Annotated in this window: 56 protein-coding genes and 1 pseudogene (1 of these 57 only partly in view); 27 read left to right on the top strand and 30 right to left on the bottom strand. The window is 64.4% G+C overall.

Annotation, left to right across the window (positions count from 1 at the left end):
• The 7 genes from EAH89_RS21830 to EAH89_RS21800 all read right to left on the bottom strand — a co-directional run.
• Positions 1 to 628: the 5' portion of a YsnF/AvaK domain-containing protein gene (locus EAH89_RS21830; RefSeq protein WP_140885827.1), read on the bottom strand. It extends 332 nt beyond the left edge of the window; the window shows 628 of its 960 coding nt (coding positions 1-628); its start codon is at positions 626 to 628; its stop codon lies off the left edge, out of view.
• Positions 625 to 1128 carry a DUF2382 domain-containing protein gene (locus tag EAH89_RS21825; RefSeq protein ID WP_140885826.1) on the bottom strand — a complete coding sequence of 168 codons (504 nt, stop codon included), beginning with the start codon at positions 1126 to 1128 and terminating at the stop codon, positions 625 to 627. The genes EAH89_RS21830 and EAH89_RS21825 overlap by 4 nt, the downstream gene beginning before the upstream one ends.
• Positions 1118 to 2068, bottom strand: coding sequence for a hypothetical protein (locus EAH89_RS21820; RefSeq protein ID WP_241667142.1), 951 nt, complete (start codon positions 2066 to 2068; stop codon positions 1118 to 1120). Before EAH89_RS21820 ends, EAH89_RS21825 begins: the two co-directional genes overlap by 11 nt.
• An 88-nt stretch (positions 2069 to 2156) precedes the next feature.
• Positions 2157 to 2339: a CsbD family protein gene (locus EAH89_RS21815; protein WP_140885825.1), complete on the bottom strand. Its 183-nt coding sequence runs from the start codon at positions 2337 to 2339 to the stop codon at positions 2157 to 2159.
• A 155-nt stretch (positions 2340 to 2494) separates the two neighbouring features.
• Positions 2495 to 4003 carry a helix-turn-helix transcriptional regulator gene (locus EAH89_RS21810; protein WP_241667141.1) on the bottom strand — a complete coding sequence of 503 codons (1509 nt, stop codon included), beginning with the start codon at positions 4001 to 4003 and terminating at the stop codon, positions 2495 to 2497.
• 113 nt (positions 4004 to 4116) lie between these two features.
• Positions 4117 to 4707, bottom strand: a complete 591-nt coding sequence (locus EAH89_RS21805; protein WP_140885824.1) for a YciE/YciF ferroxidase family protein — start codon at positions 4705 to 4707, stop codon at positions 4117 to 4119.
• A gap of 103 nt (positions 4708 to 4810) precedes the next feature.
• Complete coding sequence (locus EAH89_RS21800) at positions 4811 to 5857, bottom strand: HWE histidine kinase domain-containing protein (RefSeq protein ID WP_161993709.1); 1047 nt, start codon at positions 5855 to 5857, stop codon at positions 4811 to 4813.
• A 1379-nt stretch (positions 5858 to 7236) separates the two neighbouring features.
• Between EAH89_RS21800 and EAH89_RS21795 the strand changes: the two genes are divergently transcribed.
• The 6 genes from EAH89_RS21795 (at position 7237) to EAH89_RS33535 (ending at position 12787) form a co-directional block, all read left to right on the top strand.
• Positions 7237 to 7476 carry a DUF6894 family protein gene (locus tag EAH89_RS21795; protein WP_140885822.1) on the top strand — a complete coding sequence of 80 codons (240 nt, stop codon included), beginning with the start codon at positions 7237 to 7239 and terminating at the stop codon, positions 7474 to 7476.
• A gap of 285 nt (positions 7477 to 7761) precedes the next feature.
• Positions 7762 to 8583: an IS5 family transposase gene (locus EAH89_RS21790; RefSeq protein WP_140885821.1), complete on the top strand. Its 822-nt coding sequence runs from the start codon at positions 7762 to 7764 to the stop codon at positions 8581 to 8583.
• 289 nt (positions 8584 to 8872) lie between these two features.
• A complete protein-coding gene (locus tag EAH89_RS21785) occupies positions 8873 to 11023 on the top strand; it encodes a PAS domain S-box protein (protein WP_140885820.1) in 2151 nt (716 codons plus the stop codon).
• Positions 11010 to 11504 carry a response regulator gene (locus EAH89_RS21780; RefSeq protein WP_140885819.1) on the top strand — a complete coding sequence of 165 codons (495 nt, stop codon included), beginning with the start codon at positions 11010 to 11012 and terminating at the stop codon, positions 11502 to 11504. The genes EAH89_RS21785 and EAH89_RS21780 overlap by 14 nt, the downstream gene beginning before the upstream one ends.
• A gap of 150 nt (positions 11505 to 11654) precedes the next feature.
• A complete protein-coding gene (locus EAH89_RS33540; RefSeq protein WP_140885818.1) occupies positions 11655 to 11873 on the top strand; it encodes a polyhydroxyalkanoate synthesis regulator DNA-binding domain-containing protein in 219 nt (72 codons plus the stop codon).
• Positions 11874 to 11995: 122 nt separating this feature from the next.
• Entirely contained in the window at positions 11996 to 12787 is a 792-nt protein-coding gene (locus EAH89_RS33535; RefSeq protein WP_140885817.1) for a transposase, read from the top strand.
• A 164-nt stretch (positions 12788 to 12951) separates the two neighbouring features.
• Here EAH89_RS33535 and EAH89_RS32245 read toward each other — a convergent pair whose 3' ends face one another.
• Positions 12952 to 13338 (bottom strand): response regulator, encoded by a 387-nt coding sequence (locus tag EAH89_RS32245; protein WP_206667640.1) that lies wholly within the window; start codon positions 13336 to 13338, stop codon positions 12952 to 12954.
• Positions 13338 to 15716: a PAS domain-containing sensor histidine kinase gene (locus tag EAH89_RS32240; protein WP_206667639.1), complete on the bottom strand. Its 2379-nt coding sequence runs from the start codon at positions 15714 to 15716 to the stop codon at positions 13338 to 13340. The genes EAH89_RS32245 and EAH89_RS32240 overlap by 1 nt, the downstream gene beginning before the upstream one ends.
• Positions 15717 to 16311: 595 nt before the next feature.
• On the opposite strand from EAH89_RS32240, the gene EAH89_RS31470 reads away from it, so the two are divergent.
• The 3 genes from EAH89_RS31470 to EAH89_RS21745 all read left to right on the top strand — a co-directional run bounded on the left by EAH89_RS31470 (position 16312) and on the right by EAH89_RS21745 (position 19190).
• Entirely contained in the window at positions 16312 to 16479 is a 168-nt protein-coding gene (locus EAH89_RS31470) for a hypothetical protein (protein WP_161993708.1), read from the top strand.
• Positions 16480 to 16787: 308 nt separating this feature from the next.
• Positions 16788 to 18905: a diguanylate cyclase gene (locus tag EAH89_RS21750; RefSeq protein ID WP_140885816.1), complete on the top strand. Its 2118-nt coding sequence runs from the start codon at positions 16788 to 16790 to the stop codon at positions 18903 to 18905.
• Between the two features lie 42 nt (positions 18906 to 18947).
• Positions 18948 to 19190 (top strand): hypothetical protein, encoded by a 243-nt coding sequence (locus tag EAH89_RS21745; protein ID WP_140885815.1) that lies wholly within the window; start codon positions 18948 to 18950, stop codon positions 19188 to 19190.
• A gap of 123 nt (positions 19191 to 19313) precedes the next feature.
• Here EAH89_RS21745 and EAH89_RS21740 read toward each other — a convergent pair whose 3' ends face one another.
• Both EAH89_RS21740 and EAH89_RS31790 read right to left on the bottom strand, forming a co-directional pair.
• Positions 19314 to 19718 carry a response regulator gene (locus tag EAH89_RS21740; RefSeq protein WP_140885814.1) on the bottom strand — a complete coding sequence of 135 codons (405 nt, stop codon included), beginning with the start codon at positions 19716 to 19718 and terminating at the stop codon, positions 19314 to 19316.
• 99 nt (positions 19719 to 19817) lie between these two features.
• Entirely contained in the window at positions 19818 to 20159 is a 342-nt protein-coding gene (locus EAH89_RS31790; protein ID WP_140885813.1) for a hypothetical protein, read from the bottom strand.
• A gap of 750 nt (positions 20160 to 20909) precedes the next feature.
• Here EAH89_RS31790 and EAH89_RS21730 point away from each other — a divergent pair.
• Entirely contained in the window at positions 20910 to 21146 is a 237-nt protein-coding gene (locus tag EAH89_RS21730; RefSeq protein WP_140885812.1) for a helix-turn-helix domain-containing protein, read from the top strand.
• A 100-nt stretch (positions 21147 to 21246) separates the two neighbouring features.
• Here the strand turns inward: EAH89_RS21730 and EAH89_RS21725 are convergent, their stop codons facing one another.
• A complete protein-coding gene (locus tag EAH89_RS21725) occupies positions 21247 to 21495 on the bottom strand; it encodes an acyl carrier protein (RefSeq protein WP_140885811.1) in 249 nt (82 codons plus the stop codon).
• A 327-nt stretch (positions 21496 to 21822) separates the two neighbouring features.
• On the opposite strand from EAH89_RS21725, the gene EAH89_RS21720 reads away from it, so the two are divergent.
• The 3 genes from EAH89_RS21720 (at position 21823) to EAH89_RS21710 (ending at position 23433) form a co-directional block, all read left to right on the top strand.
• Positions 21823 to 22536: a choice-of-anchor K domain-containing protein gene (locus EAH89_RS21720; RefSeq protein WP_140885810.1), complete on the top strand. Its 714-nt coding sequence runs from the start codon at positions 21823 to 21825 to the stop codon at positions 22534 to 22536.
• A 131-nt stretch (positions 22537 to 22667) separates the two neighbouring features.
• A complete protein-coding gene (locus EAH89_RS21715) occupies positions 22668 to 23024 on the top strand; it encodes a MarR family transcriptional regulator (protein ID WP_241667140.1) in 357 nt (118 codons plus the stop codon).
• Positions 23025 to 23160: 136 nt separating this feature from the next.
• Positions 23161 to 23433 (top strand): hypothetical protein, encoded by a 273-nt coding sequence (locus tag EAH89_RS21710; RefSeq protein WP_140885809.1) that lies wholly within the window; start codon positions 23161 to 23163, stop codon positions 23431 to 23433.
• 145 nt (positions 23434 to 23578) lie between these two features.
• On the opposite strand, the gene EAH89_RS21705 is transcribed toward EAH89_RS21710, so the two are convergent.
• From EAH89_RS21705 to EAH89_RS21690, 4 genes are all read right to left on the bottom strand, one after another.
• Positions 23579 to 23767, bottom strand: coding sequence for a site-specific integrase (locus EAH89_RS21705; RefSeq protein WP_140885808.1), 189 nt, complete (start codon positions 23765 to 23767; stop codon positions 23579 to 23581).
• On the bottom strand, positions 23701 to 24609 hold the full coding sequence (locus tag EAH89_RS21700) for a tyrosine-type recombinase/integrase (protein ID WP_140885807.1): 909 nt from the start codon (positions 24607 to 24609) through the stop codon (positions 23701 to 23703). The genes EAH89_RS21705 and EAH89_RS21700 overlap by 67 nt, the downstream gene beginning before the upstream one ends.
• An 804-nt stretch (positions 24610 to 25413) precedes the next feature.
• Positions 25414 to 27357: an APC family permease gene (locus EAH89_RS21695; protein ID WP_140885806.1), complete on the bottom strand. Its 1944-nt coding sequence runs from the start codon at positions 27355 to 27357 to the stop codon at positions 25414 to 25416.
• 560 nt (positions 27358 to 27917) lie between these two features.
• Positions 27918 to 28268 carry a winged helix-turn-helix domain-containing protein gene (locus EAH89_RS21690; protein WP_140885805.1) on the bottom strand — a complete coding sequence of 117 codons (351 nt, stop codon included), beginning with the start codon at positions 28266 to 28268 and terminating at the stop codon, positions 27918 to 27920.
• 101 nt (positions 28269 to 28369) lie between these two features.
• On the opposite strand from EAH89_RS21690, the gene EAH89_RS21685 reads away from it, so the two are divergent.
• The 3 genes from EAH89_RS21685 (at position 28370) to modA (ending at position 30852) form a co-directional block, all read left to right on the top strand.
• Positions 28370 to 28777 carry a hypothetical protein gene (locus EAH89_RS21685; protein ID WP_140885804.1) on the top strand — a complete coding sequence of 136 codons (408 nt, stop codon included), beginning with the start codon at positions 28370 to 28372 and terminating at the stop codon, positions 28775 to 28777.
• 123 nt (positions 28778 to 28900) lie between these two features.
• Entirely contained in the window at positions 28901 to 30007 is a 1107-nt protein-coding gene (locus EAH89_RS21680) for a molybdopterin-dependent oxidoreductase (protein ID WP_140885803.1), read from the top strand.
• 68 nt (positions 30008 to 30075) lie between these two features.
• Positions 30076 to 30852: a molybdate ABC transporter substrate-binding protein gene (gene modA / locus EAH89_RS21675; protein ID WP_140885802.1), complete on the top strand. Its 777-nt coding sequence runs from the start codon at positions 30076 to 30078 to the stop codon at positions 30850 to 30852.
• A 60-nt stretch (positions 30853 to 30912) separates the two neighbouring features.
• On the opposite strand, the gene EAH89_RS21670 is transcribed toward modA, so the two are convergent.
• From EAH89_RS21670 to EAH89_RS21625, 10 genes are all read right to left on the bottom strand, one after another.
• A complete protein-coding gene (locus tag EAH89_RS21670) occupies positions 30913 to 31119 on the bottom strand; it encodes a TOBE domain-containing protein (RefSeq protein ID WP_140885833.1) in 207 nt (68 codons plus the stop codon).
• Positions 31120 to 31978: 859 nt separating this feature from the next.
• Positions 31979 to 33136, bottom strand: coding sequence for a DUF3405 domain-containing protein (locus EAH89_RS21665; RefSeq protein ID WP_140885801.1), 1158 nt, complete (start codon positions 33134 to 33136; stop codon positions 31979 to 31981).
• Between the two features lie 254 nt (positions 33137 to 33390).
• Positions 33391 to 35145 carry a response regulator gene (locus EAH89_RS21660; protein ID WP_140885800.1) on the bottom strand — a complete coding sequence of 585 codons (1755 nt, stop codon included), beginning with the start codon at positions 35143 to 35145 and terminating at the stop codon, positions 33391 to 33393.
• Positions 35132 to 35470: a circadian clock KaiB family protein gene (locus EAH89_RS21655; protein ID WP_140885799.1), complete on the bottom strand. Its 339-nt coding sequence runs from the start codon at positions 35468 to 35470 to the stop codon at positions 35132 to 35134. The genes EAH89_RS21660 and EAH89_RS21655 overlap by 14 nt, the downstream gene beginning before the upstream one ends.
• A complete protein-coding gene (locus EAH89_RS21650; protein ID WP_140885798.1) occupies positions 35467 to 35808 on the bottom strand; it encodes a circadian clock KaiB family protein in 342 nt (113 codons plus the stop codon). Before EAH89_RS21650 ends, EAH89_RS21655 begins: the two co-directional genes overlap by 4 nt.
• Complete coding sequence (gene kaiC / locus EAH89_RS21645) at positions 35805 to 37496, bottom strand: circadian clock protein KaiC (protein WP_140885797.1); 1692 nt, start codon at positions 37494 to 37496, stop codon at positions 35805 to 35807. Before kaiC ends, EAH89_RS21650 begins: the two co-directional genes overlap by 4 nt.
• Positions 37486 to 37689 (bottom strand): hypothetical protein, encoded by a 204-nt coding sequence (locus EAH89_RS21640; protein WP_206667638.1) that lies wholly within the window; start codon positions 37687 to 37689, stop codon positions 37486 to 37488. The genes kaiC and EAH89_RS21640 overlap by 11 nt, the downstream gene beginning before the upstream one ends.
• Positions 37690 to 37820: 131 nt before the next feature.
• Positions 37821 to 40709, bottom strand: coding sequence for a PAS domain-containing protein (locus EAH89_RS33165; protein ID WP_140885795.1), 2889 nt, complete (start codon positions 40707 to 40709; stop codon positions 37821 to 37823).
• On the bottom strand, positions 40702 to 40890 hold the full coding sequence (locus EAH89_RS21630; RefSeq protein ID WP_140885794.1) for a type II toxin-antitoxin system ParD family antitoxin: 189 nt from the start codon (positions 40888 to 40890) through the stop codon (positions 40702 to 40704). The genes EAH89_RS33165 and EAH89_RS21630 overlap by 8 nt, the downstream gene beginning before the upstream one ends.
• Before the next feature lie 175 nt (positions 40891 to 41065).
• Entirely contained in the window at positions 41066 to 42043 is a 978-nt protein-coding gene (locus EAH89_RS21625; RefSeq protein ID WP_206667637.1) for a hypothetical protein, read from the bottom strand.
• Between the two features lie 579 nt (positions 42044 to 42622).
• On the opposite strand from EAH89_RS21625, the gene EAH89_RS21620 reads away from it, so the two are divergent.
• The 4 genes from EAH89_RS21620 to EAH89_RS21605 all read left to right on the top strand — a co-directional run bounded on the left by EAH89_RS21620 (position 42623) and on the right by EAH89_RS21605 (position 44794).
• Positions 42623 to 42940, top strand: coding sequence for a hypothetical protein (locus EAH89_RS21620; RefSeq protein ID WP_140885793.1), 318 nt, complete (start codon positions 42623 to 42625; stop codon positions 42938 to 42940).
• 43 nt (positions 42941 to 42983) lie between these two features.
• Positions 42984 to 43391 carry a hypothetical protein gene (locus EAH89_RS21615; protein WP_140885792.1) on the top strand — a complete coding sequence of 136 codons (408 nt, stop codon included), beginning with the start codon at positions 42984 to 42986 and terminating at the stop codon, positions 43389 to 43391.
• 443 nt (positions 43392 to 43834) lie between these two features.
• Positions 43835 to 44461 (top strand): ParA family protein, encoded by a 627-nt coding sequence (locus EAH89_RS21610; protein ID WP_140885791.1) that lies wholly within the window; start codon positions 43835 to 43837, stop codon positions 44459 to 44461.
• Between the two features lie 6 nt (positions 44462 to 44467).
• The gene (locus EAH89_RS21605) at positions 44468 to 44794 is read left to right on the top strand and encodes a hypothetical protein (protein ID WP_140885790.1); all 327 of its coding nucleotides are present in this window, start codon (positions 44468 to 44470) and stop codon (positions 44792 to 44794) included.
• 48 nt (positions 44795 to 44842) lie between these two features.
• Here the strand turns inward: EAH89_RS21605 and EAH89_RS21600 are convergent.
• Positions 44843 to 45549, bottom strand: a pseudogene (locus EAH89_RS21600) (helix-hairpin-helix domain-containing protein); the annotation flags it as partial.
• Between the two features lie 308 nt (positions 45550 to 45857).
• On the opposite strand from EAH89_RS21600, the gene EAH89_RS33530 reads away from it, so the two are divergent.
• From EAH89_RS33530 to EAH89_RS21575, 5 genes are all read left to right on the top strand, one after another.
• The gene (locus EAH89_RS33530) at positions 45858 to 46436 is read left to right on the top strand and encodes a 7-cyano-7-deazaguanine synthase (RefSeq protein WP_408906313.1); all 579 of its coding nucleotides are present in this window, start codon (positions 45858 to 45860) and stop codon (positions 46434 to 46436) included.
• Between the two features lie 26 nt (positions 46437 to 46462).
• Positions 46463 to 47416 carry a hypothetical protein gene (locus EAH89_RS21590; RefSeq protein ID WP_206667636.1) on the top strand — a complete coding sequence of 318 codons (954 nt, stop codon included), beginning with the start codon at positions 46463 to 46465 and terminating at the stop codon, positions 47414 to 47416.
• 63 nt (positions 47417 to 47479) lie between these two features.
• Positions 47480 to 48361: a CBASS oligonucleotide cyclase gene (locus EAH89_RS21585; protein ID WP_206667635.1), complete on the top strand. Its 882-nt coding sequence runs from the start codon at positions 47480 to 47482 to the stop codon at positions 48359 to 48361.
• Between the two features lie 122 nt (positions 48362 to 48483).
• Complete coding sequence (locus EAH89_RS21580) at positions 48484 to 49026, top strand: hypothetical protein (protein ID WP_140885786.1); 543 nt, start codon at positions 48484 to 48486, stop codon at positions 49024 to 49026.
• Positions 49016 to 49642, top strand: a complete 627-nt coding sequence (locus tag EAH89_RS21575; RefSeq protein ID WP_140885785.1) for a hypothetical protein — start codon at positions 49016 to 49018, stop codon at positions 49640 to 49642. The genes EAH89_RS21580 and EAH89_RS21575 overlap by 11 nt, the downstream gene beginning before the upstream one ends.
• An 85-nt stretch (positions 49643 to 49727) precedes the next feature.
• Here EAH89_RS21575 and EAH89_RS21570 read toward each other — a convergent pair whose 3' ends face one another.
• Entirely contained in the window at positions 49728 to 50903 is a 1176-nt protein-coding gene (locus EAH89_RS21570) for a site-specific integrase (protein WP_161993707.1), read from the bottom strand.
• Between the two features lies 1 nt (position 50904).
• A complete protein-coding gene (locus EAH89_RS21565; protein WP_140885783.1) occupies positions 50905 to 52836 on the bottom strand; it encodes a site-specific integrase in 1932 nt (643 codons plus the stop codon).
• 1315 nt (positions 52837 to 54151) lie between these two features.
• On the opposite strand from EAH89_RS21565, the gene EAH89_RS21560 reads away from it, so the two are divergent.
• Entirely contained in the window at positions 54152 to 55030 is an 879-nt protein-coding gene (locus tag EAH89_RS21560; RefSeq protein WP_140885782.1) for a KilA-N domain-containing protein, read from the top strand.
• Between the two features lie 212 nt (positions 55031 to 55242).
• Here EAH89_RS21560 and EAH89_RS21555 read toward each other — a convergent pair whose 3' ends face one another.
• The gene (locus tag EAH89_RS21555; protein WP_140885781.1) at positions 55243 to 55587 is read right to left on the bottom strand and encodes a helix-turn-helix domain-containing protein; all 345 of its coding nucleotides are present in this window, start codon (positions 55585 to 55587) and stop codon (positions 55243 to 55245) included.
• A gap of 133 nt (positions 55588 to 55720) precedes the next feature.
• Here EAH89_RS21555 and EAH89_RS21550 point away from each other — a divergent pair.
• A partial coding sequence (locus EAH89_RS21550; protein WP_161993706.1) for a YcjX family protein occupies positions 55721 to 56856 on the top strand: 1136 nt, incomplete at its 3' end.

Here is a 56856-nt window from a genome sequence, read left to right as displayed (position 1 = left end):
TGACCGGCGTCTCCACGATGTAGGAGCGCACCCGCACCCGGCCGCGCTCGACATCGCGCTTGCCAACCTGAATGCGCTCTTCAACGATCGGGATGACCTCCTCAGCCCCCGTACGAGACGGGGTGGTCGCCACGGAGGTCTGACCGGTAACCGGTGCTGCGGCCGCACCGGTCACCGCCGCGCCGGTGGCAACCACACCCAGTTGGGGATTGGACGGAGAGGTGCCCACAGTCGCCCCCGTAGTTGCGCCCGCCTGATGGCCGGTCCAGCCGGACTGCCGCCACTCGGCTTCCTGAGCGTCCAGGTCCACCGCACCGTTATGCTCGAGGATGTCCATGGCCCGATCGAGCATGGTCTCATCAACCTGGGCCGAGACCACGTAGTTGCCGCGGCGAATGCCCTCGGCGTAGGCCGTACGGTCCTCGTCGGGAACAAAGAGGTCCTTCAGCGAGGCCCAAAGGCCCGTGTCCCCCGTCGCGGCTCCGGCAGTGGTCGCGCCATTCGGGGCCGCCTCAGCGGCGTACACTTGAACCTGGCCGCTCCCGATACCCAGTTCGCGGGTCAGTTCGTTGACAGCCCTGTCGGCTGCAGCCCGAGCACTGAACATGGCGGTGATGGTACGCGTCATTGTTGGCGTCCTTTCGTGTTGTCGGTCCACTCGGCCGTCCCAGCAGGCGAACCCGCCTGCTTCGGAACCAGCCGCTCAACCGTGGCTCGCTGCACCCGCCGTTCGGCGGGCTGCTCCACGCTCTCCTCGCTGTCGACGAAGCGCAGGTGGATCTCCTCTTTGAGAACCAGCTTCTTCGTGACGATAAGGACCTCCTCGACGACGGGAACGATGATCACGTTCCCCTCCTGTCGGGTCACCGGCACTTGGCTTACCTCACGGCCGATGGGCACGTGCTCGACCTCGGCGTGTCGGCTGCGCAAGGTCTCGCGCAGGGTCTCCTCCACCGTCTCGGTGGTCAGTGAGACCCTGACGCGCCCCGTCTCCACAACCCGCTTGCCGAGGTGGAGGATCTCCTCGACTAGCGGAATGACCTCCTCAGTCCTTCCGCTGGCGAGTGGGCTGCCCGATGGCCGTGTCTGCTCGACGCCGGGCGTCCCTGCGCCCTGTTCAGGCGACACGGGCGCTCCTGACCGTCAGGAGGTCACGGGTGCCACGGCGGGCGCCCAGCACCGAGGCGATCGCGCCCAGCAGCATGATCGCGAAGACCGCGAAGGCGGCCTTGGCGGCTCCGGAGGCCGCGGTATCGGCCACACTGCGTGCCTTCTCCTCGGCCTGCCGCGCCGTTTGGGTCGCCTGCTGCTCAGCCTGCTGCACCCGCGCCTGAGCGTCTTGGGGGCTGATGTTGTACTCGGCCGCGACCAGCCCGTTCAGGCGGGTGCGATCCTCTGCCGAGAGCTGCCCGTCGGTCACCCGCCGGGTCACCAAGGTGCTTATCTCCGCCTTGCGCTGGTCCGAGGTCATCGTAGCCGGAGCGCCGCCGCTCCCGCTGAGGGCTCCCTGGACCCGGTCCACCAAGCCCTGGGCCGCATTCTGCAGCGTGCTGGTGCTTGTCCGGTTAGCGGCCTGCTGACCCACGGCGGACACCGCCGAACCGGCCCCACTCGCGACGCTGCTGACTAGGCTGGAGGCGCCGGAGGCTGCGGTGGAGGCAATGCCGGAGACAAGGTTGCCCAGCAGCACCGCCGAGATCAGGAAGGTGGTGCCCCAGACCGCCAGGCCGTGCAGCGTACCGTCCGTGTTGTCCGAGGTGCCCGACAGCCGGGCCGCGACGTAGCCGCCCGCCGCAAGGCCGATCAGGTTGGACACCAGCACCCAGATGGCGGCTCCAATCCCAAAGGAAGAGGCGGAGGGCGTGTCCCGGGCTGCGGCGTCCACCGTGGTGGCGCCAATGCCGGCACCGAGAGAGTTCAGCATCAGCCCGACCGTCAGCGCAACGACGGCGCCGGCGATCACCGCGCCCCAGGACACACGTGAGGGCAGCGACGGGGCGCCCTCGGGGAGAACGGCCGTTGCCCTAGAGGCATCATTGTAGACGTCAGGTGTGGCGCGTGTTTGCACGATAGAAGTTCCTTCAGGTTTGTTCTGGATGCCGCGCACTCACACCGGAGCGAGGAGCTCAGAGAGCCATCGCACCGGCGTGGATCTCTTACTCGCGGGTGGCGCTCTCGGGTTCGCCTTCGGTGTCGGCAGCCGTGCTCCGAACCTCCGTTTGGGGCTTTTCAGTGCAGCCTTCGGGCTTTGCCCTGGGATCGCCGGTGAGCGTGCCGATGGCATCCTTGATAGAAGCCTTCATCCGCTCAGCGGTGCCGGGGACCGGATCCTTATCCATCTGGCTTTTCCATGAGGATGTCCGAACGAGACCAGGATCGTTCAGACCCTGGCATTCGCCCCAGTAACCGGCGGAACTTCTCAGGGTTCCGTCGGCAGGAACGATGCCGTTCTTCCGAGCTGATGCCCCTGCACTAAGACGGCAGAGGAGCTGCACTAAACCTTGGTGAGCTTAGGCAACTTGGGCGGCGCGCCACCCGTGAAGCCACGCTCACGAGCCCAGACGACCAGGGACGCTCGGTTGCGCACTCCTGTCTTGCGGTAGAGCGCCGTGACGTGGTTGCGGACCGTGTTGCGGGAGAGCCCGAGCTTGTTGGCGATCCCCGCATCGGCCATGCCGCGGCACACCAGGGCCAGAACGTCGCGCCCGCGTGGTGAGAGTTGGGAGAGCTCGGAGGTCATGGCACCGTCGGGAGCGTCCGGACGTCGCAGCTTGGCGAGCTTCTCCAGCACCATCCGGCTGAACCAGGAGGTGTCCTGCATGACCGCCTCGAGGGCCGACGCGATCTCCACCTCGGTGCGGCGGTGCTCGGCCACGTTCTGCGCCACCACCAGCACGCAGGGTCCCTCTCCCATGCTCACCGCCTCGGCGGACACAAGGAGGTCCAGCAGGTCGCCCGCCCGGGTGCGCAGCTGGAGAGCGAAGTCGCGTATGCCGCCATGCAGCTCGAGGCGTCGCTCCAGCTCCTGCCCCACTGCCGCGTCAGCCCAGAGACCGAGTTCACCGGCTCCTCTGCCAGCCAGCTCCACCGCGGTGTAGCCGCTCTCCCGCACAAACGCCTCGTTAGCCCGCAGGAGGCAGCACCCGACACGCCGGGCGAGGAAGGATGGAACGGGCGACAGTTGGAAGGCCACTGCGAAGTTGCTCTCGCATTTTCGTAGAGCCTCCTCAGTGCGTTTATGGGGCTCGACATCGACAAAGGTGAAAAGCATGCAATTTGTATTGCCGACCTCGATCGGCTGCCCGGCCACCACCACCCGTTTCTCGCCGCCCCCAGGAAGCTGCAGCACGGCCTCCATTTGCGGAATGGTGCGCCCCTGCTGCAGCCGGTCCACGGCAAACTCCCGCCGGGCAGCGCCGTCCAGAACATCGATCTCATAGGCTGAGCGGCCGACCACCTGCTCCTCCGCGTAGCCGGTCATCTCGAGGAAACCTCGGTTCACCTTGATGTGGCGGTGGTCGGAGAGCCGCAGGATCACCGCGGGCGCCGGGTTCGCGCTGAAGGTGGCCTCAAAGCGTTCCTCGGCATCGAAGCGCTCGGTCTCGTCATTCAGGATCAGCACGAGGCAGTTCGGCACGCCGGCGGTGTCGTTGAGGACGAGGCTGCGGATCCGGTGCGTCCAGAGCGCCTCGTTCTCCCCGGCGGGCGCCACCTCGACCACCACCTCGTCGAACGCCTCGCCGGCCATCACCCGCTCCATCGGGTAGGCCCCCTCGGGAACGCGGTGGCGGTTGCGATAGCGCAGCTCAAAGCGGGTGCGGTACTCGGAGACGGTGGCGCCGAGCTCGGCCACCTCTTGCACACCATGCATCCGGAGGGCCGCCTTGTTGGCCCAGGCGATCCTCTGATCAGGGTCGATGAGGATCACACCGTCCTGCAAGGCCGCCAGGATAAGCCGAAGTTGTTGATAGTCGGCATTCTGATCGGAGGGGAGTTCGGTCACCTGTGATGTTCCGAAAGGGCCAGACCCATGCATGCGGTAAGGGTTAAGCAACAGGACGGGTATCTGGCACCCAGTCCACCGTGAGGGGACGCTCCCTTACGGGAGACGGTAGACTAAGCCTTCGCCTTGGACCGGGACTTGGGGGCCGGACGCTTGGCGGCAGGAGTGCGCTTTGGAGCCTTGGGTACCGCTTCCTCCTCACCCTCCTCTTCCTCCTCGTCCTCACCAGAAGCCTCAAGACCCTCCGCAATCTCGCTGAGCAGGGCGTCGGTACGCTTCTCTTCCTCGAGCGTCTCCTCCAGCAGTTCGACTGCATCCTCGTGGCCCAGCTTACTTGCCCAGGTCCGGAGCAGGCCGTAGCGGGCAATCTCGTAGTGCTCGATCGCCTGCGCACAGCCAATCAGCACGTCATCGGCCGCCTCAGTTTCGCCAAAGGACTCCAGGTCCTCCTCCATCTCAGCCAGCAGGCCCTGCATCGCCTCGCAAGTTTTGGCACGGGGCGGCTTGCCGATGATCTCAAACACGCGAACCAGCCGCTCAACCTGGACCGCACTCTCCTCCGCGTGCCTGGTAAACGCCTCCTTGAGCTGGGGCGAGGCGGCCGCCTTGGCAGACTTTTTCAAGCCACGTACCGACTGCTTCTCGGCGTAGTAAACGTCTTTCAGGGTTTCGTAGAAGGCGTCGCTCAGGGTCTTCTCGGCCATGGTCTCGGTTCCGTTGCGCAGAGAGCCAGCTGCTGATCTCTCAGTCGCAGTACAACGTGTGAGAGCGGCAAACGACCGAGGACGCCAGCACCGGAAGTCGCACCTATGTTCTTGATGCACCGCCCCAAGGTTGGGCACAGCGCTCCAGAACAGTGGCGAGCGGTGCGCCAATTAGGCACCGTACCCCTGGGGCATCAAAGGTCATGCGCACACGTCCTTGCAGCTGCCGCACCAGGACCTCCTCAATGAGGCGAAGGCCAAAGCCGCGATGTGCTGGAGCGCTAAGGACTTCTCCTCCGGCCTCACGCCAGTCAACGCAGAGCTCATCACCAACAGGCCCGGGCACAACGGACCAGTTCAGGCCGACGCGACCACGAGGTGCGGAAAGTGCGCCGTGCCTCAGCGCATTGAGCCCGAGTTCATGCAGCGCCAAACCAAGCACCACGGCCGCACTTGCTCGAAGGTGGACCTGCGGCCCATTGGCCTCCACGCGCCCTGGGCTGCCGATCCCAAAAGGTGCCAGCTGCGCCTGTGCCAGAGAGTGCAAACCTATGCTTCGTCCATGGGCGGCAACGATGGCCTTCTGTGCCTGTGCCAAGGCAAACAGCCGCTCCTGCAAGGCGGCCTGGAACTCGTCCACGGAGCCCGTGCTACGGCCAAGCCGGGCGGCAAGCGCCTGCACCGCAGCCAGGTTGTTCATGACGCGATGGTTGAGTTCACCGAGCAGGATCTGCTGGCTGGCCTCGGCCTGTGCTCTGTCACTCACGTCTCGCTGCGCTGATACCCAGCGCAGAATACGCCCGTCGGTACCGCGGGATGGATTGATCAGCCATTCATTGACGTACTCTGTTCCATCCTTACGGTAGTTTACAGCAGTGCCGAAAAAGCTTTCGCCACGTGACAGGGCTGAACGCAGCCGGTCCAGCGTGGTACGATCCGTTCTGGGCCCTTGCAAGATCCTGGGTGTCTGGCCCAGTACCTCCTCGGACTCGTAGCCAGTGATGCGTGTAAAGCCGGCGTTCACGTATTCGATGCGCGGGCCGGGATGATCAAGGTCTGCGCTGGTCACCAGGACGCCATCACTCACGGTTTCGGCAATGACCCTGAACAGGTCCAAATCCTGCGCAAACGCGCCGGAAGGCATGGCCATGTCGGAACTGACAGGCGGAGGTGGCGAGGAGGTACGATCGCCGGGTAAGGTCATTAGCTCGCACCAGAGATGGAGTGCGTTGCCCCGCACCAAGCTACTATGACGTTCCAGCAGCCTCTTTGGTTGCGGTGGGCAGCAATGATCTGAGCCCTACGACTTCGATCAAACAGGTGGTAAGAAGTTCAGCGATCCGGAAACCCTTCTAGGTTGGACCACTGCTGTCGTGAAGCCGGACACAGTACCAGCCCGACCTGAGACTGCTTCGAGCAGTCCGATAAGTCGGCCACACAGCACTCGAGCTACATGACACTGGAGTCCATTGGTGCCGTGAGTGATACTCCTTCCGTCAGCCTGCCCGCCACAGCAGCCTGACACGGCGGCTCAGCTTGCTGAGGAGCACCGCTCCTGCACCACGCTCAGAGACACGACCCTGGTGCCAAGCGGCGAGGCGACGCTCAAGCGGACTGTGGCACCTGCCTGAACCGGAACGGCCAGCCTCATTATCGCTGGTGGAGAGGCCTGAGCGGATAGGTTGAGGCGACCGGGAGCCCAAGTCGCGTTGAATTATACCGGCGCGCCTATGCCCTGACACATCATCAGCTGGTCCCTGCCTTGCAGACACGGCTTCAGTCCTTCGCCTGCGGCGGATCTGGACGGGTCGGAACATCTGCCCGGCGGAATTACCAGCCGGATGAACCAGCTGGCCTGAAGCTTCTCAGGTGCCCTTCCTCTTCCAGAGCCCTCACCCGCTGTTCGAGTTCCATCGTCTCGGCCCGGGTCGCAAGGCGATCCGCGGCCATCAAGCACTCGCGCAGCGCATCCGCGAGGCGACGTCGCCACTCTGCCCTTTCCTCGCCTTCGTCTGTGACCATGCCGCACGCCTGTACCGTCTGCCCTATCTGCCGAAACGTAGAGGCCTCGTCCGTGAGGACGAGGCCTCTACCGGCTCGGGAGGCTTGCGATCACCTCGCCCCAAAGCCGGTCCCAGTCCCACCATGTCGCCCGACCTGACACCAGCACGGAGGGCGAAGGAGCCGGAACGATTGAACGGTACATCATTATCTGAGCGCTGCAAGTCATTCCGGAGTCAGCCCCACTCGGAGCGCGGCATATTCTTTCACAGTAAGGTTTAGAGGTAGGAACGGCCGGGGAGGTGACGCGCGATGGGGGAAGTTGGTCAAGCACAATGCATGAGTTGACAAAACTTATGATCTTTATCACAGGTAATACAGGCGGGCCTATGTCCTGACACAACATCAACTCGTCCCTGCCTGGCAGACGTGGCTTCAGCCCTTCGCCTCTGGCGGATCCGAACGGGTCGGAACATCTGCCCGACGGTATAATCGATAATTGGGCCTCTAGCATTGCATACAAAGGTCATGCCTTTATTCTACTTTGACATCTGGAATGGACAGATTCCTGAGCAAGACAACGTGGGCTTGCAAATGCCCAATGTTGATGTGGCACGCCACGAAGCCATCGCTGCGCTTCTCAGCATCGCGCGTGACAGCCTGCAGCACGACCGGCCCGCCCTGGCGGTTGCTGTACGGAACGAGGAAGGCGGCGTAGTGCTTACCGCATCTCTGTTACTGACAGTGAAGCTTGGACACATCGTATAGGAAGGGCTCGTGCAGAATTTTAGCAACAGCGAGGCCGAAGTTTTTCTACTCCGCGCTGTCGCTCTCGCGACGGCACAGGGCTGGCAAGCAGGTATGGATCAAGCGTCTTATGCTAGTGATTGCCCCTACTCACATATGCTGGCTCCTTTACGCGACTGTTGGCTAGACGGGTTCAGTGTTGGCCGTGTCGAAGGTGCACCGAAAAGGGAGGGGCGAAAGTCAACTCGCTAAGTGACCGTTTGAGAATGGCTTGGCGCAGCGCGGGCGAGGTGATTCAAGCTCGGGATGTGGACCCGAGAGACGCGCCGCCGGATGGCCGAGCTTGCCCGCAAGACGAAGCGCTACCCGTCTGACTTGACGGACGAGGAGTGGCGGCGGATCGAGCCGCTGATGCCGAAACTGCCGAGGCGGGGCAGGAAGCCCTCGGTGGACCTGCGCGAGGTGCTGAACGCGATCCACTATCTGGCACGCTCGGGCGGTGGCTGGCGGATGCTGCCGGTCCACTTCGGGCCCTGGCAGACGGTGTACTGGTGGTTCAGGCGCTTCGTCTGGCGCCTGCTGTTCAGGACGATCCACGATGTGTCCTTGAAGCTGGACCGCGAGGCGGCGGGGCGGGAGGCGAGCCCGACGGGCGGCGTGCTGGACAGCCGGACGGTCAAGGCGCCCTTTGCCGAGGTGCGCGGCCACGACGGGGGCAAGCGCATCGTCGGCCGCAAGCGCCACGTCGCCGTGGACACGGAGGGGCGACTGCTGATGGTGAAGCTCACGCCTGCCGACGTGTCGGACAGTGCCGGCGCGCAGGAGATCCTCACCGCCGTCCGGAAGCGCTGGCCCTGGCTGAAGCACCTGTTCGCCGACGCGGGCTACGACCGCACCAAGCTGATGGACAAGGCGGCGTTCCTCGACTTCATCGTCGAGATCGTCCGGCGCTCCGACCAGCAGGGCTTCCGCGTCCTCCCACGCCGCTGGGTCGTGGAGCGCACCTTCGGCTGGATGATCCGCTGGCGCCGCCTCGTGCGGGACTACGAGCGACGCCTCGACGTGTCTGAAGCCATGATCCACGTCGCCATGGGCGCCCTCCTCCTCCGCAGGGTCGCCCACCGCTGAATTCTCAAACAGTCACTAAGGTTTGTCGTCGAAGGCTCCTGGCACTTGTCCGATGCGTCATTGTTCTTGGAATGCACGGTGAAGAAGCCGCCTGCGTGGACAAAGGCACTCAACCGCGCACATGGGCAGGCGCCGGCTGCTACCTGCTCCCACTGGACATTTTCTCGTCGGCGCTTAACGCTATGCTCATTCCTGCCTTGACCGAATGTGACAATCTAATCAAGGCGGAGGGGCACGCGCCGCCCGCTTCCGGCCAGGCGCTTGGTCAGCAGGTCCAGGAGGGATCGAGGTGTCGCTCATCCTTCGTGGTTCAGGCAAAGCCTCCACTGGTTCGACCCCCGGTTTTCTTGCGAACGGCGCTTCTCGTGGTGTGATTGGCCCCCTCACCGCTGCGCTTCTCCTGTTAGTTCTCGCCTTGGCTGCTGTCAGTTTCGGCTTGGCCACTTTCGAGGCGGAGCGAGGTCGAACGACCCGCATCAACGCTGCTAAGGATCAGACAGACGTGCTGCTCTCTGATCTGCGCGACGCCGAGACCGGACAGCGCGGCTTTCTCCTGACCGGTCGCGAGAGCTATCTTCAGCCATACGACGACGCGCTGCGCGAGCTGGATGGAAGAATTGCCGAGCTCATCCGCCTCGGCGAGGCGGAGCCGACGCTCGCCCGCCCAACTACCGAGCTTGGACGCCTGATTCCTGCCAAGCTCGATGAGCTCGCGCGCACTATCGCGTTGCGGCGAGAGGGCAACGCGGACGCGGCCCTGGCCCTTGTCGAGACCGACAGAGGCAAGTCGCTCATGGACGCGATTCGAACTGAGGCGGGCGCCTTGCGAGCGGCAGTGACCTCGCTCCACGAGGGGCGTAATGCCGCTACGCAGCGCTGGGTCTGGAGCATCTCGGCGGCGGCGCTCGTCCTTGTCTCGGGCGTCCTCGCCCTCGCGGTCTGGCTCCGGCATTTTCGACGCCGCGCCCTTGATGCCCGAGTCCTGGCTGAAATGGCCAACGCGCGCCTTGCCGCTATCGTCACCTCTACTTCCGACGCCATCATCAGCATCGCCGCCGACGATGGGCGGATTCTCACCTGGAACAGCGGCGCGGAGGCCTTGTTCGGCTATGCTGCCTCAGAGGTCACCGACAGGTCGGTGAGCCTGCTGGTGCCACTCGATGTGCCAGATGGGGGGTCGACCGGAGTGATCCGTCTAGCTCTGGAGGGCACGCGCGTCCACGAACACGAAACGGTTTGGCTGACAAAGCAAGGACACCGTATCCCGGTCACTGTCACCGCAGCCCGTATGCAGGCCTCCGACAGCGGCGTCATTGGCGTCTCCGCCATCATTCGCGATCTCAGGCCGCGCCAGGAGGCGCAGGCGGCGCTCGTGCGAAGCGAGGCCATGCTCCGCATCGCGCTCGACACGATCCCGCAGATGGTCTGGTCGACGCACCCCGACGGCTATCACGACTTCTATAACAAACGCTGGTACGAGTTTACCGGCGCAACGCCCGAACAGACGGAGGGAGAAGGCTGGAACCCACAGTTCCATCCGGAGGATCAGGGGCGTGCCTTGGACCGCTGGCGGCACTCCCTCGCCACGGGCGAGCCCTACGAGGTCGAGTACCGGCTCCGCGCCGCTGACGGCACTTATCGGTGGACGCTCGGCCGTGCGTTACCGGTGCGCGACCCCGTCACCCGCGAGGTCACCCGCTGGTATGGCACCTGCACCGAGATCGACGATCTAGTAGCGACGCGCCTCGCGCTTGGCGAAGCGCTGGAGGTGAAGGAGGCGCTGCTCGCCGAGGTGAACCACCGGGTGAAGAACTCCCTCCAACTCGTCTCCTCGCTACTCTCGCTTCAGACCAACAAGGCCCGCGATCCTGACTTGCGCACCGCCCTTGGCGAGGCGAGGGCACGCATTGGCGTGGTGGCCCGTCTGCACCAGCGGCTTTATCAGGGCGGCACGCACGGCAGCGTGGACCTGGCAAGCTTTCTGCGGGAGATGTGCACCGACACGTTGGCCGCGCTTGATCCAGAGGAGAGGGTGCGGCTCGACTTCGATGAGGCGAGGCCGGACGAGAGCGGAGATGGACGGCTTACCTCGATTGACCAGGCCGTGCCCCTGGCGCTGATCGGGTCCGAGTTGGTCACGAACGCCGTCAAATACGCTTTCCCTGATAGCGGTGAGGGCGTCCTGCGGGTCCGCGTACGCAACGCCCATGCGGGGGAAGGGGGGCTCGCCCTTGAGGTAGAGGACGACGGCATCGGACTGCCCGAAAGCTTTGATCCTTCCCGGTCCGCGGGCGTGGGCATGCGCGTGGTGTCGACCCTCGCACGGCAGCTTCGGGCGCGGCTCGTGGTGGGCCGGGGATCCTCCGGCCGCGGTGCGTCCTTCTCGGTGATTGTACCCGGAAGGCAGGTTCAGGAAGGTGGAAAAAATGGCGAGCATTGATCTGGGGCTTCTCTGGGCCTTGGTGCCGAGCGACCTTGGGGGCAGTGGAAGCGGCAGCAGTCCTCCTCGGTCTCTCCGCCTCCTCGTCGTCGAGGATGAAGGGCTCGTCGCGCTCGAGATCCAGGCTGGTCTGGAACTCGCTGGGCACGAGGTGGTGGGGGTGGCCGAGGACGTGGCCTCGGCGGGCGTCTTGGCCCGGACGGAGCGGCCTGACCTCGCCTTGGTCGACGTCCGTCTCGCCCGTGGCGAGAGCGGTCTTGACGTGGCGGCGGACCTGGCCGCCCTTGGGGTGCCCTGCCTCTTCGTGACGGGTAATTGCCCCGAGGGACGAGGACAGGGGGTAGCGCTCGGCTGCCTGCACAAGCCTTTCGATGAGCGTCAGCTAACGGGATCGGTTGCCGTTGCAGCCGCGCTGCTGCACGGGCACCCGCTGCCGCAACGCCTGCCAATGGGCTTGCACTTGTACGGCAGGGCAAGCTGATGCGATCACCCCCTCTAGCCATGATCGCCGCCAACTGATGTCCAGCAGTATGCTGTGCGAGCTCAACCCTTAGGCTGTTACCTCCTAGGCAAAAGAAGAACCGGCCACAAATAGAACCCCATCAAAATCAGGACCGATGGTGGAACGAGCATGCCAACTCGAGCGGCGGTACAACCTGTCCTCGTAAAGCGGTACGGTAGAACCCGGCTCTACAACGCGACAGCTCAGCATTATGTTACCCTTCAGGAACTCCGCAGATGGGCCAAAAAGGGATTGCCGTTCGTGGTAATCGATGTTGAGACCAAGCTGGAGATCACGCAAGTTCTGCTAGCCGACGATCTACCCACTCCGGCCGCCATGTTCCACTGAGCACTCAGAGTAGCTTGGCCGAACTAAGAGGTGGTTTCCACTACTACCAGCAGTTGAGGAACCCTGTTCCGGTGATCGGCTGAGCACCTCCCCACCTGTGCAGCTTTGGCGCGGGGGGAGAGGTGGACAAAAGGATCCTCGGACTGATCGCGACGGCGGTAGAGTGCTGCAAGGAACGCCGCTCCTGTAGGCGCGGCCATCCGCCTGCATCATTGGTGCGGGTGCTGGCTACCCTGCGGGTGTTCCTGCGCGAGGGTACGCCTTGGCGGAGCCTGCGGGCGACAACAGAGAGGGCCAGCGGCTCGACCCTGCGCCGTTGCCTGGCTGTGTGGTCACGCACGGGCCTACTGGGGCGGGTCCATGCTCTGCTCATCCGCCTGCTGCGAGGCCACCCCGACCTGATCCTCGACAGCTGCTCAGTGCGAGCCAAGCGCGGCGGCGACCTGACCGGCCCGAACCCGACGGACAGGGCCAAGAAGGGTAGCAAGTACCATGTCGCGGCCACAGGCGACGGGCTGCCGGTGGCGTGCGCCGTCACCGGCGCTAACGTTCCTGACCCCCTGCTGTTCGAGCGCCTGTTCCTGGCTGCTTTCGCTATCCTGGTACGCACTCGCACGGTACTCGCCGACAAAGGCTACGACGCCGAGCGGCATCGCGAGCTCTGCCGCAAGCTCGGTGTCCGACCTCGCATCCACAAACGCGGACGGGTACCCGGCTCAGGCCTGGGCAAGCGGCGCTTGCAGTGGAGCGCACCAACGCCTGGCTGCTGGAGAACAGGCGACTGGCGCAGCGCTATGATCGCTGCGGCTTCATCATCCAATCCCTGCTCCAGACCGCATGCATATTCCTGGTTGCAGGACGCCTCGCTTAGGAATTCTGAAGACCGCGTTTTAGAGACCAGTCGCACAGGTTAGGTATTGTAAGTATCAAATACTGCTAAGACTTTCTCAGTAGAATGTTGGGGTTTCAGTCTCAACGAGCTGTCTAAGGCTACGCGGTCATTCGGTGCTCCTCCCGATCGTGTGGAGTGGCAAGCAGCACCTTCTTGTCTCGCACTCAAGCGATTGGCGTAGCTAAGTTAGCGTGGTCGTAACGCTCTCGACAGTTCCTCAGGGGAGTACGGCTTACGTAGAAGTTCGAACCCCTGGGTGCCTTCGCTCGCGAGCACATGGCTGTAACCGCTGGTGAGAACAACCCTAAGGTCCGGCCATCGGCTGTGGATTGTCCGTGCGAGATCCACACCATTCATGCCAGGCATCACCACGTCCGAGAACACGACGTCAAAGTCGTCCGCATTGTCCTCTAACTGGTGCAGTGCGGATGCCGCATCCGAGGCCCAGACGGCGGTGTAACCGAGGTCCTCAAGAAGCTGCCGGGCAAACTCACCGACGGTGGTGTTGTCTTCCACAAGCAGCACGCGCTTGCCTTCGGCTGCCTGTGCTTCGTCGGTCGCTCCATCCGTCATCAGCGTGTGACTGGGTGTCGCTGCAGCCGCCGGCAGGTAGAGCGTAAACGTGGTGCCGTGACCAACTTTGCTCTCGACCTGAACCTCCCCCCGGATTGCTTGGCAAACCCGTAGACCTGCGACAGCCCAAGGCCAGTTCCTTTGCCAACCTCCTTGGTGGTGAAGAACGGCTCGAAGATCCTGTCCAGCATCTCTGGGCTGATACCGGACCCGGTGTCGGAGACCGACACCGCCACAAAGTCGCCCGGAGCTCCGGCATGGCCACGTGTGGGAGGTACCGATGAGGTTTGCTTAACCTTGAAGGTCAGCCGGCCTTCACCGTCCATTGCGTCGCGGGCATTCACGGCGAGGTTGACCAGAGCGGTCTCAAACTGGCTCGGGTCAGCCTGCACATAGCAATTCTTGCGGCCATCCTCAATCGAGACTGCCACACGCCCCCCCACGATGGTGCGAACAATCTGGGATAGATTTCTAATCCGATCGTCTGCGGCGAAGATCTCCGGCTGCAGAGGTTGCCGGCGTGCAAAGGCAAGGAGTTGTCCTGTCAGTCTCATCGCACGGTCGACCGTGTCCGAGATGGCCTGCATGTACCGCTGACTTTTTTCTGGCGGCAGGTTCGGTCGCTGCAGCAGCCCGACCGAAGATCGGATAATGGTTAGCAGATTGTTAAAGTCGTGCGCGACACCACCGGTGAGCTGACCCACAGCCTCCAGCTTCTGGCTCTGCCGCAGCATCTCCTCCTGGTGTCGGAGCTGCTCGGCGCGCCGCGCTACCTCGACCTCGAGTTGCTCGTTGAGACGCCGCAGCTCGGCTTCAGCCCGCCGGCGCTCCGTCAGATCGAGCATGGCGCCGATTATTCGCGAAGGTTCGCCCCGCGAATCGCGCACCATGAAAGCACGGTCCAATACGTCGGCGTAGGATCCATCAGCCTTGCGAAAGCGGTACTCGTCGGACCAGTGGCTTTCAGTCCCTTTGATCACGCTCTGGATGGAGCCGTAGACACGTTCCCGATCGTCGGGGTGGATGTGCTCAAGCCACCATTCACCACCTGAGCCCACATCCTCCGGCGCGTAGCCATAGGCGTGCTGTAGAGCCTCGTTCCATTCAACTCGATTGTGCCGAAGGTCCCAATCCCAGATGGCATCGTTGGTGGCCCGGACAGCAAGACGATACCGCTCGCTGGTTTCATGCATGTCCTGTGCGGCAAGCTTTTCGACCGTAACGTCATTTGCAATACCAGCCACCCGGAAGATAGCACCGTCTTCTCTCCGAATAGGAAAGCCGGTATCTCGAATCCACCGCACCTCTCCATTTGGGCGGACGATGCGGTATTCGGAGGTCTGCGCCTCGCCCTTGAGGAGGAGGGGAAGGGCTTTAGACGCTTGCTCCCGATCGTCGGGGTGCACCCTCTCGGCCCAGTGGCCGAGGTCTTGCATGATCTTGTCCCGTGCTTCACCCCAGACCTGCTCATAGGCCGGACTGAGGTACTCCAGGTGCTGCATTCCAGCATCAACAATCCAGAGAACGTCGGCGGAGTTCTCGGCGAAGCTATGGAAGAGCGAGTGATTGGCGCGCAACTGCTCCGCAGTGTCGACCTGATCGGTGATGTCGCGCGAGGAGGTCAGAAGCAGAGGGGCCTGGTCAGCGCTCTCTGGCAGGAGCGTCACCTGAACGTCCCACCAGCGGATCGAGTCAGTCGCCGTGGCGGACCAACCCTGGAAGCGGCTGGGTAGACCGATTGTCGCCCTACTCAGCGCCGCTCTGACTTTGTGACGCTCCTCCTCCGGCCAGAGCGACACCCAATCCTTTCCCCTGATATTCTCGAAGTGCTCAATCCCAAGCAGTGCCAATCCTGAACTGTTCATGAACACTATATGCCCATCAAGGCTCAGCAGCTTCAAACAGTCGGGATTGCTTTCCATCACGCTCCGCAGAAGCGCTTCACTGGCTTGGAGCCGCTCCCCAGCCACGTGCTCCGCCGTGCGGTCGCGGACGATCTTCAGATAACCCAGGTGTTCGCCTGTTTCGTCATCCTCGAGCCTCGTCATGGAGCCCGAACCCCAGAAGCGGGAGCGGTCCTTCCGAAGATGCCAGCGCTCGTCCACCGCTCGTCCACTGCGCCGGGCCTGTGCCATCTCCTGTTGACAGGCTCGCACCGCCTCATCTGCGGGCGTGAAGATAATGGTGGCATGCTGGCCTACGGCTTCGGCCTCCAGCCAGCCCATAAGGCGTTCAGCAGCGCTGTTCCAGCTGATGATGATGCCATCGAGGTTAGTGGTGAACACCGCAAAGTCGACAGCGCTCTCCAGGGCGAGTTGGGCCAGCCGGCTGTCGCTCAGCTGTCGCGGCCCGGAGGAGTTAGCGAGAAAGCTGCTCATCGGTTCCGTTCACGCAGGAGATCTCCATGCTGTCCTGGAGCAGGACAATAGGCTCACCGTTGGCACGCTTGAGCAGCCTTGAGGCCGTGCGCACGACTTCGCTGACGCTCGGCTGATGCCTTGACGCGATGAGCGTCGTATTCAGCGAGCGTAACGCAATGTAACTGTTGTGTTAACCAGGACAAGTACTGCTTCTTAAAATCGCAAGCTTACGGCAAGCTTACAAAACGCTAAGCCACGGCTCGGCAATGACGCAAGAGGGAGGAACGTTACGGCGCATAGGGTGGATGAGGTGCTGTTGGAGGATTGCGTGCGAGCACTCAGTCGATGGCGAGGAGTACCAGCCATGGCTCGAGGCGGCTGATAAGCAGCTTGTTTCGCCTCCCACTGGCATTTCTGCAGAAGCTGCGGCCACAGTGGCGGCGTGATGAACCGGCTTACGACGAGGTGGTTGGCATCGCGTATCTCCTAGCAGATGGCAGCGAGCGGTTCGACGCGGTGCTGGCAACGTGCGGATTAGTGAACAGGCTTTTAGTAACGTAAGCGGGATGAAAGCTGGGTCTGTCACTCTGCCTCCATGCAGAGAGGCAACACCATGTCTGGCAACGAGCAGGACCTTCGGGCGAGCATCGACCAAGCCTTACGCAAAGCGTCGTTGAGCCTGTTCGCTCAGGACCAGGAAACGCTCCTGCGCACCGCTATCTTGTTGCGCGAACAGGCCGCTGCGAAGGCAGCACCTAAGAAAGTCTTGGCGCCTGCCTGAACCGGTACGGCCCGCCTCGGTGATGCTAGTCGAGAGCCCTGACCGGGCACGTAAACCCTCCCGGTGCACCGGTGGTGCGATCACGGAGGAGCGGGATCTGGTGAAGCGGCAGTAGCCAGCCTTGGCCATGCCCACCGGCATGAACATCGACCTTCGGCTTGGCTCTCCTACCTTCTTCGGGAACGCTTTGTCTCATCCTGCCGACTTGGAGAAGCGTTCATTTGCGATGCCGCTAAGCCGTTATCTTCCTTTTAAACAGCTTCGCTCATCGTGTGCGTCAACAGCAACGAGCCGCGGCGGGACGCTAAATGGCACTGCGTGACGCCGAACCGCTGCCGGATCTACAAACAAAACTGAGCTCTCCGTCCGCCATGCGCTGGATGGCTGCTCTGGGAGCCGGCCTGTTGCTCGGGCTGCTTGCGGCCGGTGCCTTCGTCGTCGCGGAAGCCCGCAACGACACGTGGAACCAAGCCGAGCAGGCGTCGGCTAATCTTGCGCTGGCCCTCGAGCGCGAGATCGCGCGGAACATCGCCCTCGTTGATCGGTCCGTGCAGGGGGCGATCAGAGCCCTGCAGCGGCCCGGCTTGGACAAAGCCGAGCCGGAGGTGCGGCACATGGCCCTCTTCGACCGCACCGCGGGCGCGGAGTATCTGGGCTCGCTCCTCGTGCTCGGGCCAACGGGAGAGGCGACCGCGGTCTCGACCGCGCTGACGCCGCCGTCCTACGACTTCGCCGACCGTGAGTACTTCACCGTCCACCGGGATCAGCCCGAAACCGGTCTCTTCGTCAGCCGGCCTCTTCGGAGCCGGGTGGGGCATCCAGGCTTCAGTATCGTCCTCAGCCGGCGCGTGGCCGACCGCGAGGGACTGTTCGCGGGGGTGGTCGCCGGCGCCGTTCAACTCGCCTACTTCAACGACCTGTTCAGCAAGATCAATCTTGGCCGCGGTGGCTCGGTGACCCTGCTCAGCACCGCCGGCCGTGTCCTGACCAGGACGCCCTCGCGCGACGAGGACGTGGACCGAGACCTGAGCGGAACCTCGACCTTCCAGCGCTTCCTGAGCGCTCCCTCCGGCAGCTTTGTTGGGAAGGCCACGCTCGACGGGGTAACCCGCCTGTACACCTTCCGGCACGTGGCCGACCTGCCGCTCGTGCTCAGCGTGGCGGTATCGGTGGATGAGGTCTTTGCCGCCTGGGAGAGGAAGGCGATTGTCATGGCCTTGATCCTCGGCACGCTCTGCGCCGCGCTGGTCGTGCTGTGTGCGCTGTTCCGCCAGGAGATGCGGCGCCGGCTCTTTGTAGAGAGGCAGTTGATCGAGGCCGCTCACACCGACGGGCTCACGGGGCTGGCAAACCGGCGGCACTTCGACGAGGTCCTCGCGCACGAAGGGCGGCGCGCCGCGCGTGAGGAAAGCGCTCTGTCGCTGCTCATGCTGGATCTGGACTGCTTCAAGGCCTTCAACGACCGCTACGGACACCAGCGCGGCGACGCCTGCCTGAGGGCCGCGGCCGGGGTTCTTGCTCGGGCGGTGCGCCGACCCGGCGACCTGGCGGCGCGCTACGGTGGAGAGGAACTCGCGGTGATCCTGCCGAACACCGACGAGGCCGGCGCCCTGCACCTGGCGGAGACGATCCGGACCGGCATCGAAGCGCTCGGGTGGGAGCACGAGGGCAACCCGGCCAAGGTCGTGACGGTGAGCGTGGGGTGCGCCACCCTTCACTCGCGTGCGATGTCGCAGGGCCACGAGGTGGAGAGCCTCATCGCCAAGGCGGATCAGGCTCTCTACGAGGCCAAGCGCCTGGGCCGCAACCGAGCGGTCAGTTCGTCGGACCTGCCCAAGTCGCCGCTGCCCCCGTCCCTCCCTGACGAGGAGCGGCGGCTCGCGGCCGTGGCCGCCTACCACAGTGAGGACCATTGCGGCCACTCCGAAGCACTCGATCGGATCGCGCGCCTGACGGCCGGTCTGCTCGGCGCCCCGACGAGCGTCATCTCGTTGGTTGGACGGGACGAGCAGTTCTTCGTGGGCCGTTACGGCCTGGATGCCGTGAGCACGCCGCGGGAGGTGGCATTCTGCGCCCACACCATTGCAGGAGACCTTCCCCTCATTGTTCCGGACGCGACCACGGACCCGCGCTTTGAGCGGAACCCGCTGGTCACCGGGGCGCCCGGGATCCGCTTCTACGCGGGTATGCCGTTGGTCAGCCCTGAGGGTCAGCACCACCTGGGTGCGCTCTGCGTGCTCGACTGGACGCCACGGGCGGGTTTGGACGCGGCCCAGCGCGCTCTTCTCGCCGACTTGGCAGCGTTGACGGTGGATGAACTGGAGCGCCAGCGGGTGAGCCGGCCGGCATCGAACCCAGCGAGAATCGCAAATGAGACTGAAAACAGCAGCTGCGAACCTTCACAGGCTACAGCCAAGCGAATATAGTTATCATATCGCAACTAATTTACCGCGGTACTACAGATGAGAATGAGTGAACGACAGACGCTGGTGGTGGCGTGCGCCATGATGAAAGCCTGCGACGCGGCGGATGCACGAGCAGCGATCAACCCTTCGCTCAATGCGGAGTGGGAGTGCTTCAAGGCCGTCATGGCTGTTAGCGCCAGGATTGCGGAAGACACTCGAAAGCGTAAGGCGCTCAGAACTGCCACCATCGACCTGATCGTCGGTCTTTTTATGATCACGCGTCTGGTGTGGATGTTGCTGGCCTAATTTGAATTTGTTTGATACCGCTGAGCGGATGATCCGACGCTGGTGTGATTGCCGCGTGGGCGGAGATAGTAATTCGCTTCTGCCCCGACGTGGCAGGGGGTTCTGACGGCTGACAGATCGCGGCTAAAAGGTTGTTCGAGCACGACCGAGCGTTGGAGGATTGCTGGGCCAGACCTTGAGATCCTCCATCACTCGGAGCAGTTCCTCGAAGCGGAACGGCTTGTTCAGCCTCCGCTCCTGCTGACCCAGCGCGCGGCCATGCCAATTGCTCGGTAGGCCCGAGTAATAGATCACCTTGATGTCTGGACGAGCGATCCGAGTCCGCTCAATGACAGCAAACCCGTTCAGCGGCTCACCCAAGTTGATGTCGGTAAGAACAACCTGACACGGCTCTGAGCCTTCAATGTACTCAAGCGCGGTGGCTGCATTTTCGGCCATCTGCACGGCGTAGCCCGCGTCCTCCAGGGCCTGGACCATCACGTCCAGGACCAGCTCGTCGTCGTCGAGGACAAGGACGTCGCACGTCATTCAACCACCGTTCTACGTTGGGCGACGGCGTCGCGGCCGGAACAGGGCGCGACGCCTACTTGGCTCTCCGACGGGCAATATCAGCACGATTGTTGCAACCTATCGCCGACCATTGGTGAGGAGCCCGAACACGAAGCCAACTGCCCCGGCAATCAGAAGGGCCGGCAACGGGTGCTGGTTGAGAGCCGCACGGGCGGTCCTCGCTGACTGGCTGTTCCACGCAGCCGCCTGACCGTGGATCGCCGTATCCCTACCATCCGGGGAGATGAAGCCGGTAGCACCGCCCTTGTGAACAGGGTCCGAGGCGGGGAAGGTGTCCTCAACCCCCTTGTCGAGCTTGGCCTCGTGGGTCGCGCCCGGCTTCAAATCGGAGACCCAGTGCCCGGTCTCCTCGTCGCGCTTCTGATCCGTCCTATCCTGATTCATGGCTGCCGCCTCCAATATCTAAGGTCCTTCTCGGGCACAGGCCATGGTGGCACTGCAGCCGACTGTGGGGAAAGCGCAGCACAGAGAGAGGAAGTTCCATGCCTCCTGAGTTCGACCTTATCGGTGCCCTGCTCGTCAAAGCAGAGCTTCGCCATGGCATAGGACGAGCTGTTCAGCCAGCCAGGTAGGTTGCGCGGATCCGCTGCGTCCTGGTCCCTGGCACAGGTCTGACTTTCGCCGAGTGGACAGGGCTTGATGACCTTGCCGATCCGCACAGCGATGAGAGTTTGGATGTTAACGTCGGTGCACCGCCACAGCGCCCGTCCGGCCGGGAGGGTGCTAAACCACCCGTCGATCCTCATAAGCCTCGTCGGTCGCAGCATCTGGACAGCGGCCGCGAGAGCGATGGAAGCTGCCCACGACAACACATCTCCGAAGAGTGGTGCGCCACAGTCCCGGAGGATGGACAGCCTGGTTGTGGCAACTTCAATCTGTGAAGCGGGCAATCAGGGCACGCCCGACGACCTCAGTCAGGTTGCGTCCTGAACACCATTATGGCTCACCCTGCACACGTCGAGGGCAATCGGCCCAAACGGCTCCTCTTGCGTGAGCGAGAGTTTCCCCTCGCGCGTGAGCTCCAAACCGGCCAGAAAGGTGCTCGCGAGCGCCGCGCGGAAGCGCAGAGGCCGGTCCGGCGCTGTAGGCAGCGGGCGTCACATTCATCACTGGCGGTGAGCCAGGCGTCAAACTCCGGAAGGCTGGCTTATGACACCGGAGCAGTGCCGTGAAGCTCGAGCCCTCCTCGGCTGGACCGAAGTACAGCTCGCCAACCACGCCGGCATCAAGGTGGAGACGGTGCGCTACGTGGAAGCGGGGAATGGGCGGCCGAAGGCGCTGACGCTCGCCATCATCCGCACTTGCCTGGAGGCGGCCGGTGTGGAGTTCATCCTTGCGAGCGGAGACAGCGCCGGGGTGCAGATGCGGGAGGCAGAGAAGAGGTGACCAAGGCAACTGGGAGTTGAACGTTCCAAACAAGCGCCAGGCGCATCAACTGGCCGCGACCCTCGTTCGCCCGATCGAGGCAGTGGCTCGATCGTGGCGCTCACTTCGCCTGGAACGCCGTGGCAAGGGCGGAGACGCTGAGGCCGTCCTCCGCGTCGAACATGTCCCAGACGAAGCTGCAGCCCGTCCGCCGCTCGACTTCCGCAATCAGGTTCATCACGTCGATGGAGTCGATGATGCCAAGGCCCACAAGGTCCTCGTCACCGAGGGCCTCCACTGAAAGGCCGGCCTGCTCCACCTTCGGACGTAGAACCTCCAGGATCGTCGTGCGAACCGCGCCGTCAGCCACCCAGCATCTCCACCGTCATCTCACGCGATATGCTGTAGTTCGTCCGGGCGACAACGGTTCGAGCTCAAGGCAGTGACCTAATCGTCACCGACGCACTACCGCTGGGCGCCGACTTGGGCTGGTCCGGCCGGGCTCTCTCAGTTCCCGCTAGAGGGGGCGCGACCGAGCCCACACGCTGGGTTCGTCTGTCGAGAAACGTTACACCTCGGCGAGGGTTAACCATTCTCACGGCGCAACGTAATGATGTTGTTGTAGTTTCGTTTTGGCATCTAAATTGCCATTCGTCCTGTCGCCGGATCCCCTCGGCCTCGAACAGGACCATCAGGAATGAGCCTTCGTCACCTCCTCCTCGGCACCGCCCTTGCCGCCCCGCTGGCGCTCACCAGCCTCTCGGCCGCGGCGGCCTCGGTCACCTACTCCTCCAACGGCACCCTCAGCAGCATCACCGGCTGCACCAATCCCGCCACTTGCGTCCAGAACGGCCCGAACCAGGTCTACTGGGGCGGTCAGAACGGCTTCGGTGGCAGCCCCTCCGTCTTCATCTCCTCCGTGCTGACCGCTGTTGACGCCGGAACCACCACCGACCTCGACGGGCAGAACGTCACCCTCGGCCAGCTCAACTGGACCAACCGTGCCACCGCCGACAACCGCACCGATGACAGCTTCAACGTCACCTGGAGCCTCTCGAACCTCTTCACCTCGCCCGCCGGCCTCGGGAGCGCGGCCTTCAACCTCAACATCCAGAACACCCAGAACCCCGCCGGCGACCTCATCCTCAACCTTCTCGCCGCGAGCTACACGGCAAACATCCCGGGCTACGCCCTGACGGGTCTCCACTTCGAGGAAGAGGGACGCGGCTCGTTCAACTCCCTCACCGGCATCTGGTCCAACCCCGAGGGATCCATCTCCACCCTGAGGCTGCTCGCCAACGTTGTCGCCGCGCCCGTACCGGTGCCCGAGCCCGCTTCGCTGGCCCTCTTCGGCGCCGGCCTCCTCGGCCTCGGCCTGGTGCGTCGGCGCAAGGCCACCTCGCCGGCCTGAGGCAGGGCAGGTGCCGGGCGCTCGGCCAGCCGGTTGCCAAAGGTCGGGCGTCAGCGCCCGGCCTCTCCCCGAACAGCGCCGGGTCACCGCCCGCTCCCCTTTTGACGGGCCGTTCGGCCCGACGCTTCGCGATGGAAACCAGCATGCCGCGCCCGAGTACACCGGATGAGTTCGTCGCCCTCCTGCACGAGACAATCGTTGCTCTTGTCCGGCGTGATGGACCTGACCTGACCGCGCGGCAACTCGCCGTCTTTCTGAGGGTCTACGTCTACGCCGGCCCGCTCACCGGACGCGATCTCGCCGAAGCCCTCGACTTGCAGAAGAGCGCTGTCTCGCGGGCTCTGGACCGCCTGGTCGAGGCGGATCTCGTCTCTCGCCTGCCCAACCCGCAGGATCGCCGGTCCGTGCTGGTGGGGCGTACCGTCAAAGGCACGGCCCTCATCCGCGAGCTCCGCACGATCATGCGGGAGGCCCGGTCAGGCCAGTAGACGGCCGGCTACTCCTCAGCGGCCCTCCAGAGGAAGCGCCTCACGGCTCCCCTTCACAATCATATGCGAATGCGACGCTTCCTAATTGGCTCAGCGTCGCGTACCGCTTATTGCAACCTCGATATGGAAGCACGGAATGACCCAACTTCGCCGTCAACTGCACCAGACGCCACCCAGCCCCGTTAGTAACAGTCAGGACCGTTGGTTCCTGGTGTTCGACACCGAACAGTGCGTTCTGCACGTTGAGCACGTCTGGGAAAACGTGGAAGCCCGCCGGGGTGGCGCCCTGTACCAGGGCAACGTTCGCTTGGAGCTTGGGGAGTTCCTCAAGCAGAGTGGCCACGACCCGGTGAAGCGCGAACTCGAGCGCGTGCTGACAGGCGTGTTCGAGGAACAGTTCAGCGCCTAGAAAACACCGACGTTGTGGACGACGGAACCAGCCGGTCGCCGCGTCCTGAACCGCTGACGCGCCAGCCCATTCGAGAAGGCGCGCCTCTCACTCTCTAACCCTGCCACGCCCGTGCCCCTCCCACTCACCCTCCCCGGTTCCTCGCTCAAAGGTCGAGCAGCCGGGCTGGGCTGTCCTGCGTGATCTTGGCGCGCCGGCGGTAGCCCTGGGTGGTGGCGAGGCTCCGCTGCCGCGTGTGGTGCACCACCTGCTCGTCCAGCGCGCCCTTCAGGTAGGCCTCCGTAATGAACCCCGCCCTGAGCCCGTGCGGGGAGAGCCGCTCGCGCTCGTCCACCACGAGGTTGCCATCTCGGCCCGGCGCCGCAGGATCCTCCACACCCCCTGCGGCGTCAGCCGGTCCTCCAGCCCACCCGCGGCGCTCACCCGGCGGAACACCGGCCCCCACTCGATGCGTGAGCGCTTGAGCCAGGCCTCCACCGCCCGCACCGGGCAGGAGAGCGGGTTCAGCCCGCGCGGTATGCCGATCGAGGCCCCCTCCCCCTCCTGGTCACGCTTGGCCCGCGGGATGAGCACCGTCATGCCCTCGCTGGTGAAGCGCAGGTGCTCGCGGTCAATCCCCACCAGCTCGGAGCGCCGCAGCGCCCCGGCAAACCCCACCAGCAGCAGCGCGCGGTCCCGCACCCCGGCCACGTCGGTGCCGCAGCTCGCCAGCAGGCGCTTGACCTCGGCCGAGGTGAGGGCGGCCGCCGGGCGGGCGGGCCTGCCGTGGGTGGCGAGGATGCCGCGCATGGTGGCGCTGATCGCCGGCTGGCGCGTCTCCCAGGGATGCCCGGCCTGGCGGTGGTGATGCGCGATGGCCGCCAGCCGACGGCGCAAGCCACTGCGACCCAGCGTGGCGGCCAAGCTCGCCAGGTGGCCGGCGATCACCACGGGGGCGGCCGGCAGGGCCGCCACGCCGCCCGCCTCGCACCAGGAACAGAAGGCGCGCCAGTCCGACGCGTAGGCGCGCCTGGTGTTCTCCGACAGCGCCCGCCCGGCGTAGCCCGCGGCGCGGGCCACCGCCTCACCGACCGGTCCCGCCAGCACCGCCAGCGCCTCCGCCGGCAGCGCGCCCGCCGCCAAGCGCACCACCGCCGCCGGGACGGCCGGCGGGCTTGTTCCAGGGCGCTCGGTCACACCGCGCCGTCCGTCTGCGAGGGCGAGGAAAGTCGCGTGTTTGTTGGCGACACCGCCGCTGCTCCTACTAGAGTCCCCACTCCCCTGCCCCGCTCCAGCCGATCCTGCGGCGCCCCCTTGGCGCCGATCCGCCCCTCCCAAGTGTGCCCGGCGGCGCTCAGCTGTGGCAACCGCCCCCTCCCTGCCCCTTGGGCACGATAATGGGTCATTATCGTGCGTAAATAACCGGAGAAGCCCGGTTTTGCTGGGGTTTTCGTGCTTCTCGGGGAGCCAGAGCCGAGTTCCGCCACAGGCTGGACCGTTCCGTCCGCTAATCCCGCTTCCCGGACGGAAGAGGGCGCCGAGGTGCCGCATGGACTATGACACGCCCCTGCCCCGCCGCGGTCGAGTTCACCATTGATGCATGATAGCGGGGGTTTATCCCGCTAACGGGACTGCCCAGGGGAAGCTCGTCAGCCGGAGAGACGCTGCGCGGCATGAAGAGCAAGGAACGCTGCCCAGAACGCGGCAGCCTCGTCCCAGGCGGCTCAGCCCGCTGAGGAGCACCGCTCCTACACCACGCCGTGGGGCACGATCCGAGTAGTTCACCACGACGCGCTGCCCGTCCGACCGCGAATACAGCCGCAAGAACGCACAGGGCACTCCCAAAGCAGAGTGCGCTCGGCCACTCCAGAAGATGGAGAACAATCGTGGCTACGCCTCCGATCGTCAGGGCACCCGATCGCAGGGCAAAGCCGATGAGAGTTCGGCGGCTGACGGGATTGAGCGCGGGCTCTCGTGCCATGGCGAGCTCGGGGGGCCTGTCTACCCAGCGGCGACCGGCTCCTCCTCGGTGAGGACCTCCTCCGTCTCAGGCGCCTCGAGTTGCCAAGGCAGAATCAGGACGGCGAGATCCGGGCCGCCATGGCGTAGAAGCTGGCGCCGGAGCCGCTTCGTGCGGTGGGTGTGCATCAGCACCTCCCACCAGCGCCCACCCACAAACTCGGACAGCACCACGACCACCGGTCGCCCCCTCTTCTCTCCCCGCAGCGCTTCCATGGTGCGCAGGGTCGGGGCGAGCAGGCTTCGGTAGGGTGAGGCCTCTACGATAAGGCGTGGCACCGGTACGCCCGCCCGCCGCGCGGGAAGCTCGACCTGCCGCCTCCACTCCTCCCGTAGTCCGCCCTCCTCGGCTCCGGCGTCCGGCCCGTTCAGATTCTCAAGGTGCAGCGCCACGACGTCGGGTGAAAGGCGAACCGCTGCGTGGACCGCACGGCTCGCCAGCCGGTCCCAGCGCATCAGTGGGACGAGGAAGACGGGCGGTTGATGCTCCACCAGTCGCACCTCGCGCAGCCCCTCTGGCAGGATGTGGCTCTCGATGCTGCTATAGTAGCGGCGCACGGCCCGGAGCAGGATGAAAGTCAGAGGGATCACCACGACGGTCAGCCAAGCGCCTTCCGTGAACTTCGCGGCGAGGATGACGATGAGGGCGAGGCCCGTCGCGAGGGCCCCCAGCCCATTCACCCCAAGCCGCGTGCGGTCGGCGCGCCCGCCTGCCGAGCGCCGCCAGTGCTGCGCCATGCCGGCTTGGCTGAGGGTGAAGGAGAGGAAGGCACCGACCGCGAAGAGCGGGATCAGCCGGTCCGTGATGCCGCCGAAGACGGCGAGCAGCGCTCCCGCTCCAACCGCCAGGAACAGGATGCCCGCCGTATAGACCAACCGCCGCCCGGGTAGGGCGAAGGCGCGGGGCAGGTAGCCGTCCTCCGCCACCTGACGGCAAACGCGCGGGAAGCCGACAAAGCTCGTGTTCGCCGAAAGGCAGAGAACCGCGAGCACGCTGCCGATGGTCACGTAGTACAGCCAGTCCCTCCCCCAGACGGCCCCAACCACCTGGGAGACGACGCTCTGATAGCCGTCCTGCTCTTGGTTCATGGCAAGGATGCCGTAGCCTTGAGCCAGGTGAGCGATGCCCAACAGCAGCGTCCCGAGCACGACGACGATTGCGGTCAGAGTGCGGTGGGCGTGCTTCACGGTGGGCTCACGGAAGGCGCTGACACCATTGCTGACAGCCTCGACGCCGGTCATTGCCGTACAGCCCGCGGCGAAAGCCCTCACGATAAGCCAGAGGGTCACTGCCTCTGTCGCCTCACCCGCTGCCGCGCCGGGCGGCGGAACCACGGGTTCCGCGTGGCCGCTCCAACTCCTCCAAACGCCGTAGCCAAGAATGAAGAACAGCGAGCCAATGAAGAGATAGGTCGGCAACGCCAGAGCGAGGCCCGACTCCTTCGTGCCCCTCAGGTTCACGACCGTGATGATGGCGAGAATGCCGAGGCACAAAGGCAACGTGTAGGCATGCAGGGCTGGAAGCGCCGAGGTCAGCGCGCCGACCCCGGCCGAGATGCCGACCGCGACGTTCAGCATGTAATCCACCATCAGCGCCGCCGCGGCCACCAGCCCCGTATTGAGGCCGAGGTTTTCCCGCGCCACGGTGTAGCTGCCGCCGCTGGCTGGATAGGCCGCGATGGTCTGGCGGTAGGAGAAGAAGACGATGGCCAGAAGAAGGACGATCGCCCAGGTGACGGGCTGCACCACGCCAAGGCCCGCTGCCCCGACCACCGCGAGCACGGCAAGCATCGCTTCCGGCCCGTAGGAGGCAGAGCCGAGCCCGTCGAGCCCCATCGCGGGCACGCCCTCGAAGGCGCCGATCTTGCGGCCTTCGGCTTCCCGGTTCGCAAGCCGTCGGCCGAAGAGAAGCGTGCTGATCGACATGAAGTCTCGCGCCGTGAGTTACTCCGAATAGAACGCCCGAGTGCCCGGAAGGATCACCGGCGGGAGTATTCCACGTGGCATGACAACGAAGCCGGCGATCCTCGGCCGACAGCTGACGTGGGCTCATGACCAGCTATGGCTGGAGCAACGCGGCAAATGGACACCCTCACATCGCGAGCACCCCAACCTTGTACCTCAGGCATTCTGTTGAGGCTGATCGTGCGGAGAGACGTGCTGGACGAGCACGGTTTCGAGCGCTTTCCCGGCAGAACGGCCTGGGCGAGATTAGCCCATGGACGACGCCACGCCCCCTCCCCCGCCCAGGCCGCCCGATGCGCCAGCCCACGCGTCGTCCGCTGCGGCCGAGGCCCTGGTGCTTCACACCCGCCTGCTAGGCGACCTGCGGGTGCCAGGAAGCCCGGAGCAAGCGTCCGAGCTGCAGGCGCTCTCGGCCCGCGCCGCCGTCTAAGCCGCCCGCACCCGTGGCGAGGGCACCCGTCGCGCCTACCGCTCGGCCTGGAGTGCCCAGAAGGCCTAGTGCAGGAGCCTGACGATCCTGCTTATGACTGGACGGCTGTCGCGAGGGACTGCTCCAGGATAGCCACTCGCTGTGCCAGGACGGTCTGTGTCTCCTGCTCCATGGCCCTGTAGCAGGCGATCAGCTCAGCGCCAAACGGCATCAGACTGGCGCCACCACCACCGGCCCCACCGCCGCGCGCCTCGACAACCGGCAGGCGGAAAGTCTGGTTCATCGCGTCCACCAACAGCCATGCGCGTCGGTAGCTCATGCCCATGGCGCGGCCCGCGGCCGAGATGGAGCCTGTCTCCCCAATGAGCTCCAGCAGGCGGACCTTGCCGGGGCCGAGGGCACGATCCTGGTCGAAGTCGATACGAAGGGTCAGGCGAGCCATGGGCACAGCTTATCACTCTGGCGCCGCACTGCCGCATCTTAGGGCTGGCGCGCGCGCTATATCCGTTCGAATATGACGCTTGATCAACTGGAGGGTCTGGGATGAGCGGCGAGTTGGACGGCGAGCCCCCGACGCGCGGTGTTGCGGGTGAGCGGCTGACGACCTGGGCCCTGTCACCCGATGGAAGGCGGGTGCGGCTTGGCTTTGCCCAAGCCAGTGGGGCGGCGTCCCATCTCGACTTCCCGGTGGAGGTCTTGAGCGGGCTGCTGCTTACCCTACCCTGCATCCTGGAACGTGCCCTGGCACTGCGTGGCGAGACCGATGCCCGCATTGCTCACCCGCTCAGCTCCTGGAAGGTGGAGCAGGCGACGGAGCACAACCGGCTGATCCTTAGTCTCAGCACCACCGACGGCTTCGGAGTGGCCTTCACGCTCAGGCCGGGCGAACTGGCCGAGATGGGGCGAGCAGCCGAGCTGGCACTGCCAGTGCCCCGGTCCCGGCTGAACTAGTCCGGCGCTTTCCCGAGGACCGTTCCCTCGCGAACCTGCCCGCTTCCATGGGGATCAGCCAGTTCAACAACTGACGCCCTGAGCCCCGCGCGGTTCTGCCTCTTCTCTCCAGGGAGTTCACCCATGACTGCAGACGGCTCCGCCGGCTGGACGCGGCCCCTTCTGGCCAACTGCTTGGCTGGCTTGGTGACAGCGGCCCTGCTCCTGCCGAGCGCTCCCGCAGCGGTCGCCGCGCCGATAACCAGCAACTTTGATCTGGGCGGGGCGGTCGACCGACCTGGCAGCTATGCTCTTGCGGATCTGCAGGCGCTTCCAGCACTGACAACAGCTGTCACCTACGGGACCGGCACAGGCCAGGTCTCGGCCGCCTTCACCGGCCCGACGCTCTGGTCAGTCTTGAGCGGTGCCGGGCTGACGCCTGTCCCTGATGCCAGGAACAGCACCTTGCGCAACGTGGTCGTGGCGACCGGCAGCGATGGGTATGCGGTCGCCTTCTCCGGCGGAGAGCTTGACCCTCGCTTCGGTGGTAGCCGCAACCCGGCGCTGATCGCCTACGCACGCGATGGGCAACCGCTCGGCCTGGACGGCTTCGCTCGGACGGTCGCGCCCGGTGACGCGGCGGGGGGACGCTACGTCTCCAATCTGGCTGGGATCGATGTCGTTCAGGCCCCGTCGAACCCACCACAGGGAGGCAGCTCTTCGTCCAGCTTCACCCTGTCCGGACTGGTCCAGCGTCCCACCCTCTATGACGCGGTGAGTCTCGCTGCCCTGCCGGCGCTGACCGAGAGCGTAACCTACACCAGCGGCGGACGGCCTGTCTCAGCGATCTTCACGGGCGTATCGCTCTGGTCCCTGCTGGTGTCGGCCGGTCTGGTCACCGATCCGGGAGTAAAGAATTCCGAGCTTCGACAGTACGTGCTCGCGACCGGCAGTGACGGCTACGAAGCAGCCTTCTCCCTGGGCGAGCTGGACCCGCGCTTCGGAGGTAGCGCGAACGCCAATCTGGTTGCGTTCGCCCAGGATGGTCAGCCGCTTGGCGCTGACGGTTTCGCTCGCCTGGTGGTGCCTGGTGATCTTGCCGGCGGCCGCTATGTCAGCAACCTCGTGAGCCTGCAGGTGCTGGACACCACTCGCGTCACGACAGTCCCGGAGCCGGGCAGTCTCGCGCTGCTGCTGTCGGGACTGTTTGGTCTCGCGATGCTCTCCCGCCGCCGAGAAGGACCGGCTTAGGCCTGCGGCGGAAGCCTAATCGCTCTGACTGTCAGCACCCTCAAACCCATACCACGGAGACACTCTCCATGCGACGCAAAGGCCTCCTCCTTGCCGCGCTGGCACTTGTGGTGCCCTTCACCGGCGCCCATGCGCAGCCGCGGCCAGAGTCCCTCACGGTCTTCGCCGCCGCGAGCCTGACCGATGCGATGCGAGATATCTCGGGAGCCTGGGCGCGGGCCGGGCACGGGCCGCTGCGGCTCTCCTTCGGCTCGAGCTCGACGCTGGCCCGGCAGGTCGAGCAGGGAGCACCGGTCAACCTGTTTGCCTCGGCCGACCAGCGCTGGATGGACTACCTGGCGGAGCGCAACCTGATCGCCCCGGACACCCGCCGCGACCTGCTGCGCAATCGGCTGGTGCTGATCGTTCCGAAGGATCAGGCCCGAACCATCGAGATCAACTCCAACCTCGACCTCCCTGCCCTGCTCGGGCCAAGAGGCCGGATTGCCACGGGCGACCCGGCCCATGTACCGGTCGGGCTCTATGCACGACAGGCACTCACCCAGCTTGGACTATGGGCCCAGGTGGAACCACGGCTGGCGCGCGCCGACGACGTGCGCGGCGCCCTCCTCCTGGTTGAACGAGGTGAGGCCCCGGCCGGCATCGTCTACGCCACCGACGCCGCGGTCAGCAGCGGTGTCGCCGTGGTCGGCGTCTTTCCTGAGAGCAGCCACGAGCGCATCACCTATCCCTTCGCCGTCCTGCGGGAGCGCGATGTACCAGAGGCTCGCGCCCTCCTGGAGTTCCTAGCTGGACCTGAAGCACGAGCGATCTTCGCTCAGCGAGGGTTCTCGACGGCCGAGTGACCGACGACCAGAAGGGCTCTGATCGGCTTAAGAGCCGATCAGAGCCGACCTACCTAACCTCTACTTCGCAACCATGACGTCGGACGCCTTGATCACGGCGATCGCATCGTCGCCCACCTTCAACGCGAGATCGTCAATCGCTTCGTTCGTGATCGAGGCATGGACCGTGATCCCGTTCCCGATATCAATGTGGACGTGCCCCGTCGTCTGACCCTTCTGAACGGTGGTGACCTTGCCCTTGATCTGATTGCGAGCGCTCAACTTCATCATTATATGTTCCAGTCCTCTGCAGTGATCACCCTCCAAACGATCATCCTGTCCAGAAATCCGCCATGAGGGCTACGGGCACTGACTAAATCCGCGATCACGAGCAATTGCGGTGCGTAGTCCTCCTTGGCGGTTCAAGCAGACTGCCGAGTAATGGTATCGATCTAAGGAAGTGCGGGGTTCTGACGTTCGCCAGGTGACGCGGTGCCGATGGCGCAACTTTGGCCGAAGAAACGGGCTACAAACGGTAGCGTTGGATCGACGGGCCATGTCGGCCCAGGAAAACCCTTATGTATAAGCACAGCCTAGCGCTCGCGTTTGCTCTGATCGCAAGCCCCGCCTTTGCTCAGTCGCCAGCCCCTCAGCCGAGCGTCTCCACGGCCCCGACGCCCAATGCTCCAGGCGGCGTGACCCCCGACCAGGGCGCTGGCGTTCCGGGCGCTGCCGCCTCGCCTCTTTCGCCTGTTCCGTCAGCCGGCCCTCCGGACCCGCAGGCCGGTACCCCAGGCACCCAGGATCCGTCACAGTTGGGCGGCTCCGGCGGCTGACATCCGTTCAGCGATGAACGGATGCTCGTGCACGGAGGGGCTCGTAGAGCTGTGCTGAGGCCGACCCATCTCCAATCAGGCCATCGACCAGGGGCCGCACCATCATTGCGGCCCCTGCCTCGCCCAGCGCTGCAGGCACGGTAGGCGGGGGATTATCGTGCAGAGGTGTCTGCGGTAGGCCCGCTGGAGGGGCGGCTTTGGCCTGCGTTTGCTTGATTTCATGAGGCTGGTGGCAGGCTGAGCGAGGCTGGCGTTTCTATCGGCTTCGCCACTGCCACCCATCGAGGCCTGACGGTGGTTCCCGCCCGCGCTCACCCCAACGCCGCGTGCTCCCGCCCCCAGCGGGCGCGCCGGCGGGCGACATCCTCGGCGGGCACGCTCATCTGCGCGCCGACCTGCTCGTCCGTCATGCCCGAGCGGAGCAGGCTGCACATGACGTGCTCGCCCAGCACCGAGAGCGGGCCCGCGGGGTTGCGGCCCTCGCGGTAGGCGAGGTGGTCGTCCGTCTCCTCCATGAACTCGAGGTAGTAGGGGTTGAGGCTCTCCGGCAGGGCCTTGTAGGCCACGACGTCGCCGTACCGCCACCGGGTGAGGGCGCTGCGCATGGCCCAGTAGCTCTCCTTCAGGCTGTCCTTGAAGGTCTTCACGGGGTGCCAGAGGTAGTTCCGCTTGAGCCGGAACACGGGCCACTTCAGGGGGCGGTAGACGAAGCTGCCGGGGTAGTAGGAGGGCTCGAGAAGGGTGTTGCTGTAGAAGTGGGTCCGTCGGTAGCGCGGCGTGAAGGCGCCGGCGCCGCCGATGTCCTCCAGGAGGAGGCCGGCGTTGTGCAGGATCGTCGGCCAGGTCACCTCCAGGTGCCCGGACCACCCCTCGCGATAGGCCGCGTCCATGGTCTCCATCGCCCGCCGGCTCGCGCGGAAGACCGGCATGAAGGCGCCCATGCGCTGCTCCCAGCGGAATCCCGGCACCACCGCGCCCGGCCCCTCGGGGGTGCCGAACTTGAACCAGATCCACCAGTCCGGGTCGGCCGCCGCGCTGCGGATCGTGGTCGTGAGAAGGTCGGCCTTGCTGTTCTCGAAGGCCGCGAAGAAGGTTTCCCAGCGGCCGCTGAAGCGCACGTCGTACTCGATGTACCAGTAGCGCTCGTAGTTCGGGTGCTGCCGGTAGAAATGCAGAACCGGTAGGTCGGTGTGGCCTCCCGAGTGGAAGATCCACTCCGGCCCGCCCGCCGACTTCGCGGGGTATTCGGGCGTGCGGATCTCCGTCGTGGTCACGAAGTGCAGGGGGGTGTTGCGCAAAAACCGGGGGCGCTTCGCCCCCGGGGGCGCGTGCATGAGCCAGACGGCCGTGATGTGGGGCGGGCAGGCGCGGCGCAGGGCCTGGAACTGCCGGACGATGCCGGGGGTGACCAGGTGGGACGTGAACAGGACGACGGTGGGAACGGGCCCGGAAGCCGCGGATTCGAGCATGGAGCCATCTCTTTCCGCATCAAACCGGCATGAAAGCGGAGATTCGATGCAGTATCATATTTTAGACGACGGGAATAGATCGTGTGTAGGTCGCTGTGAAAGGCCCACTGGCGGAGCGGGTTTGGCCGGATTTGCTGGGTTTCGGTGTGCAAGGCGGGCCATATCGGGGACGGTACCCTGCCATGCTAAATGTGGAACTCACCTTTTGACCTGCTGAGGATCCTTTAGGACGACAGCCGGAACTGTTCCAGATCTCAGCCCGAAGAGCTTGCGATAAGCTCTCGAATACGAGCCGCGAGCACGTCCATGGCGAAGGGCTTGGTCAGCACATGCATGCCGGCTTCCAGGTGCCCGTGGCTGAGCACCGCGTTCTCGGCATAGCCCGTGATGAACAGGACCTTGAGGTCCGGCCGCGCCACGCGGGCGGCATCCGCCACCTGACGGCCGTTCATGCCGCCGGGAAGGCCAACATCGGTTACCAGCAAGTCGATCCGCACATCTGATTGCAACACCTTGAGCCCCGCTGCCCCATCCGCAGCCTCGATAGCTGTATAGCCAAGGTCTTCCAGGATCTCCGCGACCAGCATGCGCACCGTTGGCTCGTCATCAACAACGAGCACCGTCTCATCGTGCCTGGCACGAGGAGCCTCGGACAGCTTCGTCAGCACTTCGAGTTCGACCGCCTCTCCAAGATGTCGAGGCAGGTAGAGGCAGATCATCGTCCCCTGACCAACCTCCGAGTAGATCCGCGCCTGCCCGCCCGACTGCCGCGCGAAGCCGTAGATCATCGACAGGCCGAGCCCGGTCCCCATCCCGATCGGCTTGGTGGTGAAGAAGGGATCGAAGGCGCGCGCGATGACCTCGGCCGGCATGCCGGTGCCGTCGTCGCTCACGCAGAGGGTGACGTACTGGCCGGGCGGCAGCTCCCGCTCACGGGCCGCGCGCTCGTCGAGCCAGCGGTTGCCGGTCTCGATGACCAGCTTGCCCCCGCCCGGCATGGCGTCGCGCGCGTTGATGCACAGGTTCAGCAGGGCGTTCTCGAGCTGGCTCGGATCGACCAGGGTCGTCCACAGGCCACCCGCCGCGACCGGCTCGACGCTGACCGCCGGCCCCATGGTGCGCCGGACGAGCTCCTCCATGCCGGCGACGAGACGGTTCACGTCCGTCGGCTTGGGATCGAGCGTCTGCCGCCGCGAGAAGGCCAGCAGCCGGTGCGTCAGCGCCGCTGCCCGCTTTGCCGCCCCCTGTGCCGCGTTGACATAGCGGTCGACGTCCTTGATGCGGCCCTGGGCCACGCGGGTCTGCAGGAGTTCCAGACTGCCGGTGATGCCGGTCAGCAGGTTGTTGAAGTCGTGCGCGAGACCGCCGGTGAGCTGCCCGACCGCCTCCATCTTCTGGCTTTGCCGCAGCGCGTCCTCGACCCGCTCGCGCTCGGCGATCTCCTCCAGAAGGCGCTCGTTGGCCTCGCCCAGCTCCCGTAGGCGCAGCTTCTGCTCCGTGAGGTCGGTGAGCACCCCGCAGAGCAGCGTCACGCCCTCCTCGCTGCGGAGCAGGCTCAACGACATGTAGACCGGCACGCGGCCGCCAAGCGGGGTACGAAGCGTGAGCTCGCGACGGGCCACGCCGTGCTGGGCGTCCTCGAAGAGCCGGTCAAAGGCACGCTGGTCCTCGGGGAGAACCAGCGGCCGCAGGGAGTGCCCGATGACGCGCTCCTGCGGCACGCCAAGCATCTCGGCGAGGCAGCGGTTGCAGTACAGGACCGTCCCATCCAGCGCGAGCGTGACGGCTCCCTCCTGAATCTGCTCGATCAGCACGCGGTAGGGCCGGTCGGCGCTCTCCAGCGTGTAGACCCGCTGCTCCTCGACGGGTCCGCCCACCACCAGCGCGTCGACCTCGCCGCGCCGGATGGCGCCGAGCGTCTCCTCGCTTTCCTGCAGGCGCGCCTCCAGGTCCTGGACGCGCGCGATCAGCGCCGCCGGGTCGGCGCCTTGCAGATCAATCGGTGTCATCAGATTGTTGTCGCTGCGGTATCAGATCCAGGCCTCGAAGGACCCGCTCGGTTTCAGACAGGTCGCCGATGATACGCCGGATCGGCAGTGGTAGCAGCTTGACCAGAGTTGGCGCCGCGATGATCTGGTAGCGCTCGGCCAGTGCGGGCTGCTGATAGATATCGACTACCTCAAGATCGACGTCTCCGTCCAGCTGCTCCCGGCAGATGCGCTTTAGGTTTTCAATTGCCTGCCTTGATCGTACTGTGCTGCCCGCCACGAAAAGGCGCAGCCGGTAAGGCGGCGAGCTAGGCGTCTCCGCATCATCGCTGTGGTCATCGCTCAAGGCGCTGCCGCCCTGGGGCGTATGTCGAGGCCGACCAGCACCTTCTCCGTGTTCGACAGGTCGCCGATGATCCGCTTGAGCGGCGCGGGCAGCCTCCGCACCAGGGTCGGGATCGCCAGGATCTGGTCCCCTGCGGCCAGCCTCGGGTTCACCAGCAGGTCGATGACCTCGATCTCGTAGCGGCCAGCCAGGTGCTCCTCGCAGACGCGCTTGAGGTTGGTCATCGCGGCAAGGGACTTCGTTGTCTGTCCCGCGACATAGAGCCGCAGGTGGTAGTGACCGGGATCCGGGTCGCTGTCCGGGTCCTGCTCGGGCGGTGGGGGGGGCGGATGGCTCACTCGGCCGCTCCGCGTCGGGCCGCGACCGCCACGGCGTCGCTCGCCAGCGCCGCCTCGTGATGGCCCTCCTGCGCCAGAAGCAGCCGGGCCTCCTCCTCCTCGACCTCGAGCGCCGCGCGCAGCTCACCGATCTGCCGCTCCAGCGCCGCGCGACGGCGGGCCAGCTCGCGCTGGCGCCGCTCCCCTTCCTGGCGGCGGCGCGCGGCCGCGGCCTGCTCACGGGCCGCCTGGGTGAGGCGCGCCGTGCCGGTGAGCACGCCCTCCGGGCCGATGTAGGGCTCGATCAACTCGATGCCGGTGTCGGTGATGCGGTACTCGCGCACCTGGTTCGAGTGGCTGAGGCCGCGGGCCTTGATGAGGTAGAGGCAGCGGTTCCGCTCGCCGTTCGCCTCGACCTCCTCGAGCTTGATCCAGGCGTCCATCAGCGAGGACAAGCCCTGGTCGGTGCCGTTGGCGATCGCGCCGTCCGCCCGCAGGCTGGTGAACAGGGCCGTGATGCCCCGGCTTTTCAGCAGGTCCATCATCCGCAGCAGCGTCGCGTGCACCTCGGTGCCGGGACCGCGGAAGGCCGAGATCGGATCGACGACGACCACGTCGGGCCGGAAGCGGTCGATGTCACGGTGCATGCGCGCGAGGTGCATCTCGAGGCCGTAGAGGCTGGGGCGGGCCGCCTCGAACCGGAGCCACCCCTGATCAACCCAGCCCGCCAGGTCGAGGCCGACCGAACGGGCGTTGCGGCAGATCTCCTGGGCGCTCTCCTCGAACACGAAGGACAGGCAACGCTCGCCCCGCCGGCACGCGGCCGCCGCGAACTGGCTCGCGAAGGTGGTCTTGCCGGTCCCGGCCACCCCGGACAGCAGGATGCTGGATCCCCGGAACAGGCCGCCGCCGCGGAGCATGGCATCGAGGCCCGGCACGCCGCTCGAGACCGTCTCGCTCGAGGCCGGGCGATCGAGCCCGGACGAGGTCACCGGCAGCACGCTGATGCCATCGGCATCGATCAGGAACGGGTACTCGTTGGTGCCATGGGCCGAGCCGCGGTACTTGACCACCCGCAGCCGGCGCGTGGTGATCTGGTCCTCGACCCGGTTGTCCAGCAGCACGACGCAGTCCGAGACGTACTCCTCCAGCCCCTGGCGGGTGAGCTGCCCCTCGCCGCGCTCGCCCGTGATCACGGCGGTGAGGCCGCGCTCCTTGATCCAGCCGAACAGGCGGCGCAGCTCGGCGCGCAGCAGAGCGGGGTCGGTGAAGCCCGAGAAGAGGGTCTCGATGGTGTCGAGCACCACCCGCTTGGCGCCGATGGAGTCCACCGCGTAGCCGAGCCGGACGAAGAGGCCCTCGAGGTCGTACTCGCCGCTCTCCTCGATCTCGCTGCGCTCCACCCGCACATGATCAATCGCCAGCTTGCCCTCGGCCACAAGCCCATCGAGGTCATAGCCGAGGGAGGCAACGTTGGCCGCAAGGTCCTCGGCGCGCTCCTCGAAGCTCATGAAGACCCCGGGCTCGCCATAGCGGGTCGCGCCGTTCACCAGGAAGGTCACCGCGAAGAGGGTCTTGCCGCACCCGGCGGCGCCGCAGATCAGGGACGGCCGACCGGCCGGCAAGCCGCCGAGGGTGACGTCGTCGAAGCCGGAGATGCCCGTGGCAAGCTTGGGCAGCGATGTCGAGGGGGTCGCCTCAGGCGGCATTGGTCGGCTTGTCCTTCTTGCGCTTTGCCGTGCGTGCGGGCACGGCCTTGGCCTCGCTGGCTGAGGACGACGGAACTGCCCCTGCGAGCCGCTGCCGCAGGACTGTCTCGATCAAGTTCGTCAGCGTGCGGTTCTCTTCCCGGGCGAGCTGGCGCAGCTCCTCCAGCAGGCCTGCTTCAATCCGTACTGTCACGGGCGTTTTGATGTTGACGCCCTTTCAGGGCTAGGAAGTGCCAATGTATTACAAATGATGGTGGCTCGCAGCCAAATTCTCTCGTGCTTCGAGATGCCCGGACAACGTTCCGTTACGCTCGACGCTAACTGCTACTGACTAAGGATGCGCTTGCGCCGCTGCCGGGTAGCCGCCTTCCGCAGAACACGCGAGAGCTGCTCAATCGAGTAGGGTTTGTGCAGCAGTTCGAAGCCGTAGGTACCGTTCTGGGCCAGAACATGGCTATAGCCCGAGGTAAGTACCACCGGCAGGTCCTGATGGTTCTGGCGAATGCGTTGCCCGAGCTCGATCCCGCTCATCCCTGGCATGACCACGTCAGAGAAGACGACGTCAAATTGGTCTGCATCCTTGTCCAGCTCTGCCAAGGCTTGCTCCGCGTTGGTGGCAAGAATGGGGCGATAACCGAGCTCCGCCAAAGCCTGTGTCGCGAAAGCGCCGACGTCGGTGTTGTCCTCAACCACAAGGACGCAGGTGCCATGCCCATCGACCAGCGGAGCAGGCTCGCTTACCTCTGCTGGCCGGGCATCCGGCGCGGCCACACGCGGCAAGTAGAGTGTGAACGTGCTGCCCTCGCCGATCCGGCTCTGGACGGCGATGTCGCCACCTGACTGCTTGGCAAAGCCGAACACCTGGCTTAGGCCAAGGCCAGTGCCCCTGCCCTGCTCCTTGGTGGTGAAGAACGGCTCGAAAATTCTCTCCAGCTGATCGGGCGGAATGCCGCTGCCGGTGTCCGTCAGCGACACCGCCACAAAGGCGCCAGCCACTGCTGATTGCGAGCGCGTGGCCGGCAGCTCCTCGACAGTGCTGACCCTGATGGTCAGTCGGCCTTCCTCTCTCATTGCGTCACGGGCGTTGACTGCCATGTTGACCAATGCCGTGTCGAACTGGCTGAGATCGGCATTCACAAAGCATGGCTCTTCTGTTAAGCCCGCAACGATTTCGATCCTTGAGCCCGCTATCGTCGCTAGCATTTCGCTCAGCATGCGCACGCTGTCGCAGACTGCAAAGGTCTCGGGCCGTAGTGCCTGCCGTCTTGCGAAGGCGAGAAGCTGGCCGGTAAGCTTGGCCGCCCGCTCGACAGTGTCGGAGATCGCGGCCACGTAGCGGGCGCGTCGGTCTTCTGCGAGGCCAGGGCGCTTTAGCAGGTCGACCGAGGAGCGGATCACGGTCAGCAGGTTGTTGAAGTCGTGCGCCACACCGCCGGTTAGCTGGCCAACGGCTTCCATCTTTTGCGACTGGCGAAGGGCAGCCTCGGACTCAGCCAACGCCTGGCTTTTCACCCGCTCGGCCGTAACATCCCGGCCAACGCCGTAGGTCCGGCCATCATAGGGGATCGCCGTCCAGTGAATGGTTCGGTAGCCACCATCTCGCGTGCGAAGCCGGTTCTCAAAACCGTACAGGGCCTTGCCGGCTTTTAGCTTGTCCCGGCTTTGCTGGCTGCGGACCAAGTCATCGGGGTGCTGCAGCCAGTGCGAGGTCCGGCCAACGATCTCGGCCGCCGTCCAGCCAAGGATGGCCGTCCAGGCAGGATTCACGCTCAGCCAGACTCCGTCCGCGTCGGCGACGCCCAGCATGTCCTGGCTGAGCTGCCAGATGCGGTCGCGCTCCTGCGTCCGGTCCTCCACTCGTCGCCCAAGGGCCACGTTCTCCTCGCGGAGCAGTGCCTCGGCGCGCTTGAGGTCCGTGACATCGTTGATGGAGCCGAGCAGGCGGCGCTCGCCGTCGTCGCCGAGAACGGTGGTGCCGCTGGTGCTGATTGATCGTCGTGACCCATCCGGAAGCACGATATCGTAGTTGATGTCGAACGTCCGGCCGAGGCCCTCGGTCGCGTCCCCATCCTCGTCACTGATGGCCGCCTGGGCCTCCCCGCGAACACGGTCCACATCGTCCGGTGCCATGCGGCCGAACATGTCGTCCTGATCAACCTGCCCTTCAGCAGGTAGGCCAAAAATCTCGCGGGCTCGAGCGTCCAGCTCGACCCTGCCCGTTAAGGGATGCCACTCGTAGGTGCCGAGCCGTGCAACTCGCAGCGACGTTTCCAGTCGTGTCCTGATCCGATCTGCCGCCTGTTTGGCGCGAACCCGCTCCGTGATGTCCGACGCCGCGCCGAACCACTCGGTGATGCGGTCCTTCGCATCGAGGAGCGGCACCGCCCGCGAGGCCGTCCACCCTAGGGTGCCGTCGACCAAGCGGACGCGGTGCTCGAAATGGAACGGCCTCTTGGTACGGATCGCCTCGGAAATTGCGCCGGCCACCTCGCCTTGATCATCGGGGTGGATGTAGTCCTCTAACCAGTTCGGCTTGGCCGTCTCGGTGTCGGCCAGGAAGCCGCCTCCGTTAAGGCGGCGCATCTCGCTCCAGTCAGGGCTCATCGAGTAGAGGGCCTCGGAGGTGGCCTGGACGAAGGCAGAGGCCCGACGGGTCTCCTGCAGCACCCGCAACCGGTCCACGGCCGCAGCGAGCAGGTTAGCATAGGTCCGAAGAAAGGAGATGTCGTCCTCGTCAAACTGCCGCGGTGATCGGCTGTCCACCTCGAGCACGCCGTAGGGCGGTCGGTCCTTGCCGCCGATGATGACGACGTTGACGAGGGCCCGAACGCCGTTCTCGTGCAGAAAAGCGGGGGTCGTAAAGCGCGTCTCTTGCAGGAGATCCGCCGAGACGACAGGTCCGCCGGTGCGGAGCGCACGTCCCTCCGAGGAGTCCTCGTCCGCTTCGGTCTGCGTATGGCCGACCACGCCAGGCTTCCAGCCAACACCGGCCCGCACCAGCAGGGTTCGTCCGTCCGCCTGCAGTTCCAGCACCTTGGCCAGATCCGTCCCGAGCGCCTCGCCCACGAGCCTGCAGGACTCCGTCAGGATCTCGTCTAGGTCTTCCGAGCGAAGGGCAAGTTCGCCGAAGCGGGCTAGGGTGGTCTGCTGACGCAGCAGAGCGGCCACTTCTTGGGAGGGGTTAGGACCTAACTTCGTCTCCTGGTCAGACATCGGCGGATGTCTCTGCCTCGGGCAACCGGTCCAAGGCAGCCGCGTCCCGTTCGATCAGCAGGCGTAGAGCGGCGCGTACCACCTCGCTTGCCGTTGCGTAGCGACCCGATGCGACCTGCCCTCCCACATACCGCACAAGGGGTTCGGTGAGGGCGACATGCAGGGTGTGCTGAGCAGCCATGCAACAACTGTGACGCGAGAAAGAGAGGGTGTCACCTCATGACAATCTCTTCAAACATGAACGTGAGTATCTGGCACTACTCACCCGATAGGCGCTGCTGCCGAACGACAGCTTTGGCAGGGTTCTGGAACGTTATGGCCGGATGGATAAGGCTGCTGGGCGCTTGGTGGTAGCTTTAGAGAGGCAGCTTGGCCTGCGGACCGGCCGCTCGCTCGTAGCGGTAGCGGTAGGACTTAGCCCGGCCGCTGCCGACCTGCTCAGTGGACCACGACGTCAGCCCACCGGCGCGGACCATGTCGTCGAGCGCCTGCCTCGCTTCTTCGCGGAGCTTGACACGCTGACGCGTCGTCAGCTCCGAGTAGTCGCGCCCGGCGAGCTGCGCGAGCGTCTCGATGGAGATCCAGGTGTATGCGGGCTGGCTATCAATGTATGGCCACCAGCAGCGTGCATGGTCGCTAGCAAGGCGGAAATAGACGTCCGCGTCCACCGCAACCAGGTGCCGCTCTTCTAGGGTGCGGCGGACCCACTCTCCGTACTCGACCGTAAGCCGGGCATCCAGAGTGGCCCCCGCCCACTCGATTTTTCCTATAAGCGCGTCGCTCCATCCAGCGCCCGCGAGACGCCCCCTGGCCGAGGCCGACTGGTAGTCTTCGTATGACCCACGAAAGACGCGGACGCTCGTGGTCCTCAGTTCTTCCAGCACCCGAAGGCACGTCAGCAGATTGTTTACGTGGCTCTGCAGGCCCGATGCCGCGAGCAACTCCCGCCAGCTCGTCGTGGTTTGGCAGAAGACAAACTTCTCGCCCTGCGGGGTCGTTGCCTCGACGCGACGCGCCCGTAGCCGGAACAGGGCCATCAGCATGTCCCGGTGACGCGTCCCAAGTTCTCTGCCCCGGACCTCGACGACGCTTTGGCCGGGGACGACATAGACCCGCGAGAAATCCGCGGCGTTGCTGAGGCCCTGCTGGCGAGGCGCGAAGGCGGACGTTCGCGCGAGGCGGCTCGGCATGACAGCAGGCGCCCGGCGGCCTCGTCGATGTTTGAGCGTGCGCTCGAGCCGCTCTAGGCGGCGGCGCTCGACCTCGGTGAGTTTATCCGGTCCGCCCTGCACCATGTCCCCCCGATAATGACCCGGCAATTCCGCAATCGGCATGGTAGCCGCATGACGCGAGCCTGTGAGCCCCAAAAGTGACCCGGCCATTCCCGAGTTGTCCACAATCCTGTGGATGCCGGATCCTCGTCTAGTGAATCGCGGGGTCATTCTTGGGAATCGCGGGGTCATTCTTGGGAATCGCGGGGTCAGGATCCCCCCGCAAGCCAATGATTTTACGGGAGGAAAAACCCAATAGACTTATATTAATAGATACTCTTTAGACTTTGAGCTGTGGACAACACCACGTCCGCCGCCCCTCATTCAGAGCGGTCGCCAGCGCACCGATCCCGCTGAGCACCGAGGTGGCGCCCACGGCCCAAGCCATAGCAAGGGTGACTTCCCTCGCAGCGCCCTGGAGCAAGGCTGAGAGCATTGGCAACACGATGACGGCTAAGAAAGCAGGCTCGAAGAAGGGGCGGATCACGCGCATGCGCCATCCTGGCAACGGTATCGTCATCAAGGGAGCGCAAAGTGACCCTGCGATTCCTTTGACGACTGACATCTCTGATGTCCATCCTTTTAAGGCTGAGACGTGTTTCACCAGCCGCCGTGCAGACGTTGTTCTCGACATAGAGGCGCTTGGGTGAGGAGGCGACGGCGGATCTGGCTTTCGACGCGGAGGCCCGCGCTCACGTCTCGGACCTTGTCACAATGCCCGAAGCCATTGTTGACTTCGAGCTGGACCTCGGCGGCCGACGCTACCAACACGACATTGCATACCTCGAGCGCTACTCCCAAGGCTGGCTGCTGATTATGGACGCCACGGAGGCACTGGCGTACCTGGGCACACAGCCGGGGATTGTCGGCGCCGCCCAATGCACATCCGACAACGCTGTCGCGGTGGCCATAACGCGCGCCATCAATGGGGCATGCCGCTGCCGGATAGCGGCTAACTAGTCGCTTTCCAGTTTACGGGTGGGCTATCCCGCGATCCAACGACTTGGCGGTCCACATCGCCGAGCCGAGAGGCCGCGAGTACTGCGTCACTGTCCAGCACAATATCTGGCACTTGATCGAGCGCCAGTTCGACGAGCGCGCGCTCGATATCGCAAACGACGCAGTCGGTTGGCACTCGAAGGCGTATCCGGATATGCCTCGGGAGCGCCAGGCCATCGCCTACGCCCTCTTGGCGGTCGAGCGCGATACGCGGCGACTGCCGGTGGTGCCGCCGACCGGCGCCCGAAAGACGGCGGTGGGTGTCGACGAGTTCGTCTACACCGAACGTCTAGCGCGGATCGTCCGCACCACGCCGGGCCAGGACCACGCCGGAGGAACTGATACTGGGGCTGGCCACGCGGACAACGTCCCGTATCTGGTGGGCCTCACCGGCGGCACGCTCCCCGCTTGAGAGGCGGATGCTGGAAGACGGCTCCTGCTGCCCCAGGGTCAAGCAAATTGTTGGCTTCTTGACCGCCGGGAACGTTATCGAACTCCTGGCGCTCAAAGCCAAATCAAGCACCTTGCCTATCGCAGACGCCGTATCAACACCGTAATAGCCGGTAGATATCAGATATCAGATATCTAGCAGATAGCAGATACCTAGCCGTGATCATGCTTAGACAATACCGTTTACCCGCGGAAACTGATCGCAGCCGGTGCAGCCGCAGGCGCAGCGCGCCCACAGCGCGTCGTTGCGGCAGGACCAGAGCGGGGTAGCCAAGCTTGGTGCACCTTTCAGGCAGTGAGCCTCGTGCCAGGAACACATCTGGAACTACTTGCACGGTCACACCAACGGCTAGACGCCTTGTATAGCTAGCTGCTATCTAACGGCGACCAAGCGAGGAGAAAGCGGTGACGGTGATCGCGGCCGTGGGCGGCAAGGGCGGTATCAGCAAGAGCACCCTGTCGCGCGCCCTCGCGGTCGAGCTGGCGCGGTCAGGCCTTGAGGTTCACCTCGCCGACCTCGACGTAGACCAGGGCAGCCAAGTAGACTGGCACCGCGACCGGCTTGGGGCCGGGTTGGCACCGACGCCCCCGGTGCAGCTGTATCCTAACGTCACCGCCGCCCTTGCCCTGGCGACCCACGTGGATGTTCTGCTGCTTGACGGCCCCGCCCGCGCCAGCCGAGACACGCTCACGCTGGCTCGGGCCGCCGACCTCGTCGTGCTGCCAGCGGGTGCGTCCATGGACGACCTGCGCCCGCTGGTCCGGGTGGCGCACTCGCTCGTTAAGGCGGGCATCCCAAGGGAGCGTCTGATTTGCGCCCTCAGCCGGATCAGCACCGAGGCCGAGGCCGAGGCGGCGCGGGGCTACATCAGCGAGGCCGGGTATCGCGTCGCAACTGGCTACCTGCCGGAGCGCGCGTCCTACCGGCAGGCGCAGAACGCGGGCCGCACGGTCACCGAAGTAAGCGCCCCGACCCTGCGCGCGGCAGCCGAAACGGTCGTCCAGTCCATTATCGACAGCATCCCGGAGTAGCCCGACGTGGCAATCGACGCATCGAAGCTGAAGCGCCGCCTGCCCAGCCCGCCCCCGATGGATGAAGGCGCTCCGGGCATCGAGCGGCAGCCGGAGCTACCGCCGCCCGCGGAACCATCAGCGGCCGGACTCGCCTTGGCGCCGCCGCCGGTACTGGACGGTCGGTCGCTCCGAGCTACGGGCAGGGTCCACCAGCTGAACGTCAAGGTCACCGCCGAAACCAAGGCCAGCATCCTAAAGCTGGCCGAGGAGCGCGGCCTGCTCGTGGCCGAGGTCATCGAGCAAGCGGTTGAAGCGCTAAGCGGGAAAAATAGTCGCAAAGCGGCTTTATAGCCAGTTGATAGCGGCTACCTACCGGCTAGGTAGGCGAATCGTGCGTGTGAGCGCGAAGGAGATGCCGGCGCGCACCCGATCATGGCGGTGGGCTCGATGCCAAGTTTCTGGGCCACGAGGTCTGCGGTGCGGAAGCCGATGCCGCGGATGTCGCGGGCGAGGCGGTAGGGGTTCTCGCTGATCACCCGCACCGCGTCCGCACCGTAGGTCTTGTAGATCCGCACCGCCCGCGAGGTGCCGACCCCGTGGGCGTGCAGGAAGAGCATGATCTCGCGGATGACCTTCTGCTCGGCCCAGCCGGCCACGATCCGTGACGCCCGCTTGGGGCCGATGCCCGTGACCTCGCGCAGCCGCGCGGGCTCGGCCTCGATCAGGTCGAACACGGCGTCCCCGAAGGCGCGGACGAGCTTCCTGGCATAGGCCGGGCCGATGCCGCGGATCATGCCCGAGCCGAGGTAGCGCTCGATGCCCTCCAGCGTCGTCGGCGGGCTCGCCTTCAGGAACCCCGCGCGGAACTGCAGCCCGTGGGTGCGGTCGTTGGTCCAGCTGCCGGAGAGCTGCACCCACTCGCCGGCGGCGATGCTGGCCGCGTGCCCCACCACCGTGACGAGGTCCTTGTGCCCGCGCGCCTTGACCCGCAGCACGCAGAAGCCGTTCTCGGCGTTGTGGTAGGTCACCCGCTCCACCAAGCCCGCCAGGGCCTCGGTGGGGGCGGTGGCGCAGGGGGAGGCGCGCTGGGCGGCAGACTGACTCACGGGCTCTACCAGACCGACAACGAGGCTGCGGCAGCAGGAGAGGGGAGGGACCCTGCCCAGGGAATAACGAGACGCCGGACGGGAGCCCTACATACCCATCTCGCCCATGTGGACGTCGGCAACCCATTTGTCGGGGGGCAGAAGGTCGCGCTGTGGCCAAGGGCATGGCCCGCAGCCTGAATGACAGGAAGCAAAGGGGCGTGTTCGACTGTGACCACTGACCCAAAACAGTGCCGCTCGGGTGAGACCCACTGATAACCCTACAATGTTGTTGCAAGCCGAGCCGTACCAGCTATGACAGCTGAGTAGTGACCAGATTGAGCGCTCCGCCTACCTCCGCAGGAACGGCCATCGTTCTGTTAAGCGGCGGACTTGACTCCGCTGCCTGTGCCCACCTGCTCCAGCAGGCCGGACATTCTGTGACCGGCCTCTTTTTGTCCTATGGACAGCAGGCGGCCGGTCCGGAACGGTACGCCGCCCAAAAGATCGCTCGACACCTGGGTATTTCCCTATGCAAACTAACACTATCAAGCGGAAGTAGATTTGGCGCAGGCGAGTTGACGGGGCGGAATGCGATGTTCGTCCTTGCAGCCCTGTTTTTTGGGCGCATCGCGGGAGGCAGCATCGTTCTTGGTATCCATGCTGGCACGCCTTACTACGACTGCTCACCAGCCTTCGCTGGCGCGATGGACCGTTTAGTTGCCGAGCACACGGATGGGCGTGTGCGCGTCCTCACACCGCTACTGGATTGGTCCAAGGCTGACGTGCTCGCATATTGTCGAGACGCGAGCATCCCGATCAGCAAGACCTACAGCTGCGAGGCTGGGGCTGTACCCCCCTGCGGTACCTGCGCGTCATGCCGCGATAGAGCAATTCTAGGATGCTAACGCTGGCGAGACGCCGAGCTATTCTGGTGGATGGCGTCGAGGTGGAGCGGACTCCACTTCTGGTGCCTTCCTTCTCGAGCAAAGGGTTTCCCGACGTTGCCAAGGTAGTCGCCGCGACGAGCGAGGTGATCGACGGCCCCGCACTCGTAAGCGCTTATGATCTTTGGCACAAAAAGGTAGAACCACCCTTCGACTTTGCCCCGTTGCTGTTCCTTGATAGCGGTGGCTATGAGGCGGGAAGGGATGTCGAGCTGTCGGACGTGGGTGATCGCGAACATTCGCCGCGACCCTGGAGCCGCGACAAGCACGAGGAGGTTCTCGCAGGCTGGACCCCGGCTGTGCCGTCTGTGCTAATCAGCTACGACCATCCTGATGAACGTCTGCCGGTCGCCGACCAAATTGATCGTGCGAGGTCACTCGCACCCGGGCGCAAGGGCATTGCGCGGGAGATCCTGCTCAAGCCTGAAACCACGCAGCAGCGATTTTTACAGATGGACACCCTTCTGCAGCCAAAGCACGTTCGGGCTCTGGGCGACTTCGACGTAATTGGAGTAACGGAAAAGGAGGTCGGTAATTCTCTGCTGGACCGCATGCGCAACATCGCGCACCTGCGCCGAGCCATCGACGGGGTTGGGCTGGAACAGATCCCTATCCACATCTTTGGCAGCTTGGATACGGTATCGACACCGCTCTACTTCCTGGCCGGCGCCGACATCTTCGACGGTCTCACTTGGTTGCGTTACGCGTTTCACCGGGGTCTAACGATCTACCGGCACAACTACGCCGCTCTTGATTTAGGCTTAAACACTCGAGCTCATGTGGTGGACGGGCGGTGCTGGTTCAGCAACTACTATTATATGAAAGATATGGAGCTGGAGATGCGCCGTTTTTTGAGCACCGGCGACTTCGCCTCTTTCGAACATCATAGCGACCTCTTTCGAAAAGCGCATGAGAGCCTGCTTGAGGCGTTGGAGGGTTAGATGGGTGGTGGAGGTGGTGGCAGCTGGGTGGGCAGTAGGACACCGGCGGAGCTGGTACAGCTCGTGCGAAATTCCGAGCAGCAAAGCGCGGATGCGAGCTTCGAATCCACTCTGTCGAGTGAGCTGGGACAACTACTCGCAGGCTATAACGGACGCGACGTCGAACTCGTCCGTGAACGGCTTGAGGATGTGAAGCGAGCACTTGAGGGCGCCCTAGAAGGTACCCTCGACCAAGTGTTCGGCGGATCCGTAGCCAAGCACACCTACGTCGATGGCCTCAGCGACGTGGACACCCTTCTTATCCTTAATGACGCGAGTTTGGCAGACGGTGGGCCGAGGAAGGCGCTTGAGCGCATGGAAAAAGTACTCAGGGAGCGACTAGCTGGACGCGCCGTCATCACGCACGGCCAGATGGCTGTCACTGTCGAGTACAATGACGGAATGATGATCCAGCTTCTCCCTGCGGTCCGAGAAGGGGACGGACGTCTGCGCGTACCTTCCTCGCGACAGCCCCACGCCTGGTCTGCCATCGACCCAAAAGCCTTTCAGGAGGTTTTGACACGCAGGAATAGCGAGTGCGGCGGCAAGTTGGTTCCGGTTATCAAGCTTGCTAAGGCTATCAACGGCACTTTGCCAGAGGCGCAGCGCCTCTCCGGCTATCACGTAGAAAGTCTCGCAATCGCAGCATTCCGGGGCTACAATGGCCCGAAGACGACGGCAGCCATGCTCCCATCGTTCTTCGAAAAGGCACGCGACCTGGTCCGCTCCCCTATTCGCGACAGCACTGGCCAGTCGGTTCACGTTGATGGTTACCTGGGCGACGCTGAGAGTCCGCAGCGAATTGCAGCAGGCCACGTACTTGGCGCCATCGCAAAACGGATGCGCAACGCAAATGCTGCCGGCTCACTGGCGCGTTGGCGCGGTCTCTTCGGTTTGGACGAATGAGCAAGGGGCTTGAAGCTTCTCCAAGCGCTGTTCAGCCTAACAGTGCCCCTTTACGTGTCGGAGGCTTGGGCACTACGGGTACTGTCAACGATCTCCGCGACGAAATGCGGCGCGTCGCGCGAGTGTCCGACATGATGTGCACGGCGCATGCAGGGCTCCGCGATCGCTACAAGCGTCGGGCACTTGGGCTGGATCTAGCCATTCTGCTCCCGTCAGCTTGGCTAGCGGCCCTCGCCTTTGTCGAGCCTCGAATTAATTTAACGCTGACGCCCTTCGGGTTTGAGCCCCAGGTGTGGGTAGGTCTTCTCGGCGTAGCCGTGTTCGGCTTGTCCATTGTTCAGCTCCGTGTTGACTGGAAAGGGCGCGCCGACGCGCACGCCCGCGCATTTGAAGGTTACACCGAGGTGAAACGCGACGCAGGAGTTCTGCTAGCGGCGTCGGCCGAGATCACAGAACAGGCGTGTCGGCCGATTTTCGCTCGTTACGGTGCAGCGGGAGCAACCTCAATTCCTGAGGGAGATTTTCTACGGCAAAAGCAAAGGCATTTGCTTAAGATCGCCATCAGTAAACACCTTGACTCAAGCCCAGCGGCCTCGCTCACGTTAACGCGTTTGCGTTTCTGGCTAAAAGACAATTTCAGCTACGGTAAGCGCGATGCAACCTAATGTTGACCTTGCGTTGGCAACCTTCGAAAAGGCAAGAGCCGCTGCATTTCGCCTAACACCTGAAGGTGAGCTCGATTGGCAGCGTACGGTGGAGCCCGAACATTTTACAGAGTCTGATCTGCTACGCGAGACAGCCTGGGTTATCTTGTGCGGCGGCTTTCGCGAGTCCATGGTTCGCCGAGTTTTTGACTATATAAGCCTATGCTTTTTTGATTGGCAATCTGCCGCTGAGATAACTGCCGCAAGTGATGCGTGCGCTCTCTCCGCAAGTAGGGCTTTCAAGAATCCGCGCAAGCTCGCTGCTATTGTTGAGGTCGCACGCCGTGTGGAGCACGCGGGTTTCTACGCGCTGAAGAGGTCCATCGTCGAACGGCCCATGACCGAGCTACGGCTGCTTCCGCACATCGGCGAGGTGACAGTGTGGCACTTGGCCAAGAACCTAGGCTTCGACGTGGCCAAGCCTGACCGACATCTTGTGCGCATGGCGCACGCGCACGGTTTTTCGGATCCGCACACGTTCTGCGCCGCCCTTGCTCAAGCTACGGGCGAAAGGGTGAGGGTGATAGATTTGATGCTCTGGCGCTACGCTGCCGCAGGTAGCTGGAAAAACACGTAACAGAAACGCACTGATAGCAGATGTCGTTAACGTTTATATGGTGACGGCGTTCCAGAGGGGGAAAGCAGGCCGAGCAGAATGGTTCTCAAACAAGCTTAGTATCGAACAACGGCAGCACTCCTTGACAGCGGCGAAGTCGGGCTGAGTTGCGAGGGACCGCAGCGACGGCTGGCGGCATACGCAAGGGTGCGGCAAGACCGTTCAGCAATCCTCCTCGCTCCTCACGCATGTGTTCTTGGAAGGCTTCAATGGCCAATTGGTCCTGAGAGCGGTTGTAATGCTCTGCTACAACCCGGGGCGAAGTGGCAAGGATCCTCGCGGCCAGAGCAGGAAAGTCTGGAAGTTTCTCCGCCGCGGTCGTGGCAAGGGCATGGCGGAACTGGTGGGGACCGACCTTTCGGCCCAAGTGGATTTCTGAGCCTCGCCAGATCATCCCTTCGATGCCACGCTGTCCAAAGCGAGTACCGTTCGCATTCACCCACAGCCAGTCGTGCCGAGCGTCCCCGAGCAATGCTGGGCGGATGACTTGGAGATAGTGGGCCAGTAAGGGAGCGAGATCGTCAGGAACAAGATAATCAATCCGTTCGCGTTTGGTTTTGTTGTCCTCGCGCCTGAGGACGATACGGTAGCTCGTATCTGACACCTCAAGATGTTTGCTGATCCGCAGCAGTGCCATGCTGCGTAGCCGAGGAGCAAGATAGGTAAACAACACAATCAATAAGCCATTGCGGTACTGGGTCAGGCGAAGGTCGGCGCTGCGGCGCTGTGGTGCTGCTTCAATAAGCGTGTATCCCCAGTGCAGAAGTTCAGCACTCCTCACCGCATCCTTCCGCTTCGGCTCGGGCTGCAGTTGCTGGCGGATCGACACACCGCCCGGCGAGGTAAGCCATGGGAAGCTAATGTCAGGCTGCATAATACGCAGCGCGCACTGGATGTCGTAAAGGCGGGTGACAAGGGTGTTGTCTGTGTTGCCGCGGGATCTTAAGGCCCCAAAGAATTGACGCACATTGGCTGGCGTCATGCTGTCCGATGGTAGAGCGTTCAGGTCCACGCTGCTCTCCTCGAGCAGCACGTGCAGCCAGGCTCCGAAACCTCGCCTTGCATTGCGAATTGTTATATCGCTCAACTTTGCCGCGTACGGGCGTTTACCCAGAAGCTCTCCCGGCCTCAAACCAGTATGCCAGAGCTCCTGCCAGGTTGTCGGCCAGTCTTCCAGTTTCAAGACAAGCTTTGCAGCACCACGTGATGCTTGAGACGTCATCCTAGTTGTCCCCTCGTTTGGTGCGAGGCTTCTTCGGCGGGGACAGCGCCGGCGGCCCGAACTCGCGACGATCATTCCGGATAACGTCGGCAAGGAGTGCGATGGCTCGGTCCATCTCTGGACCCGAGTAGAAAGCGAGTGTTGTCTCTACCCGGCTGTGACCCAGGATGCGACGAACGATTTCATACTTTCCGGGGTGCTTGATCAGGAACCGGACGACCGCAAGGTGGCGCATGGCATGGGTGTTGAAGCTCACACCGATGTCTCGCTCGAAGCGCTCCGTGAGACCGACACCAAGGTCGTGCCCAGAGCGACCACGTTGACCCTTGCCGGGAAACAGAAAGAGGTTGCCAGGCTCCGCAAGGTGGCAGCGGTGCTGGTCCAGGTAACGCTGGATGAGCTCGACACTCTCGGGAGGAAGAGGCCAGTCAATCGCCTTCCTGTTTTTGACCTCTTCCGCACGCAGATGAAGATGGGTGATCGGACCATCTGGTTTGGCACGGCGCACATGTTGCTTAAGGCGAAGACCTGCAAGGTTGCCTCGCCGCAGGGGGCAGACTGTCAGGATCTCAAAGGCAACTGCGTAAAGCGCTAGCCTCGCTGCTGCTTGCGGCTTGAGTTCCGACGCACTGCTTCGGTGCATCAGGCTCGCCGGATAATGGATGATCTGCGGATAGATCTGCGTGTCCAAGAATGCTCTCAGGCGGTTCGTATTCTTCTCCGTCATGCTGGTCTGTTGCGGTGGCTTGATTTGGCTGATCCACTCCTTCATCAAAGCGAGGTCATCCTCGCTCACGCAGCAGTGGAACTGGGCTATCTGCCGTAGCGCCTCACCGATACCGGCCAGGTTTGACGTGCGAATGTCCTGGAACGTGCTTCTGGCGTTAGAGGAGGGAACCAACACTTCTGCCCCAGCCGGCTGCTCCAGCTCCTCCTGCCGTCTCTGCCGCTCCTCTACACGGCTGCGGTGAAAGAGCAGGATGGTCCTGACCCGTTCAACTGGCTGCACAAGATCGTTCAGATTGGTGATGCTTTCGATCGGAACGCCTTCAGCGACCAGAGCGGCGGCAGCTTGTCGGATCTGATAGCGACGTGTCTCAACCGAGCGGGGACTGAGTGGTCGTCTGCGGCTGCGAAAACTTTTGTAAGTGGGATCGGTAACCTTATCCGGAAAAATTTCCTCCTTAGTCCGACAGGCGTAGCGATCGAGAAATGCTTCAACATCATCCTGAAAGGAGCTTGGATAAGCGGTAAAAGGAAGGGTGTATTCCTCGCGCATTCCGGATCGTACGAGCGGAATATCGGGCCAACTCTCAATGTGCTGACGTGCCCATTCCCAATTCGATGCGGCCCGCCGTCCCCTGCCTACCGGGTCACGGTGGAGAGTTTTCTCCGCAGTCCAGGTCACGAAGTCGTCCAGGACCTTCTGCTTTACCTCTGTCGGCAGGAGGTTTTGCTGATCGCAGTAGCCAAAGAAGGCAATGAGCCCTTTCTGCCGCTCGCGTGATAGCAAGCGGTAGAGGGCCTGCCAGGGCGGCGTTAAATTGCCAGAAAGAGGTAAATCAGGTGGGTAGCGCCCAAACAGTCGGAATACGTCTCGTAGTTTATAGACAAGATTGTCGAATGAGGCGTCCTCTAGGCCATGCATTGCGGAGCTGGCCTTAAAAAGCCGGGCATTCAGGTAACTGCACTCCATGGGAACGACCTGAGCAGCGTGCAGAATAGCTGCCTTGTCTCTACCTCGTTGATCAAGCTCGGGCCGGCAGATCCGAACGGCTTTGCGGACGGCGCTGGCAAGTTGAGCTCGCTGTGTCTTTTCGAGGTTTGGGTAGCTCTCGATGAACGCGAGAGCGTCTGCGGCATTGAGAGATCCGTTGCGTGCCTGTTGGGCTGGTTTCCCGAGAGGGAACTTGAGCTGCAGTTGACTGGACACCGTCGCTTCCTCTCCTCAGGCGACGTCGAGGCTGCCAACAATTATGAGAAGAGTCTACACCCAACTTATCAGGTAGAATGGCCTACTCGGCAGCCGTGCGATCTGTGAGACCCGCGGTTCTGGCTCATCGTCAAGTCTCCCCTAAGGACCAACATCGGTTCCAGTTCGGCCCACCGAATGGATGAGGTTCGACCTACCCTGACAAGCGCGCAGCTTTCCCGCGCAGATCCGATAGCGGATGCTCCGACGAGAGCGGTCAAACAGTTTATAGGCCTTCCTCGGCGTGAAAAGTTGTGGCACTGGGCGGTCGTAAACTTTGCCGTGGAAATAGTCGTGTGATCACAGCATAACAGGTGCGGCGCAGGTATGGGCAGTGCAGCTGCCTTGTTGACCAATGCTGGAGAATGGCTTGAGAGCGATGTTTTGCGGCTCAGGTCTGGGTGTGGTTTTCCTTAGCAGATCACCTGCTTCAATTCCCAGCGCTTCGTTACCTTCCAGAAGCTCCACGACAGCCAAACGAAGTATGCCGACCGCGCAACTCGACACAAAATTTTGGGCGTTGAAGTCAATTAGAAGGCTTATTCTATGCCGGAATGCCTGTGTGCCGCTGAGCGTTAACAAGGTTTGCAACCGCAGTTGGTGAGATTAGTTACTTGATGAGTCATAACTAAGCCGATTAAAAATGACTTATCACCTCACTATAGAGGTGTAGGCGGCATCGAAAATCGACCTCTACTGGTAAAAATACTCGATCTGATATTGTAAAAATCAGCATGCATCCCCATGTGGTATAAACGAGAGGCGCGGCCCTTCTTGTCTCCCCGCCAGCCTGCCAGTTCGTCCTTCTCCCCAGCACTGGCGCCCACCACGTCGCGCCCACCTCAGGCCTGGCTCGGGAGACCGGCCGCGAGCCTCTCGTCCTCCCTTCTCATCTCACCCGCCCGGCGGAGCCCTGCCGCGCCCTCCATGGCGCCGCTCGGCCCGGCACCGCGCATCCGGCACTGAGCCTGGCTGCTTCTGCGAACCATCACCCTGCCCGCGGGGGCAGGGTGGCGGCGATGAGAGGGCTCACCCGGCGCCGCCCCGGCTCACCCCGGGGCTGACGCACCGGCACGCCGCGCCAGACGCGGCACCATCCTGGCCTGGGCTCCCTGCGCATCCCAAGCCACAGCACCGGGTAGGACGCCGCTGCAGCGGCGTCCTGGGGCGGCGGCAGGCCTCTAGCCTGCCCCCGTCCTCTCCACCCGTCTCGGCAGCTCCCAAGCCGACTGACGCGGCTCCTTGAGCAAGGCCGAAACAAGGTTGGAGATCACCCATGACCCCCATCAACACGCTCACCTACGAGGGCACCCCCATCCGCCTACGTGGCGCGATGCTCAACCTGACCGACATGTGGAAGGCCGCGGGCCGACCCGACACCCGGCGCCCGACCGACTGGCTCTCCCTTGAGGAAACCAAGCGCCTCCGTGCCCATGCCGACACCCAGCCCTGCGAGGTCCTCGACCCGTTCGGTGCAAATGCCGACGAGGTCGGCATTTGGAACCCTGACAGGGGTGCCGACACCGACACCGACCGCTTCGTCGCCACGATCCGAGGGCAGGGCGGCGGGACCTGGGCCCACTGGCAGCTCGCGCTATCCTACGGGCGCTACCTTTCGCCGCCCTTTCACCTCTGGTGCAACACCGTCGTCCGCGCCGCCATGGAGCGGCGGGACGCAGTCCCCGCACCCGGCGGCGACCGGCTGATGGCGCACCTCACCCGCCTCTTTGAGCCCCTGCACCGCCGGTTCGACACGCTCGACCGGCACGCGGCCGACCTGATGTTCCTCCAGGTCTCGGCGCAGGAGGTGGTGCTCGGCCAGCGGCGGCGCTTCTCGCTGCGCAGCCAGGCGCTCATCATCGAGGCGGTGGCGGCCGAGCCCTACTTGGGCCGGTGTCCCTGCTGCACGAGCGCGCCCGTCCTCACCGAGGAGGGCCGCGTCATCGAGGGCGCCGAGTTCGACCACTACTACCATCGCGGCCTGAACCGGCCGGAGCATGGATGGCTGGTCTGCGGAGCGTGCCACGATGAGCTGACCTATGGCGGCTACGTCGTCCAGTTCGAGCGGATGCCCGAGTTTCGTCGCTTCCAGGCGGCGGTGCTCGCCCTGCGGTGGCGGGCGCTGAAGCGCTCGCTGCCGCTGCCCCCTAGCTGAGCCAACCCACGCCTCCTCCCAGAGGAGGCACGCAGAGCCCCATGACCTCACCCGAGGTCATGGGGCTTTTCGCGTTTCGGGGGTCAAAGTGGCTGACGGGACGAAAAGGTTGCTTTTAGCTCTGCTGCACGCACGCCTGTTCTGCACATGGTCAGGGCTTGGCACGTCCCGTAGCCAATCCACCGGTCGGGCGCCGGGCTGTTGCGGGCTTGCTAATCCCGTTGGCCGCCAGGTGTCCGTCGGGCCAGGGCCTCGACCACCTCAGCCGCAACCAGCAGCGTCTGCAGGTCCATCACCCTGGCAGCTGCCTCAATCCGACGCAGCAGCACGTCGGCGCTCGGGGTCGACGCCTGCTCACCCCCGACCCCGAGAAGATCGTTAGGCGTGGTCTCCAGAACCTGACAGATGCGCAGGAAGGTGGCGAAGTCGGGCTCACGCGTCCCATTCACGTAGTTGGCGTAGCGGGTAGCCCCGAGGCCAACCCGGCGCGCCACCTCGGCGTCGGATAGCCCGAGCACCCGGGCTCTCACGCGCAGGCGGCTGCCGACCTCTTGCATGCCGCGGTGGTGCGGCAGAGATCGTGCCTCGCCTATAAACTTATCGTGTTATTATTCACGTTTAGTGTATAATACTCAGCGCCCGCACCGCGGCCTGCCGCCCATCCTCTCCTCGCCCGAGGCTCTCTCTCGCATGCTGACCTGGCTTCAATCTGGCTTGCGCAACACGGCCCACGACGCCTCCGCCCGCACCGACGCCCTTCTGCACGAGACGACCCTGCGCCTCGCGGTGACCGGCCTGTCGCGCGCCGGCAAGACGGTCTTCGTCACCTCTCTCATCACCAACCTCCTGGCGCTGGGCCGCAGCTTTGACACCCTGCCGAGCCTGCACCAGCGCCTAGCTGGGCAGGCGGCAGGAAGCGGCGCACCGTCGCGCCTGCGCAGCGTGCGCCTGGTGCCGCCCGGCAGCAGCGAGACACCTCTCTTCGACCACGCCCGCAACTTGGCGACCCTGACGGCCGTCGAACCCAACTGGCCGCCCCGCACCAACGACCTCACCGAGACCGCCATTGAGCTCGTGCTGGACCGGGAGGGCACCTTCCGGAAGCACCTCGGGCCCGAGCGCCTGCGCCTGGAGATCCTCGACTACCCCGGCGAGTGGCTGCTCGACCTACCCATGCTCAACCAGTCCTTCCAGGCCTGGTCGCGTGAGACCCTGGCCCGCCTGCGCGAGGCGCCCCGCAGCCTCGCTTGCGCCGCCTTCCTGGAGCAGCTCCCCACCGTGGAGCCCGGCGCCAGGGCGGAGCACGAGCGTCTGCGCCGGCTGCACGGCCTCTACCGCGACGGGCTGCACGCCTGTCAGAACGAGTACGGCCTGCGTCTGCTCCAGCCCGGACGCTTCCTCTGCCCAGGCCCGCGGGCTGACGCGCCCTTCATGTGGTTCTTCCCGCTCGACGAGGTTCCGGACCACCCGCTACGCAGCACGACGGCGGCGCTGCTGGAGGAGCGCTTCGAGGCCTACAAGGCCGACATGCGGGCACGCTTCTTCGAGACGCACTTCGCCCGCTTCGACCGACAGATCCTGCTCGTCGACGTGCTCGGCGCCCTGCACAGCGGCCGGGATGCCTTCCTTGACACGGAGCAGGCCCTGGCCCTCATCGCCGGCTGCCTTACCTACAAGCAGGACTGGGGAAGCCTCTGGTCGCGGCAGAGCGCCATCGAGCGCGTGGCCTTCGTCGCCACCAAAGCCGACCACGTGCCCCACAACCACCGGACCAACCTCTGCCACCTGCTGCGCGACCTCGTCGAAGGCGCCCGTGAGCCCGTGGG

The organism is Muricoccus nepalensis, from assembly GCF_006438825.1.
Taxonomy (GTDB): Bacteria; Pseudomonadota; Alphaproteobacteria; order Acetobacterales; family Acetobacteraceae; genus Roseomonas; species Roseomonas nepalensis.
Note: the sequence above shows the minus strand (reverse complement) of the source record. Positions and strands in the feature narration are given on the sequence as shown.

Coding starts and splice junctions, on each gene's coding strand:
- EAH89_RS32245 (WP_206667640.1), bottom strand. CDS start 13,338: ATGACGGATGGAGCGACCGACGAAGCACAGGCAGCCGAAGGCAAGCGC.
- EAH89_RS21560 (WP_140885782.1), top strand. CDS start 54,152: ATGACCCCCATCAACACGCTCACCTACGAGGGCACCCCCATCCGCCTA.
- EAH89_RS21685 (WP_140885804.1), top strand. CDS start 28,370: ATGAGCGGCGAGTTGGACGGCGAGCCCCCGACGCGCGGTGTTGCGGGT.
- EAH89_RS32240 (WP_206667639.1), bottom strand. CDS start 15,716: ATGAGCAGCTTTCTCGCTAACTCCTCCGGGCCGCGACAGCTGAGCGAC.
- EAH89_RS33540 (WP_140885818.1), top strand. CDS start 11,655: ATGCCAACTCGAGCGGCGGTACAACCTGTCCTCGTAAAGCGGTACGGT.
- EAH89_RS21730 (WP_140885812.1), top strand. CDS start 20,910: ATGACACCGGAGCAGTGCCGTGAAGCTCGAGCCCTCCTCGGCTGGACC.
- EAH89_RS21670 (WP_140885833.1), bottom strand. CDS start 31,119: ATGAAGTTGAGCGCTCGCAATCAGATCAAGGGCAAGGTCACCACCGTT.
- EAH89_RS33165 (WP_140885795.1), bottom strand. CDS start 40,709: ATGTCTGACCAGGAGACGAAGTTAGGTCCTAACCCCTCCCAAGAAGTG.
- EAH89_RS21750 (WP_140885816.1), top strand. CDS start 16,788: ATGGCACTGCGTGACGCCGAACCGCTGCCGGATCTACAAACAAAACTG.
- modA (WP_140885802.1), top strand. CDS start 30,076: ATGCGACGCAAAGGCCTCCTCCTTGCCGCGCTGGCACTTGTGGTGCCC.
- EAH89_RS31470 (WP_161993708.1), top strand. CDS start 16,312: ATGTCTGGCAACGAGCAGGACCTTCGGGCGAGCATCGACCAAGCCTTA.
- EAH89_RS21710 (WP_140885809.1), top strand. CDS start 23,161: ATGACCCAACTTCGCCGTCAACTGCACCAGACGCCACCCAGCCCCGTT.
- EAH89_RS21815 (WP_140885825.1), bottom strand. CDS start 2,339: ATGGATAAGGATCCGGTCCCCGGCACCGCTGAGCGGATGAAGGCTTCT.
- EAH89_RS21740 (WP_140885814.1), bottom strand. CDS start 19,718: ATGACGTGCGACGTCCTTGTCCTCGACGACGACGAGCTGGTCCTGGAC.
- EAH89_RS21690 (WP_140885805.1), bottom strand. CDS start 28,268: ATGGCTCGCCTGACCCTTCGTATCGACTTCGACCAGGATCGTGCCCTC.
- EAH89_RS21665 (WP_140885801.1), bottom strand. CDS start 33,136: ATGCTCGAATCCGCGGCTTCCGGGCCCGTTCCCACCGTCGTCCTGTTC.
- EAH89_RS21570 (WP_161993707.1), bottom strand. CDS start 50,903: ATGACGTCTCAAGCATCACGTGGTGCTGCAAAGCTTGTCTTGAAACTG.
- EAH89_RS21695 (WP_140885806.1), bottom strand. CDS start 27,357: ATGTCGATCAGCACGCTTCTCTTCGGCCGACGGCTTGCGAACCGGGAA.
- EAH89_RS21555 (WP_140885781.1), bottom strand. CDS start 55,587: ATGCAAGAGGTCGGCAGCCGCCTGCGCGTGAGAGCCCGGGTGCTCGGG.
- EAH89_RS21800 (WP_161993709.1), bottom strand. CDS start 5,857: ATGGCCATGCCTTCCGGCGCGTTTGCGCAGGATTTGGACCTGTTCAGG.
- EAH89_RS21625 (WP_206667637.1), bottom strand. CDS start 42,043: ATGCCGATTGCGGAATTGCCGGGTCATTATCGGGGGGACATGGTGCAG.
- EAH89_RS21720 (WP_140885810.1), top strand. CDS start 21,823: ATGAGCCTTCGTCACCTCCTCCTCGGCACCGCCCTTGCCGCCCCGCTG.
- kaiC (WP_140885797.1), bottom strand. CDS start 37,496: ATGCCGCCTGAGGCGACCCCCTCGACATCGCTGCCCAAGCTTGCCACG.
- EAH89_RS21715 (WP_241667140.1), top strand. CDS start 22,668: ATGGAAACCAGCATGCCGCGCCCGAGTACACCGGATGAGTTCGTCGCC.
- EAH89_RS21780 (WP_140885819.1), top strand. CDS start 11,010: ATGGCGAGCATTGATCTGGGGCTTCTCTGGGCCTTGGTGCCGAGCGAC.
- EAH89_RS21790 (WP_140885821.1), top strand. CDS start 7,762: ATGTGGACCCGAGAGACGCGCCGCCGGATGGCCGAGCTTGCCCGCAAG.
- EAH89_RS21795 (WP_140885822.1), top strand. CDS start 7,237: ATGCCTTTATTCTACTTTGACATCTGGAATGGACAGATTCCTGAGCAA.
- EAH89_RS21745 (WP_140885815.1), top strand. CDS start 18,948: ATGAGTGAACGACAGACGCTGGTGGTGGCGTGCGCCATGATGAAAGCC.
- EAH89_RS21630 (WP_140885794.1), bottom strand. CDS start 40,890: ATGGCTGCTCAGCACACCCTGCATGTCGCCCTCACCGAACCCCTTGTG.
- EAH89_RS21575 (WP_140885785.1), top strand. CDS start 49,016: ATGCAACCTAATGTTGACCTTGCGTTGGCAACCTTCGAAAAGGCAAGA.
- EAH89_RS21680 (WP_140885803.1), top strand. CDS start 28,901: ATGACTGCAGACGGCTCCGCCGGCTGGACGCGGCCCCTTCTGGCCAAC.
- EAH89_RS21660 (WP_140885800.1), bottom strand. CDS start 35,145: ATGACACCGATTGATCTGCAAGGCGCCGACCCGGCGGCGCTGATCGCG.
- EAH89_RS21805 (WP_140885824.1), bottom strand. CDS start 4,707: ATGGCCGAGAAGACCCTGAGCGACGCCTTCTACGAAACCCTGAAAGAC.